Consider the following 45,386-nt stretch of genomic DNA (forward strand, 5'->3'; position numbering starts at 1 on the left):
CTGATCCGCCGCCTCGCGCGGCTGCCGTTCGTGTTCAACGTGCGGATCAAGGCGCCCTTCCGCCAACTGATCGATTCGGTGCAGAATTATTACGATCCCAAACGGCTGATCGAACGCAATCTGCCAGCACTCCAGGCCGAACAGCGGCGGCAGGAACAGGGCTTGCCCCCCGCCCCGCTCGATACCACCATTCAGCCATCCGAAAGCGAGACTGTGCCATGAGCGAAACGGTGACGAGGATGCGATTCCTGACGATTGGAGCGGCGGCGCTGGCCGCCGGTGGGTGCGTGAACGTTTCCGCGCCCGACAAGCCGATCGTCATCAATCTCAACATCAACATCACGCAGGAAGTGGTGTATCGTCTCGATGGTGAGGCGAAGACGCTGATCCAGGACAATCCAGGGATATTCTGACCATGCACGCATTTGTTAAATTCGGCCTTGCCGCAGCGGCGCTGGTGGCGATCGGCGGAATCGCGGGCACCGCATGGGCGCAGCGCGATCCGGCCTATCAGGCGGCGCGCGCGGCCGGCCAGGTCGGCGAACAGCCCGATGGCTATCTGGGTGTCGTCGGTGGCGGATCGGCCGATCTGCGCGCACTGGTCGCCAACATCAATATCCAGCGCAAGGCCGCCTATACCCGCGGCGCGCAGGCCGGCGCGACCGTCGAGCAGTTCGCGTTCGTCTCGGGCTGCAACCTGGTCGCCCAGACCAAGCCGGGCGAGAAATACAAGACGCCGGGCGGCGAATGGGCGACCCGGGGCAGCGGCCCGGCGGAGCGCGATCCGCGCTGCGTTTGAGAGGTAACGGCCGTCGTCCCGGCTCAAGCCGGGATGGCGAGCGGATTGAAGGCCAGTCCAGCCACCATGAAGTATGCGTCATCCCGGCGAAGGCTGGGATCTCTCGCGGATAGCGCGAGACAGGAGCCGCTTGAGGCCCCGGCCTTCGCTGGGGCGACGCTTCCGCTGCAACGGATCGGTCGCTAAGCGGGACGTTCCATATAGACGGCGTCGGGTCCGAACCCCTCCGCCCCGCCGGCCACGGGACGAAAACCGAGCCGTGACCAGTATCCGTCGGCCCCGCCGACGGCGATCAGTGCAAGCGTTTCGATGCACTTCGCGCGTGCTGCCTCTATGAGCAGTGGCAGCAACCGCTCGACGGCACGCTGTCCCCGCCCCTCGCCTGCGACGACGACGTCGTGAAGATACCAGCAGTCGGCGTTCGTTGGAACGCTGCCCAGCAGCGCGTGCATCGCCGGCGGCGCGAACCGCCGCCACGGATGGCTGATGCAATGGCCGACGACCGCGTCATCCGCGACCAGCACATGGCACCCCTCCGGGGCCAGCGCGATCCGTTCGGCGTATAGTCCCGCCGCCTCGCCATACTCGCCCAGTTCGGCGCGGGCGAGACGGGCGACGGCGGACGCATCCGCCGCCGTCGCCCGACGCCACTCAGCCACCGAGGGCGGTCTTCAATCGGCCGAAGAAGCCGCTCGATTCGGGGCATTCCTCGCCGGTTTCGGTTTCGCGGAAAGCTTCAAGCAGTTCCTTCTGCCGCGCCGACAGCCGGGTCGGCGTCTCGACCTCGATATGGATCACCATGTCGCCATGGCCGCGTCCCTGCAGCACCGGCATGCCCGCACCGCGCTGGCGCAGTTCCTTGCCCGACTGGATGCCAGGAGGAATGCGGATACTGTGGGTCGCGCCGTCCAGCCCCGGAATATCGATCGTCCCGCCCAGCGCCGCCGTCGTGAAGCTGATCGGCGCGCGGGCATGGAGCGCCGTGCCCTCACGCTCGAACAGCGCATGCCGTTTGACGTGGAGAAAGATGTAGAGGTCGCCCGACGGCGCACCGCGCGCACCCGCCTCACCCTCACCCGTCAGCCGGATGCGCGTGCCCTCGTCGACGCCGGGGGGCACGTTGACCTGCAACGTCTTGGTCTGTTCGACCCGGCCCTCGCCGTTGCAGACCGGGCATGGATCGGCGATTACCTGCCCCGCGCCGTGGCACATCGGGCAGGCGCGTTCGACGACGAAGAACCCCTGTTGCGCCCGCACCTTGCCGTGACCGGCGCAGGTCTGGCACGTCCGCGCCTTGGTGCCCGGCGTCGCGCCGCTGCCACCGCACGGGCTGCACGCGGTCGAGACATCGACGGTGATCTGCGTCTGATGGCCGTGATAGGCTTCCTCGAGCGACACTTCCATGTCGTAGCGCAGGTCGGCGCCGCGCCGGGGGCCGGCACGGCCCTGCCGCCCGCCGCCCATGAATTCGCCGAACACGCTTTCGAAAATATCGGAAAAGCCGTTGAAGTCCTGCGCGCCGCCGCCGCCGGGGCCGCCCGCCCCCTGCCGGAAGGCGGCATGGCCGTAGCGATCATAGGCCGCGCGCTTCTGCGGATCCTTCAGGCAGTCATAGGCCTCGTTGATCGCCTTGAACTTGGCCTCGCTGTCCTTGCAGCCGGCGTTCTTGTCGGGATGATACCGGATCGCGAGCTTGCGATAGGACGATTTGATCGTGCCTGCATCCGCGGTGCGCTCGCATTCGAGCAGTTCGTAGAAATCGACTTCGGTGGTCATTAAAAAGCCCTCTCCCCTTCAGGGGAGAGGGTTGGGAGAGGGGGTTGTCCGAAACGACCCGCCCGATGCCCCCCCCCCCCCCCCCCCCCCCCCCCCCCCCCNCAAGGGGGAGAGGGAGGGGCGTTGGTTACGCCTTCTGGCTGTCGTCCACTTCCGAAAACTCGGCGTCGACCACGTCGTCGGCCTTGTCCGCGGTGGCATCGGCAGCGGGCGCGCTTTCGGCCTGCTGCTGCTTTTCGTAGATCGCCTGACCCAGCTTCATCGCGACCTGCGCCAGGGCCTGGCTCTTCTCGGTCATGCGCTCGCTGTCGCCGCTCTCCACCGCCGACTTCGTCTCGGCGATCGCCGCCTCGATCTCGGACTTGAGCGAAGCGTCGACCTTGTCGCCATTGTCGGCCAACTGGCGCTCGGTCGTGTGGATCAGCGATTCGGCGTTGTTCTTGGCCTCGGCCGACGCACGCCGCTTCTTGTCCTCTTCAGCGAACTGCTCGGCATCGCGCACCATCTGGTCGATGTCGCCGTCCGACAGGCCGCCCGAGGCCTGGATGCGGATCTGCTGTTCCTTGCCGGTGCCCTTGTCCTTGGCCGACACGTTGACGATGCCGTTGGCGTCGATGTCGAACGTGACCTCGATCTGCGGCACGCCGCGCGGGGCCGACGGAATGCCGACCAGATCGAACTGGCCGAGCATCTTGTTGTCGGCGGCCATTTCGCGCTCGCCCTGGAACACGCGGATCGTCACCGCCTGCTGATTGTCGTCGGCGGTCGAATAGACCTGGCTCTTCTTGGTCGGGATGGTCGTGTTGCGATCGATCATCCGCGTCATGATGCCGCCCAGCGTCTCGATGCCCAGCGACAGCGGGGTCACGTCGAGCAGCAGCACATCCTTCACGTCACCCTGCAGCACGCCGGCCTGAATCGCGGCACCGATCGCCACGACCTCGTCGGGGTTCACACCGGTATGCGGCTCCTTGCCGAAGAACTGCTTCACGACTTCGCGGACGCGCGGCATGCGCGTCATGCCGCCGACCAGCACGACCTCGTCGATCGCGCTCGCCTGCACGCCGGCATCGGCCAGCGCCTTCTTGCACGGCTCCAGCGTCCGCTTGACCAGATCCTCGACCAGCCGTTCCAGATCAGCGCGGGTGATCGACTTGACGAGGTGCTTCGGACCGGTCGCATCCGCCGTGATGAACGGCAGGTTGACGTCGGTCGTCTGCGTCGAGGACAGCTCGATCTTGGCCTTTTCGGCGGCTTCCTTCAGCCGCTGGAGTGCCAGCTTGTCCTTGGTCAGATCGATGCCTTCGACCTTCCTGAACTCATCGGCGAGGAACTGGACGATCTTGGCATCGAAATCCTCACCGCCGAGGAAGGTGTCGCCGTTGGTCGACTTCACCTCGAACACGCCGTCGCCGATCTCGAGAACCGAGATGTCGAACGTACCGCCGCCAAGGTCATAGACCGCGATGGTCTTGTTGTTGTCCTTGTCGAGACCGTAGGCAAGCGCTGCCGCCGTCGGCTCGTTGATGATGCGCAGCACTTCGAGGCCGGCGATCTTGCCGGCGTCCTTGGTCGCCTGACGCTGGGCATCGTTGAAGTACGCCGGCACGGTGATGACCGCCTGCGTCACGGTTTCGCCGAGATACGATTCGGCCGTTTCCTTCATCTTCTGCAGGATGAACGCGCTGATCTGCGACGGCGAATATTCCTCGCCACCCGCCTTTACCCACGCATCGCCGTTCGGACCACGGGCGATCGCGTAGGGGACCAGCTCGGTGTCCTTCTTGGTGACGGGATCGTCGAAGCGGCGGCCGATCAGGCGCTTCACCGCGAAGATCGTGTTGTCGCCGTTCGTCACCGCCTGACGCTTGGCGGGCTGACCGATCAGCCGCTCGCCGTCCTTCGCGAAGGCGACGATCGACGGCGTGGTACGCGCGCCTTCCGCATTTTCGATGACCTTAGGGCTTCCGCCCTCCATTACCGCGACGCAGCTGTTGGTCGTGCCCAGATCGATGCCGATAACTTTAGCCATGGTCCCTCATTGGCCCCCGGGTTGAAAGAATGCCTGAAACCCGCCGCCTGGGGAGGCGCTCACGGGTCGTTACGTCGGCGGATATAGGCAGGGTTCGCCTTGCCGCAAGATTATGCCGGGCATAGGGAACCGTATCGAGGTGGGAGCGTGGGCGTGAAGACACGGTGGCCGGGGCTGATGATGGCAGCGATGCTGGCGGGATGTCAGCCGCCGACGACAGTCGATGACGCCTGGGTACGCCTGCCCGCCGTGCCGGGACGGCCGGCGGCGGCCTACGCCATCCTCTCCCCCGGATCGTCCGACGATGCGTTGATCGGCATCACCACCCCGGCGGCGGGCCGCGTCGAATTGCACGAGAGCATGAACGGTCATGGCGGCATGGCAGGGATGCGGCCGTTGCAACGCCTGCCGCTGCCGCGTGACCGGACGGCCGCTCTCAAACCCGGCGGGGCGCATGCGATGCTGTTCGATCTGACCGGCGATCCGCGCGCAGGGAGCACGATCCCGCTGACCTTCCGGTTCGACCGGCAGGGGGACGTCACCGTTACTGCCCGGCTGGTCGGTGCGGGCGATCCGGCTCCCGAATGAAGCGCCCGCTCACTCCGGCCGAAGTCGATCTCGCCCGCACGATGTTCGGCGATACGATCGCCTATGACCAGGCGCGGGTTTCCAACAGCAAATGGGCGTTCTTCCAGCCCAGACAGGTGGCGATGGCGCCGACCGGCTGCATCCATTTCCACCCGCAGGGCACGCTCTATCGCGACGATTTCGCATCGGCCGGGCGCGACCTTGCCGCGTTGTTCCTGCACGAGATGATGCACATCCATCAGACGCAGCATCGTGGCCGATACTGGCTGCCGCTGATGCGGCATCCGTTGTGCAGCTATCGCTACACCATCGTACCGGCCAAGCCGTTCGACGCCTATGGCATCGAACAGCAGGGCGAGATCGTGCGGCATGCCTTCCTGTTGCGGCAGGGGGTGCGGCTGGCGGACAAGCCGCCGCTGGAGGTGTACGAGGCGCTGCTGCCCTTCGGCAGGTGACGCGCGGCCTTAGCCCGGCAACTGCCAGGTCACGTAGCGCGTCGAATAGGATTCGACCGGCTTGCCCGCGGCATCCAATGCCGGACTGTAGCGCCCGCGCCTGGTCACGGCGTCGCAGGCGGCGGTATCCAGGTCCGCCACCCCCGAGGATCGCAATATCCTGCAATCCGTCACCCGCCCTTGCGGAGAGATCGTCCAGCCGATCAGCACCCGCCCCTGCTTGCGCGCGGTGAAGGCGGCGGTCGGATAATCGTCGGGCGTGATCCAGTTGCGTTTGGGATTGTCGCCCGGTGCCGGACCGGCACGGGTTGCTACCGCGGCAATCCTGGCGGCATCATATCCCCAGTGCTGCAACAGATCGGCTTCGCAGCGTCTCAGTGCGGCCAGGACCGGTTGCCGCAACGACAATGCCACCGTCAGCGGCGCGCTGCGTCCGGCACGGATCGTCACGACGGGGCTGTCGACCAGCCGTTCCAGCGATTGTCTGGAAATATAATAGGTGATCGCGGCGCGCTTGCCATCGGGCAGGTGGACGCGCGTCCCCTTCCCCGGTTCATCGACGGTCCCGGACGGGGTCGATAGCGTGACGTCGATCTCGCCCTGTGGACCAAGCCGCGAGCGCGGACCGAACACCACCGACTGGATGGTATCGCCGAACGGCGTCGGCTTGAATCCGATGGTGATCGGCGTTGCCACATCGCCATAGGCCCGGCTAACGACGCAAAGGTCGTCGGCATATTCCACGTTCCAACCGGAAACCGGAGCAAGCGGCGCGGTGGCGGGGGTCTGTCCCGTCAGAAGCATCGCCGCCATCGTCCACCGCATCATCCGCTCTGTTCCTCCCTGCCGGACCATGACCATTCCGCATGCCGCCGCCGTTCGCAAGCAGCATCGTCCGCGCCGGTCGGGCAAGCGTAACCCACCGGAACTTCGCGCCATATCGATTGGTTGGCGCAGCGAAACGATCCGAACGTCCTGTCCGAAAGCCTTGCCCGTGATGACCACCCGTACCGGTGCTACCCTTCTCGCCCGTCTCGGCTTTGCGGCGCGTGGCATCGTCTACTGGATCGTCGGGTGGTTCGCGATCGATGCCGCGCTGCGCGGCGGCAAGGTCGGCGACAATCAGGGCGCGATCGCCAGCCTTGCCGACGAGCCGTTCGGGGAAGTGCTGCTGGGACTGATGGCGGCGGGGCTGGCCGGCTATGCGCTGTGGCGGCTGACCGAGGCGCTGACCGATCCCGAGGCGCGGGCAAAGTCGCTGAAAGGCGCTTTCCGGCGTGCCGGCCATGCGATCAGCGGGATCGCCCATGTCATCCTTGCATGGACCGCCGCGCGACTGGCGATGCACACCACCAGCGCCGGTGGCCGGGTGGGCGGCGAGGAAAGCACGCACGACTGGACCGCATGGCTGCTCGACCAGCCGCTTGGCCGCGGACTGGTGGCGCTGGTCGCCTGCGGTTTGATCGCGGCGGCGGCACAACAGGCGAAGAAGGCATGGGACGGCGGTTTCGTCCGTGAGCTTTCGGCGGGCGCACCGATCCCGGCGCATGTCTGCACGATCGGACGGATCGGCTATGGCGCGCGGGCGCTGGTCTTCGCGCTGATCGCCGTATTTTTCGCCACGGCGGCATGGGCGGCCAATGCCAGCAAGGTGGGGGGCATGGCCCATGCCCTCGCGACGTTGCAGCGCCAGTCGGGCGGCCAATGGCTTCTCGCCGCGACCGGACTGGGTTTCATCGCATTCGGGGTCTACAGCATGGTCGAGGCTCGCTGGCGGCGGATCACCGTCGATCTGCCGGCGTGAACGATCGACCCGCGCTCGAAGCCCGCTGGATGGAACTGATCCGTCGGACCCTGCCCGCACTCGCCGGGTCGCGCGGCTGGCCGGTCCGCGCCGATCATTGTTTCCAGCGTATCCTGCTCGACAACGCCTGTGGCGGGCGGTGGTACGATCACGTTGCGGGGCGCCCCGCCTATGCCCATGCCGACGTCGCCATCCTCGAACGGGCGGTCGCGCTGGGCGAGGCGGCGATCGCCGGAACCCGGGACATGGCTGACCTCAACCGCCGTTCGCTCGACTGGCGCGGCAAACTTGCCCCCTCGAAACCGGACGGCGCGAACCCCATGTCCCGCTCTGGCCAATCCACAAGAACGAAGATAGAACGGACCGCATGAGCCTGACCCATATCTCCGTCCGCGGTGCGCGGGAGCACAACCTCAAGGGCGTCGACATCGACATCCCGCGCGATACGCTGACGGTCATCACCGGACTGTCCGGGTCGGGCAAGTCGAGTCTTGCGTTCGACACCATCTATGCCGAGGGGCAGCGGCGCTATGTCGAATCGCTGTCGGCCTATGCGCGCCAGTTCCTCGAACTGATGCAGAAGCCCAACGTCGAGCATATCGAGGGGCTGTCCCCCGCGATCTCGATCGAACAGAAGACGACGAGCCGCAATCCGCGCTCGACCGTCGCGACCGTCACCGAAATCTACGATTACATGCGGCTGCTCTGGGCGCGGGTCGGCGTCCCCTATTCGCCCGCGACCGGCCTGCCGATCAGCGCACAGACCGTCAGCCAGATGGTCGACCGGGTATTGGCGCTGGCCGAGGGCACGCGGCTGCTGCTGCTGGCCCCGGTCGTGCGCGGGCGCAAGGGCGAATATCGCAAAGAGCTGGCGGAGTGGCAGAAGGCCGGGTTCCAGCGCGTCCGCGTGAACGGCGAAGTCCATCTGATCGAGGATGCGCCGGCGCTCGACAAGAAGTTCAAGCACGACATCGAGATCGTCGTCGACCGGCTGGTGGTGAACCCGGAAGCGGCGACGCGCCTTGCCGAGAGTTTCGAGACGGCGCTCAAGCTGGCGGATGGCCTCGCCTATGTCGATCTGGTCGATACCACGGTCGCGCAAGCGCAGTCGGGCAATCCGCCGATCCCCAGCGAACAAGGCGATCGTGCAACCGAAGCCGCGCCGCAGACCGGCAAGCTGAAAGGTGCCGGCATCCCCGACAACCGCATCGTGTTCTCGGAAAAATTCGCCTGTCCGGTCAGCGGGTTCACGATCAGCGAGATCGAACCGCGCCTGTTCAGCTTCAACGCGCCGCAAGGCGCGTGCCCGGCGTGCGACGGCCTTGGCGAACGGCTGGAGTTCGACGAGGACCTGATCGTCCCCAACCACGAGCTGAGCATAAAGAAGGGTGCAGTGGTACCTTGGGCGAAATCCAATCCGCCGTCGCCCTATTACATGCAGGTGCTGGGATCGCTGGCGAAGGCGTTCGCCTTCTCGCTCGACACGCCGTGGAAGGAACTGCCCGAAGAGGCGCAGCGAGTGATCCTGCACGGCACCGCCGGCAAGCCGGTGACGCTGACCTTCATCGACGGCAAGAAGTCCTATGACGTCAAGAAGCCGTTCGAGGGGGTGCTGGGCAACCTCAACCGGCGGATGCTGTCGACCGAAAGCGCGTGGATGCGCGAGGAACTGTCGAAATATCAGGCGTCGCAGCCGTGCGAGACCTGCCACGGCGCGCGGCTGAAGCCCGAAGCGCTGGCGGTGAAGGTGGCGATGCAGGACATCGCCTATGCCACGCATCTGTCGGTGGTCGACGCGCTGCGCTTCTTCGAGGCGCTGCCCGAGCATTTCAACGACCAGCAAAAGGCGATCGCCCAGTCGATCCTCAAGGAAATCGTCGAGCGGCTGGGCTTCCTCAACAATGTCGGGCTCGATTACCTGAACCTCGACCGCACCAGCGGCACGCTGTCGGGCGGCGAGAGCCAGCGCATCCGCCTCGCCAGTCAGATCGGCAGCGGGTTGTCGGGCGTGCTCTACGTCCTCGACGAGCCGTCGATCGGACTGCACCAGCGCGACAACGACATGCTGCTCGCCACGCTGCGGCGGCTGCGCGACCTCGGTAACACCGTGCTGGTGGTCGAGCATGACGAGGATGCGATCCGCACCGCCGATTACGTGATCGACATGGGGCCGGGCGCGGGCGTCCATGGCGGCGAAGTCGTCGCCAAGGGAACGCTGAAACAGTTGCTCAAGGCCAAGGGATCGATCACTGCCGATTACCTCAATGGCACGCGGTCGGTGCCGCTGCCGGACAAGCGCCGCAAGGGCAATGGCAAGAAGCTGACGGTGCATAACGCCACCGCCAACAACCTGACCGGCGTTACCGCGTCGCTGCCGCTCGGCACCTTCACCTGCATTACCGGCGTGTCGGGATCGGGCAAGTCGAGCTTCACCATCGACACGCTCTATGCCGCCGCCGCCCGCACGCTGAACGGCGCGCGGATCGTGCAGGGCAAGCACGACAAGATCACCGGGTTGCAATATCTCGACAAGGTGATCGACATCGACCAGTCGCCGATCGGCCGCACCCCGCGGTCGAACCCGGCGACCTACACCGGTGCGTTCACCCAGATCCGCGACTGGTTCGCCGGACTGCCCGAAGCGCAGGCGCGCGGCTATAAGCCCGGCCGGTTCAGCTTCAACGTGAAGGGCGGCCGGTGCGAGGCATGCCAAGGCGACGGCGTGCTCAAGATCGAGATGCACTTCCTGCCCGACGTCTATGTCGAATGCGATGTCTGCCACGGCGCGCGCTACAATCGCGAGACGCTGGAGGTGAAGTTCAAGGGGCACAGCATCGCCGACGTGCTCGACATGACCGTCGAGGACGCGGTCGAGTTCTTCAAGGCGGTGCCGCCGATCCGCGACAAGATGGCAATGCTAGCCGAGGTCGGCCTGGGCTATGTCAAGGTCGGCCAACAGGCGACGACGTTGTCGGGCGGCGAGGCGCAGCGGGTGAAGCTGGCCAAGGAACTGGCGCGACGCGCGACCGGCAACACACTCTACATCCTCGACGAACCGACGACGGGGCTGCATTTCGAGGATGTGCGCAAGCTGCTCGAAGTGCTCCACCAACTGGTGGAACAGGGCAATACCGTGGTGGTGATCGAACATAATCTGGACGTCATCAAGACCGCCGACTGGATATTGGACATGGGCCCCGAAGGCGGGGTGAAGGGCGGTCGCGTCGTCGCCGAAGGCACCCCGGAAAAGGTTGCCGCGGTCGAGGGCAGCTTTACCGGACGCTATCTGAAACCGCTGCTGACCCCGGCCAAGGCGCAGGCGGCGGAGTGAGCGACCGATAGCGACACCGAAGGAACCTCTGGCGGCGCGCGACATTTCGACTTCATCTGCATCAAGTGAAGGATCGTCTCATGCGCGCGCTCACCCTCGGCATCGTCGCTGCCGCGACGCTGGTTTCCGGTTGCTCGGACTATGGCATGGGCAGTCCCCGCTATGCTGACGCCGGTGGCTACAGCCGGTACGATTGGGACCGCCCCGATCCCGCCTACAACGGCTATGATGCCGCGCGCTATTATCGCGACGACCGCCGCTATAACGAGCGCCGCCTGTCGTCGAACGAGCGGGTCTATGTCGGGCAGGACGGCCGCTATTATTGCCGCCGCAACGATGGCACCACCGGTCTGATTATCGGTGGCCTTGCGGGCGGCGCGCTCGGCACCGCGATCGCCCCCGGCGGGTCGGGCCTGCTCGGCGCGATCATCGGCGGCGTTGCCGGTGCGGCAGGTGGCAAGGCGATCGATCGCAACAACGTCCGCTGCCGCTGACGCCAGCGCGGATCAAAGTCGAGGGGCCGGAGCGGTTCTGCCGCTCCGGCCCCTTGTATTCGTTCGTCCAGTTACCATCTACAGGCCGCTACAGTCGCAAATCGACGGTTTCCTGCTTTGCGGCATGGTCCTTCTTTCCCTGCTGCCTCTGGCAACGGGCGCGGGCTGTTCCGCCGCCCGGAACGCTTGGAAGGAAAATCTTCATGGCCATTCTTGGTACCGTCAAATTCTTCAACACCGACAAGGGCTATGGCTTCATTGCGCCGGACAATGGCGGCAACGATGCCTTCGTTCACATCTCGGCCGTCGAGCGCGCGGGCATGATTACGCTGAACCAGAATCAGCGCGTCGGCTACGAACTGGAAGAAGACCGTCGCGGCAAGATGAGCGCAGTCAACCTGACTGCCGCTGACTGATCCGTGTACCGGGCGCGCCTTCCGGCGCGCCCGCATCCAGCCGAAAGACCCAACCCTTGGCAGACAGCCCCGAAGCCTATCGCACCCGCGCCGCCGTCGAGCGGGCGAATGCCGATGCCGCGACGCTCGACAATGTGCGCGATCGCTGCCTGCGCGCCGAACAGGCGTGGACCGCGATGGCCGACCGTGCCGAACGCACGACCGAACAGCGCCTGATCCGCGAAGCCGCAACCGCCAAGCGGACCGATCCTGCCACGGCCAATTGAACCCTTCGCTCGTTCCGCCCGTTATCGGGATGACGCAAAAGGAACGATGATGGCCAAGCATACCAACCATAAAGTGAAAACGCCGCCAACGGCCGGCATTTCAACGATCCGCACCCTAGCGCTCGCCGCGACCGGTGTCGCCGTAGGACTTTTCGGCGTCCTGCTCGCCCGACGGCGTCCGGGCAATGCCGAACATACCGCCCCCGATCTCGCGCTGGACCAGCCCCGCCCCGGGTCGACCGGTCGTGCGCCAGAAGCGTTCCGTCCCGATCCCACCGCCGCCGTACCGGCAAGCGAGCGCGAAGGACTGCGCCCCGCGACCGGCCCGGTGCCCACGATCGTCGAACCGCGCGGCAGCATGCGTTCGCAAATCGGCTGACTGGCTTGACCGGAGCGACATCGGCCTAATTATCGCCGACGTCGCTCGGGTTTCAGCTTCCGTTCCCGCTCGCTGATAATCGGTCGAAGGACCCGGACCCGTCAGCGTCCAACAAGGTTCCGCCTATCCTTCGAAGCGCAGCGCCAGCCAGAAGGTGCGCGGACTGGCCCGTTCGACCACGCCGTCGCCGCCGATCGCCGCCTCGATCCGGGCATCGGTGACATTCTCCGCACGCGCTTCCAGCCCGACCCGCCTGGTCAGCGGCACCCGCGCGACCAGATCGAGCGTCGTCGCATCGTTCAGCCGCCGCGAGTTGGCGTCATCCTCGAACTGCGGGCCGACATAGCGGCCAGTCGCGACCAGCGCCCAGTCATTCCGCCGCCAGCCGAAACTGGCAGATGCGCCATGCGCCGGGGTCTGCGCGGGGCGCAGTCCGTCGAGCAAACCGGCGTCGCGAACGACCGCGTCGCTATACGCATAGGACAGTCTTGCCTCGAACGCGCCGAACCGTGCCTCGCCATCGAGTTCGACGCCGCGCACGCGCACATGGTCGAGGTTCGCCCGTCGCCGATACACCCCCGCCGCCGAGACGAAGCCGACGCCGGGAAAGGTGCCGGGACCGTTGGCGACGCTGACGTTGGCGATGCCGTCGCGCAGGTCGTTGGCGAATGCCGTCGCGGCGATCCGTACCCCATCGGCCGGACGCAGGTCGACGCCGACCTCCCCGCCCCACATCGTCTCCGGCGCGAGCATGGCATTGGCCGCCGTCGCATCCGCGCCGACGCGGAACGGGCGATAGAGTTCGTTGAGCGTCGGCAGCCGCCACCCGCGATAGCCCGCCGCGCGTACCGTCACCGCGTCGTCGGCAAGCCACGCGACCCCCGCACGACCGGTCGGCTGCCATCCGCTGCGATCGGCGAAGCGCTGATCGGTCAGCATGCCGCCAGCAAGCGGCCGTTCGGTGAGACGACCATCGGCGATCCGCCAGCGATCGATCCTGCCGCCGGCGCTGAGCGTCACCTGCCCCAGCACGACGCTGACATCGGCAAAGGCACCAGCCGTCGCGTTGCGACCGCCCGCGACCCGCCGCCGCGTCGGGCTGCCCGCGACATAGGTGTAAAGTTCCTGCGTCTCGCCCTCGACGATACGCAGGTCGCCGCCGATCCGCGCCGTGACCGGACCGAACGTCGGTGCCACTTCGACCCGCCCGCCCCGGCCGATGGCGGGGACGTTATACTGGTCAAGCGTCAGCACGGTGGTCGCCCGGCCGGCACCGACACTGGCGAAACGGCTGGCGAAGGCGCGGGTCTGAAGATAGGCGAGCGCCGACCATGGGGTGCGACCACGGCCGACCAGCCGCACGCTGGCGTCCGCTCCCTCGCTGCGGTTGTCGGTGAAGTCGAGGCCACGGTCGCGCCGGTCGGTGAAGCCGGAGATATTCGCCTGAAACTCGGTCGCGGGCGCGATCTCGATCACCGCGCGGGCGGCGGCGCTGGCCTGTTCGAACGGTGCCGGCCGATCGGCCGGGCCGCGATCCTCCGCGACGACCGGCACGAAGCCGTCGCCACGCGCATAGGCGCCCGAGAACGTCGCGAAGCCACTGCCGCGAACCAGCGCCACGCCCGCCCGCGTATCGATCGACGCACGGCTGCCGCCGGCCAGCGTCGCGCTCAGCGGCGACAGATCGTCCGGCCGCGCGCTGTCGAGTTCGATCGTGCCGGCCAGCGCCCCCGGTCCGGCGACACCGCTGCCGCCGCCGCGCGTGATCCGCACCCGTCCCAGCCGGTCGGTCGCATAGGCGGGAAACGCGACCCAGCCGCCGAACGGATCGGCCTGCGGCACACCGTCGAGCAGCAGCAACGCGCGGCTGGACGCATTACCACCGAGCCCGCGCAGGGTGATCCCCTGCGACGTCGGATTGGCGGTGCGCGAATCGGATCGGCGGAACTGCTGCAAGCCGGCGACGTCACGCAACACATCCTCCAGCCGGCCGCTGGCGGAATCAAGAATCCGGTCGCGATCGAGCGTGACAATGTCATAGGCAGCATCACCCGGCGCGTCGGCCAGGCCACGACCGGTCACGACGATCTCGGCCCGATCGTCGGTCTGCGCCGCCGCCGCCATCGGCCACAGCGCCAGCAGTCCCAACAATCGCGTCACGCCCATCCCCCGCGGGTGAACGATCAGACCGTGAAGCTTTCGCCGCACCCGCACGCACCTTTGGCATTGGGATTGGTGAAGACGAACCCGGCGGTGAAATCGTCCTCGACCCAGTCCATCGTCGATCCGATCAGATACAGGATCGATCCACCATCGACGAAGAGGCTGCCGCCGGACGTTTCGATCCGCTCGTCCATCGGACTGGCGGCGGTGACGTAATCGACCGAATAGGCGAGCCCCGAACAACCGCGACGCGGCGTCGACAGCTTGACGCCGATCGCGTCCGACGGCGCCTTCGCCATCAGGTCAGCGACGCGGCGCTCGGCATTGGGGGTCAGCAGGATCGCGGCGGGGCGGACGCGGGTGGCCATCACAACATTCCCAGTTCGAGTTTGGCGTCGTCCGACATCTTCTGCGGGTCCCATGGCGGATCCCAGACGAGGTTCACGTCCGCTGTCGCGACGCCGGGCACCGCGCCGACGCGCAATTCGACCTCGGCCGGCATCGATTCCGCCACCGGGCAATTCGGCGTCGTCAGTGTCATCGTCACCGTGACATGACCGTTGTCGCCCACGTCGACGCCGTAGATCAGCCCGAGGTCGTAGATGTTGACCGGGATTTCGGGGTCGTAGATTTCCTTGAGCGAGGTGATGACCGCCTCGTACACGTCGCCGCCCGGCTCACCGCCCCCGACCGGCTCGGGCTTCTGCGCCAGAAAATCGCCGAGATAGTCGCGGCGACGCGGCTCGGCGTCCTCCACCCGCGCCCGCGGCGGCGGGGTGACGGCATCGACTTCCTCGACCTTGAAGCTGCGTTCGTCGTTCATCCGAAAATCCTGCTTACCCTGTCCAGTCCGCGGACCAGCGCCTCGACATCGGCCATGCCGTTATACACGCCGAAACTGGCGCGGGCGGTGGCGGGAACCTGCAACTGCTCCATCAGCGGCTGCGCGCAATGATGGCCGGCGCGGATCGCCACCCGTTCCTCGTCCAAGATGGTGCCGACGTCGTGCGGATGCACCCCCTCCACCACGAAACTGACGATTCCGGCAGAATCGTCGGGACCGAGCAGACGGATAGCGTTGCGCTGTCCCAGCGCGTCGCGCGTCGCGCGCACCAGCGCGGTTTCATGCGCATGGATCGCGTCCAGCCCGATGCCTTCGACATAATCGATCGCGGCGTGCAGCCCGAGCGCACCGACGATATGCGGGGTCCCCGCCTCGAACCGCGCGGGCGGCGGGGCATAGGTGGTACGCGCAAAGGTCACGCGATCGATCATCGCCCCCCCGCCCTGCACCGGGTGCATCGCGCCCAGTAGGTCGGCCCGGCCCCACAACACGCCGATCCCGGTCGGGCCGTACAGCTTGTGACCGGAGAACACGTAGAAATCGCAATCGAGCGCGGCGACGTCGACGGCGATGCGCGGCACCGCCTGACACCCGTCGAGCAGCAGCTTCGCGCCGACCGAATGGGCGATGTCCGCCGCGCGGCGGCCGTCGAGCACCGACCCCAGCACGTTCGACACATGCGCCAGCGCGACCAGCTTGTGTTCGGTTCGGATCATCGCCGCCATCGCGTCGAGATCGATCCGGCCATCCTCGGTCAGCGGCACGACGTCGATCGCCGCGCCAATCTGCTCGGCGACCAGTTGCCACGGCACGATGTTGCTGTGATGCTCGAGCATCGACAGCAGGATCCGGTCGCCGGCTTTCAGATGCCGCGCCGCCCAGCCCTGCGCGACGAGGTTGATCCCCTCGGTCGCGCCGCGCACGAATACGCATTCCTCGGGCGCGGCGGCACCGATGAATTCAGCGACCCGCCGCCGGGCGGCTTCGTACGCCAGCGTCATGTCGGCCGAGCGCTGGTACACGCCGCGATGCACCGTGGCATAGGTGGTGTCATAGCCGCGCGTGATCGCGTCGATCACGCCTTGCGGCTTCTGCGCGGTCGCGGCGGTGTCGAGATACGCCCAGCCGGCGGGGATCGCGGGGAAGTCCGCGACGCGGTCGAGCGGGGTGGTGCCGGCCATCAATACCCTTCCGTCATTCCCGCGAAGGCGGGAATCCATAGACGCTGCCATAGCGACTCCATCACCGGCCATCGCGGCAATGGATTCTCGCCTTCGCGGGAATGACGGACAAGGCCCCTCAAAGCGCCGCCTCCAGCCACGCATCGGCATCCGCCGCGAACGCCTCGCGCACCACGTCGTTGCCGATCCGGTCGATCGCATCGGCGACGAACGCGGTGGTCAGCAGCGCCTTGGCCCGTGGCTCACTGACGCCGCGGCTGCGCAGATAGAACAGCGCCTTGGCATCGAGTTCGCCGACCGTCGCGCCGTGCGCGCACTTCACGTCATCGGCAAAGATTTCGAGTTCGGGTTTCAGGTTCACGGTCGCGGTGCGTTGCAGCAGCAGCCCACGCAGCGACTGTTCGCCGTCGGTCTTCTGCGCGCCACGCGCCACCTCGACGCGGGCGGCGAGGCTCGCCTGGCTGCGATCGGCGGCGACCGCGCGCCATGTCTGGCGGCTCGATCCATTGAGCGCGGCATGGCGCACCGCGACCGCGCATTCCTGTCGCTGCTGGTCGCGGGTGAGCAACGCGCCGCCATAATCGACGAAGGCGGCATCGCCGTCCAGCGTCAGCACCGCATCGATCCGGCTGCCCATGCCACCGGCACCGAGGAAATGGCTGACGAGGCTCGCCGCCTCGCCCACCACTGCTTCGTCCCGGATCGACACGAACCCGCCGCTCTGGAGCAGCCGCACGCTGCGCATCAGTCGCGCGCCGCGTTCGAGATCGATCTGCGTCAGCCGGTTGGTCCATCCGGTGCCGACATAGGTTTCGATCACCTGCGCGACGGCATCCTCGTCCAGCGTCAGCCGGGCGGGAAGATGGTTCTCGGCCCCGGTCGCGATATGGACGATCTGCACCGGATCGGCGATCTCGCTCGCCGACAGGTCGATCGACCAGCCCGCCGCGCCGCTTGCCTGCACCCCCAGCGGATGCGCGGTATCGAGCGTCAGGGGCGTGCATGCGACATGGCCGGGCGTGCTCCGGTCAGGCGCATAGACGCCATCGACGAACACGATGCGCGGGCCGGGCACATCGAGCCAATAACCATCGGCCGCGATCCCCTGCCCCCGCTCGCTGGCGGCGGCGGTGGTCAGCGCGGTCAGGTCGGCCCAGCGCCATGCCTCCTGCGCATTGGTCGGGAGCGTCGCCATCATGCCGCTACCGCGCCATAGCCTTCGCGCTCCAGTTTGTGCGCCAGTTCCTTATCCCCCGAACGGACGATGCGGCCGTCGGCCAGCACATGGACGAAATCGGGCTGCACGTAATCGAGCAGCCGCTGATAATGGGTGATGAGGATCACGCCCTTGTCCGGCCGGCGCATGATGCGGTTGATGCCGTCGCCGACGATCCGCAGCGCGTCGATGTCGAGGCCGCTATCGGTTTCGTCGAGGATCGCGAGGCGGGGGTCGAGGATGCCCATCTGCACCATCTCGTTGCGCTTCTTCTCGCCACCCGAAAAGCCGACGTTCACCGGACGCTTCATCATGTCCATGTCCATGCCCAGACCATCGGCCTGCGCGCGGGCGAGTTTCAGGAACTCGGCACCCGACAGCGGCTTTTCGTCGCGGGCGCGGCGCTGACTGTTCAGGCTCTCGCGCAGGAACTGGACGTTCGACACGCCGGGGATCTCGACCGGATACTGGAAGCCGAGGAACAGCCCGGCGGCGGCACGCGCATCGGCCTCCATCTCCAGCAGGTCCTCGCCGCCGAAGGTCACGCTGCCTTGCGTCACTTCGTAGCCGGGCCGTCCGCCGAGCACATAGCCGAGCGTCGACTTGCCGGCACCGTTCGGCCCCATGATCGCATGGACCTCACCCGCGTTCACGCTCAGCGAGAGACCCTTGAGGATTTCCTTGCCGTCGATTTCGGCGTGGAGATTGTCGATCTTCAGCATTTAGCCTAGTCCCAAGAAAAACGCGCCACATAAAGCGGCGGAAAGTCCAAAAATCACCGCTCCTGCGGCACGAATAAAGACACCGAACTACAGCGTAGGCGAACCTGCTTTCGGCACCCGCTTCACAAACGCCGGGTGCGGTCCAAACCACCGGTGCAGCACACCACTTTTGACCGACCGCATCACGGCCCTACCTCCAAGAAAGGTGAACCCCGCCAACACCACCATCGCTACCAGCGCGAACCATTTAGGCATAGGACTTGCCACCTCGGTTCACGGCGTCTCGCCCGCAACCGGCTCAGTCCCGAACTCCGCTTCCGCCGCCTGCGGGTTGACCAGCACCGCTCTCATCGACGCATCGATCCGCTCGAGCATGACCGCATGCGCCTTCGCCACCTTCGCCCGTACCGGCGCGCACGCCTTGGCCGCGTCGTCGAAGATCACGACGCGCGCGGCGGCTTCGGCCGGCGGCTTCTCCATACGGGGGTCCGCATTGATCCGCGCCGACAGGCAATCGGCATAGGGCGCGGTCGGTGCCACCGCCTGTAGCGCCAGCGCCAGCACGATCACCCCACCGACCCTTCGAGGCTGATGCCGAGCAGCTTCTGCGCCTCGACCGCGAATTCCATCGGCAGTTGCTGCAGCACTTCGCGGGCGAAGCCATTGACGATCAGCGCGACTGCCGCCTCCTGGTCGAGCCCGCGCTGCCGCGCGTAGAACATCTGGTCCTCGGAAATCTTGCTGGTCGTCGCCTCATGCTCGATCTGCGCCGAGGGGTTGCGCACCTCGATATACGGCACGGTATGCGCGCCGCACTGGTCGCCGAGCAACAGGCTGTCGCACTGGGTGAAGTTGCGCACGCCCTCCGCCGACGGCGCGACGCGCACCAGCCCGCGATAGGTATTGTCGCTGCGCCCCGCCGAAATGCCCTTCGACACGATCGTCGAGCGCGATCCCTTGCCGAGATGGATCATCTTGGTGCCGGTATCGGCCTGCTGCATGTTGTTGGTGACGGCGACCGAGTAGAATTCGCCGACGCTGTTTTCCCCGGCCAGCACGCACGACGGATATTTCCACGTGATCGCGCTGCCGGTTTCAACCTGCGTCCACGACACCTTGCTGTTCTTCCCCTGACACAAGGCGCGCTTGGTCACGAAGTTGTAGATGCCGCCCTTGCCGTTCTCATCGCCGGGATACCAGTTCTGGACGGTGCTGTACTTGATCTCGGCATCGTCCAGTGCGACCAGCTCGACCACCGCCGCATGCAACTGGTTCTCGTCGCGCATCGGCGCGGTGCAGCCCTCCAGATAGCTGACATAGCTGCCCTTGTCGGCGACGATCAGCGTGCGTTCGAACTGGCCGGTATTTTCGGCATTGATGCGAAAATAGGTCGACAGCTCCATCGGGCAGCGCACGCCTTCGGGAATGTAGACGAACGTCCCGTCCGAAAAGACCGCCGAGTTCAGCGTTGCGAAGAAATTGTCGCGCTGCGGCACGACCTTGCCCAGCCACTTGCGGACGAGGTCGGGATATTCGCGGATCGCCTCGCTGATCGAACGGAAGATGACGCCGGCGGCTTCGAGTTCCTTGCGGAAGGTCGTCGCCACCGACACGCTGTCGAACACCGCGTCGACCGCGACACGGCGCTGCGGCACCGCGCCCTCGACCCCGGCGAGCACCTTCTGCTCCTCGATCGGGATACCGAGCTTTTCATAGACGCGCAGGATCTCAGGATCGACCTCGTCGAGCGAACCGAGCTTCGGCTTCGCCTTGGGCTCGGCGTAATAATAAGCGTCCTGATAATCGATCGGGTCGATGTTCAGCTTCGACCAGTCGGGCGCCGCCATCGTCAGCCACAGGCGATACGCCTTCAGCCGCCAGTCGAGCATCCATTCGGGCTCGTTCTTCTTGGCGCTGATATAGCGGACGGTGTCCTCGCTCAGCCCCTTGGGCGCGAAGTCCTGTTCGATGTCCGAGGAGAAACCCCACTCGTACTTCTTGTTCGCGGCGGCGAGCGCCTCGGCATTCTTCGTGGCCATCACACTACCTCTTGGGGCATCGCCCCGGTGTTCGCGAGTTGGGCGAGCGTCACGCCCGCAAGCGCCCCCCGGACCACGGCGTTGACCGTGCCGGCATGGGGGCGGATCATGCAGTTCGTCTCCACCGCGCAATCATGGCGCGCGGCATCGACGCAGGTGGTGAGCGCGATCGGCCCCTCGATCGCCTCGATGATCTGCGCCAAGTCGATCGTGGCAGGCGTGCGTGCGAGGCGGAAACCGCCGCCGGTGCCGCGCCCGGTTTCGATCAGCCCGGCGGCGGACAGGCGGCTAACCAGCTTCTGCACGGTCGGCAGCGGCAGTCCGGTTTCCTCCGCCAGCACGGTCGCCGTCGCACGCGCATCTCCGCCGCGCCGCGCGGTGGCGGCAAGCAGGACGACGGCATAGTCGGCAAGGCTGGAGAGACGCATCGCTTCCTTAATCGGATCATTCCGGTCGGATTGGCATGTGGTCGTGCGGGGGCGTGAGGTCAACCGCGTTTGTGTCGATGGCTGTGATCGATTGTTGTTCAGGAAGAAGGTTTGATTCACGCGAAGGCGCGGAGACGCGAAGAAGAATTTGGTTCGCGCGGAGGCGCGGAGGCGCAGAGGGGTTTCGCTCGTGGAGGGGCTCTGCCGTGCCAACGGCCTTCAACCTGCCAGCAATCCCCGGCAGGAAGGTCTCGCTGACGCGAGACGATGCCATGATTGTAACCCCTTCGTGTCTTCGCGCCTTCGCGCCTTCGCGTGCAAACCAGCCTTCTTCTTCCCTCTCTGCGCCTCCGCGCCTCTGCGCGAACCAAATTTTCTTCACCCCATCCCACGAAACCGAATCTTCCTTCCGGCCCCGCCGGACGATAGAGCACCGCGCATGGCATGGTATCACCCCCTCCTCTTCACCCTCGACGCCGAACGCGCGCATGCGCTGACCATTGCCATGCTGGAGGCGTGGGGGAAGGCCGGTACGCCGCTTAGCCCCCCCGGCGACGAGCGTCATGCAGTGACGGTCGCGGGCATTCGCTTCCCCAATCCGGTCGGCCTCGCGGCGGGCGTCGACAAGGATGCGCGGGCGATCCGCGGGTTCCTCGGCCTCGGCTTCGGTTTCGTCGAGGTCGGCACGCTGACCCCCAAGCCGCAGCCGGGCAATCCCAAGCCCCGCATCTTCCGCCTGCCCGAGGATCGCGGCGTCGTGAACCGGCTGGGCTTCAACAACGGCGGGATCGACGCGGCGCTGGCGCGGGTCGCGGCGCTCACCCCCCGCCCCGGCGTGATCGGCATCAACGTTGGCGCGAACAAGGATTCGGTCGACCGGATCGCCGACTATGCCACCGCCGTGGCGAAGGCCGCGCCGCTCGCCGATTACGTCACGATCAACATTTCCAGCCCCAACACCCCGGGGCTGCGCGACCTGCAATCGCAGCCCGAGCTGGGCGAGCTGATCGCCGCCAGCGACGCCGCGCGGCATGTGGGGGGCAAGCGCGTGCCGCTGTTCCTGAAGATCGCGCCCGATCTCGACCGCGCCGGGCTGGAAGTCGCCGCGCGGGCCGCGATCGACGGCGGGATCGATGCGCTGATCGTGTCGAACACCACCATCTCGCGTCCGCCGACGCTGCGGTCGGCCAAGGCGGGGGAAACCGGTGGCCTTTCCGGCGCGCCACTGGCCCCCCTGGCGCGCGCCAAGCTGGCCGAGGCGATCGTCATTACCGGCGGCGCCATCCCGGTTATCTCGGCGGGGGGGATCGGGTCGGCCGCCGAAGCGCGCGCGCGGATCGACGCGGGGGCCAGCCTCGTCCAGCTCTACAGCGCGCTGGTGTACGAAGGGCCGGGGCTGGCCCGGCGGATCGTGGCGGGGCTGTAGCAAAGACGCTTGCCTGTTCGCCCGTGCCAAGGCTATCGGACGGCCACGCTGGGGGCCTGTAGCTCAATGGTTAGAGCTGGCCGCTCATAACGGCTAGGTTGCGGGTTCGAGTCCTGCCGGGCCCACCAGCGCTTGTGCCCCGCCGTCTTTGCGACTAGGGCACGACACTTAGGCGTCGGGGAGTGGCGCAGTCTGGTAGCGCGCCTGCTTTGGGAGCAGGATGTCGCAGGTTCGAATCCTGTCTCCCCGACCATCATCCGCTAAGTATTTGATTTCTCGTCGCCAACAGGGCGATCGGGAATGGTTGTACCCACGACTGTACCCATCGTTGTACCCATTGGGGGCGATGGATTGGGATTGCCGAACCTCAAGCTGCGCGGTGGCAGCTATCACTGGCGCAGGAAGATCACCGTGGCCGGCGCGGCGGTGCCGCTATCCCTGTCGCTCGGCACAGGGAATTATCAACGCGCCCGGTGTATGGCAGACAGACTTGGTGCGACGGTCGAGAGTTTGCGTGTGGCCTATGGTCAATCGACGGGGCTGACCCCCGATCAGCTGAAGCGGGTGTTCAGCGATGCCCTGCGTTGGCAGTTGCAGCGTATCGAGCAGGATCAGATTGGCAGCCCCGCCCGGTCGGAAGATCACGCCACGATCAATTCCATCTATGCCGAAGCCTGGGCTTTCCTTGGGCGCAACGGCGTCGAGGCGCGTTGGACACTGAACGAGCATGACCGATTGGTCGCTGCCGGCTGGAGCGAGGGGCGCGCGAAGGCGGTGGCGGATCTGGTGTTCGATCTCCAGAACGGTGATCCGGTTTCGAAGGCTCAGCTCGACAGTTATAGCGAGACCTTCGGTATCGCCTCCACGCGGGACAACGTCGCGCGGATGGCGCGGACGATCTGCTCGGCTCGTGCGTCGGCATGCCGCAAGGCAACTGCCCGCCTCCGCGTTGGCGACGACGACATGGCCCAATGGATCGACGAGGCATTGATCGATGATGCGCCATTCGCCTTCGAACAAGTCGAGCGCTCGCCCACTCCCCTGGCGCAGTCTGCGGTGGAGACATACGAGCCGATGGCACCGGGGCCCGTCGCTATCGATGAACCGCCCGCATCCCCACTTCCCGAGCGTCAGAAAAAGCGCCTGCTTGAAGCGGCCGAGGAGTGCATCACGGTTTATCAGACTGCTGGCGCTTGGGACACGGATTCAATGAAGCAGGTGCGGACGGCATTGCGGCTCTTCGATTACGCCTGCGGCAGCGACATCTGCATCGAGGACTTAAAGCAATCGCACGTCCGCGATTTTACGACCCTATGTCGGTCGTTGCCGAATCGTTGGGGGCGCACCCGCGAGGAACAAGCCGGCGGCATCGCTGCCAGCTTGGTCCGAGCGGCAACCATGCCACCGGCCGACATCGGCATCAGTCAGACGACCATCAACAAGCACCTGACATGGGTCAACGCCGTTCTCGCCCATGCAGCCGGCGAAGATGACGATCCACAAGCACATCGACCGGCGAAGCCGCTTTCCTTCCAGGGGGCACGGGCCGGCATCGGCAAGACATCGCGCAAGGCGCAAAAGCGAGATCGCGACAAGCGGGCCAATTGGACGATACAGGAGGTCGCCAAGCTCTTGTCCGCACCAGTTTGGACTGGCGCGGCGGGAATCGACCGCCGCCTGAACCCGGGCGCCGAGATCATTCATGACGCCTGGTACTGGATGCCGCTCATGCTGCCCTTGTATGGCGGCCGCAGTTCGGAACTTGCCGGACTGGGGCTGGCCGAGGTGCACGAACTGGATCCGATCCCCTACTTCCGGATTGACTATACCGAGGATCGCGCGCTCAAGAATATCCAGTCGATCCGGAGGCTACCGATCCATCCCGAACTGATCCGCCTCGGATTCATCGACTACGTGACCCAGCTACGATCTGCCGGATGCACATTGCTGTTCCCGGAATTGAAGTCATCGGGATCGACCACTTTTGCCGGGACGTTCTACAAGTCGATTTTTAAGCCGCTGCGGCAGTGGGCCTTTCCCGATGGCACGTCGTGGCACCACCGCGTTGGCGGTGCATGGAAAGACAAGGACGTGCACAGTTTTCGCGGCCTTGCCACCACGCTTTTGAAGGGACGTGTCGCCAGCGAGGTCCGCTGCGATCTGTTTGGCCATGAAGGCGAAACGGAAACCGCGCGCACCTATGACGAGGAGGCAGAGCTTTCTATCAAGCTCGACGCACTACAGCTATTGACGCCCATGACCGCGCATATCCAACCCAGCCAGCCAATCAACATTAGGCCAATTGCGCGACTAAAGCATGGAACGGGCCGACGAGAACCGCGCTCTAAGTCAGATATTTGAACGATAACACGTAGCCGTCAGCAAAATGACGCCTGAGGATACAAAACGAAACCATGGCAAACATCACGCGACGACGGACGGGCGAGTTTCTGCGAAAGCTATTTGAGGCACTGATCGCTGAACCCGAAGGCATGGCCGCCGGAGCAGTGATGAAGGCCGTTCGAACCTCGATACCGCTCACCGCTTTCGAGAAGGGGCAATACCCTTCAGGCGGTGAACGGTTCGAAAAGATTTTGCGCTTCGCGACCGTCGACTGCGTTAAGGCGGGTTGGCTGCACAAGAGCAACGGCGTCTGGAGCGTCACGGATATAGGTCAAAAGGCCTACAAGACTTATGTCGATCCTGAAGCGTTCTACAAGGAAGCGTGCCGCCTCTATGGCGCGTGGAAGGCTCAGCGCGATGCATCCGAGGTGCTGCCCGGTGAAGCAGCCGAGCCGGAAGCCATCGAAGAGGCCGCCGAGAAGCTCAGCGTCACTGTAGAAGCGGCGCTAGACCATGCTTGGACCGAAATCTCGCAATTTCTGCACTCCAGCGACCCCTTCGAGTTTCAGGAGATGGTCGCCGATCTGTTGAGGGGCATGGGCTACCATGTGTCCTGGGTCTCACCGCCGGGCAAGGACAATGGCGTCGACGTCATTGCCTTTGCCGACCCTCTCGCCACTGTTGGACCGAGGATCAAGGTACAGGTCAAGCGCTGGCAATCCAAGGTCGATAGCGATGGCCTAAAGTCGTTCCTCGCAACCCTTTCACCCGGCGATGTCGGCATTTATATCTGCTTGGCGGGTTTCACCAAAGACGCGCAGGATTATGCCCGCAATCAGGAAACGCGGAGAGTGACGCTGATCGACGCCCGTCGATTCTTCGATCTTTGGGTCGAGAATTACTCTAAGCTCGCCGATCAGGCACGTCGCCGGCTGCCGATCGTTCCGGTCTACTTTCTGGCGCCTGCCAGCTAAATGCATGGTGCCAACTATCAAAAAACCATGAGCCGACCTCTTCCTTCTGATCAAAGTCTTGAAACCTCGTAAGATCGTTACCTCTGAAGCACGCACATTGCTCTCACGCGTCGCCACAGGCTACTAGCGGCCCCAAGTCGTTGGAGCGTAGGGGTCAAGGTGCCGATACTGGATTGGATGACGCGCGCAGCGGATGTGCGCGCCGCGGCGGCGGTGCCCTATCGACTGCTGGAAGCGGTGCCGACGATGGATGGCGGTGATGCCGACCCCGCCAACATGCTCATTCAGGGCGACAATCTCGACGCACTCAAGGCGCTGCTGCCCTATCACAAGGGCGCGGTGAAGTGCATCTACATCGACCCGCCCTACAATACGCGATCGGCGTTCGAACATTACGACGACAATCTCGAGCATAGCCAATGGCTTGCGATGATCTATCCGCGCCTCGTGCTGCTACGCGAATTATTGGCCGAGGACGGCAGCATCTGGGTTTCGATCGACGACAATGAGGGGCATTACCTTAAGGTCATGATGGACGAAGTGTTCGGGCGGAAGAACTTTCTATCCACCATGATTTGGCGAAAGAACTATTCACCAAAGTCAACTGCCCGCCATTTTTCTGAAGATCATGATTATATTACCGTTTACGCAAAAAACGCTGATAGCTGGATCCCTAACATGATGCCGCGGTCTGAAAAGCAGGACAAAGCTTACAAAAACCCCGACAATGACTCCCGTGGCCCTTGGAAAACGAGCGACCTATCTGCTCGGAATTTCTACAGTAAGGGAACCTACGCTATCGTGTCACCGTCTGGGCGCGTGATCGAAGGACCACCTAAGGGCCGATATTGGGCGAAATCCGAGCACAACTTTTTGCAGCTCGTTGCGGACAACCGTATATGGTGGGGGAAGGATGGGACCGCGATCCCGCAGGAAAAACGATTTCTTTCCGACGTCCGACAGGGTGTCGTCCCGCAAACGTTCTGGTCGCACGAGGAAGTGGGTCATACACAGGACGCCAAGAAAGAGGTTGTCGCTTTATTTCCTGATAATGTGTTTGGCACCCCCAAGCCTGAGCGCTTGATGCAGCGCATCCTTCACATCGCGAGCAACCCGGGCGACCTTGTGCTCGACAGCTTCCTCGGTTCCGGCACGACCGCGGCGGTGGCGCACAAGATGAAGCGGCGGTGGATCGGCATCGAGATGGGCGATCATGCCGAGACGCACTGCAAGCCACGGCTCGACAAGGTAGTTGCGGGTGAACAGGGCGGCGTATCCGAGGCGGTCGGCTGGATCGGTGGCGGTGGCTATCGCTTCTATCGCTTGGGTGACCCGGTGTTCGAGGCCGATGGCCACATCGCCGACGGCATCCGTTTCGAGACCCTCGCCGCGCACATCTGGTTCAGCGAGACAGCGACACCCTTCACCGGCGCCGCCGACACGCCGGTGCTGGGGGTGCATGACGGCACCGCCTATGCACTGCTCTACAACGGCATCCTCGGCGATCGCTCCATCAGTGGGGGTAACGTGCTGACTGCGGCGCTGCTGACGCGGTTGCGGACGGAGAGCGGCTGGGAGGGGCCGATGATCATCTATGGCGAATGGTCGAAGCTGGGCGCGGCACGGCTGGTCGAGACCGGCGTGACGTTCAAACAGACCCCCTATGACGTGAAGGCGCGCTGATGGAACTCAAGGACTATCAGCGCCGGGCGCTCGATGCGCTACGAACGTTCCTCGATCAGGCGGCGATCCGGAACCATGCTGCTGCCTATGCTGCCGCCTGCGCGGTCGGCGAGCCTGGGGCATATGGCGCGGCCTATCGACCACTCGCAGGTTTGTCCGGCGTGCCCCATTGTTGTCTTCGCCTGCCAACCGGCGGCGGCAAGACGCTGCTCGCTTCCCACGCGATTGGCATCGCGCGTGATACGTATCTGGCGCGCCGCTACCCGGTAGTCCTGTGGCTGGTCACGTCGAGCGCGATTGCCGACCAGACGCTGGGTGCGCTTAAGAAGATCGGTCACCCCTATCGCCAGGCGCTGGAGGCGCAGTTCGGTGGTGCGGTGCGCATCTACGGCATTGACGAGCGGCGGCATCTTCGTCCGCAGGATATGGCGGATGCCGCGACCGTGATCGTCGCCACCGTCCAGTCGTTCCGCGTCAACAACGTCGCCGACCGCAACGTCTATCGCGACGACGAGGAGCTTGAGCCCCACTTCGCCGCGCTCCCGGCGGGATCCGACCTTGCCCGGCACGACAACGGCCCCCGCCGGGGCACGCCGATCGCCAGCTTCGCGAACCTGCTCAAACTGCACAGACCGTTGGTGATTGTCGACGAAGCGCACAACTTCACCTCGACGCTGTCCGGCGAAACGTTCGGCCGTCTGGCGCCTGCCGCCGTCGTCGAGTTCACCGCTACGCCGGTGCGCTCGAACGTCATCGTCTCTGCCACCGCCGCCGAGCTGAAGGCGGCGGACATGATCAAGCTGCCGATCCATCTGTCGCAGCACGGCAGCTGGCAGGCGGCCATCGCCCATGCGGTCGATAACCGTGCCTGGTTGGAGGGCATTGCCGCCCGGGACGGCGGCGGCATTCGGCCCATTGCGCTCTATCAGGCGCAGCCCGCACGCGAGGGGGCCGAGGCGACGGTCGACGTGGTGAAGCGCCACCTGATCGAGGATTGCCGCATCCCCGCGGACCGGATCGCGGTGGCGACTGGCAACCAGCGCGAGCTCGACGGCATCGACCTTTTCGACCCCGCCTGCATCATCGAGCACGTCATTACCGTCGACGCGCTAAAGGAAGGCTGGGACTGCTCCTTCGCCTATGTCTTTTGCTCGCTCGCCAGCATCCGCAGCGGCGGTGCGGTGGAGCAGTTGCTCGGCCGCGTGCTGCGCATGCCCTTTGCGACGCGCCGGTCGTCGGAGGAACTGAACCGCGCCTATGCCCATGTGTCCGAACGCAATTTCTTCGAAGCGGCCGAGGGATTGAAGGACCGCCTGACCGAAATGGGCTTCGACGAGCGGACCGCGCTGGAAGCGATCGTCGAGCAACCAGAGACGTTCGACTGGCGCGGGGATCAACCGCTGTTCACCCGCCCCGAACTGCCGGTGCTGTGCGTGCAGGAGCGCCCTGATCAGAGCGGCTGGACCCCCGAAATGGTGTCGGCAACGCGCATTGCCGACGATGGCGCGGGCGGCATCGCGATCACGTTCGACACCACCGCGCCCGACGCCGTGTTGCGCGACGTCGCAGCGGCGGTCAGCGCGCCCGAGACGACGCCCATGGCGGCGATCGAAGCGTTCATTGTTCAGCGCGCGGCGGCGCTGTCGCCGGCCGAACAGGGCGAGGTGCTGGCGCTACCCCGCCTCGCGATCGAGCGCGATGGTCAACTCGAGATCGTCTTTCCCGAGACGCTGGTCGACGTAGGCGGCTGGAACTTGGCAGCGGTCGACACTAGCCTGCCCGGCTTCGCGTTGACCGACCGGCCTGACACGTTCGAGATGGACGTAGACGGCGATCAGGTCGTCTATACCCGCATCGACGCCGCTGCCGAGCTGGCGCTGGACGACGCAACTGATTGGGACGTGGCGGCCCTCTCCCGCTGGCTCGATCGCACGACCCGCCAGCGGGACGTCGCCCAACCCATCTTTCTCGAATATTGTCGCCGCGTCGCCGAGCGCGTTGCCGAGCGCATCCCGCTCGCCCAACTCGTTCGCGGCAAATACGCGCTTCGCCGCGCGATCATGGCGCGGGTGAGCCAGCTCCGCCATGAGGCGGGCGCACGCGGCGTTCAGCTGCTGCTAGGAGACATCGCGCCCGTATTGGCGCTGGGTGACAACGGTTTCAGATTCAGCAAAGCTGGCTATGACCCGCGAACGCCATATTCCGGACCTTGGCGGCCAAGGAAGCACCTCTTCTCCCAAGTTGGCGACTTAAAGCACGGTGGCGAGGAATGGATGGCCGCCGTGCAAATCGATGATCACACCGCCGTTCACCGCTGGGTCCGAAACGTCGATCGCACGGCGTGGTCCTACGCGCTACCGACTGCGACCGACTTCTTCTACCCCGACTTCGTCGCCGAATTGAAGGACGGTCGCAAGTTGATCATTGAATACAAGGGCGCCGACCGCAAAGACAGCGCTGAAAACCTAGAGAAGAAAAACATCGGCGCGCGACTGCAGGAAGTGAACGACGGACACGTGCTGTTCCTATGGGCGGAGCTGGAACGCGACGGTAACGTTTCAAGGCAGATCGACATGGCGATCAGGTAATCGCTTATTGTCTTGAATAGTGCTTTTAAACCAGTCGCGCTCACCCTATCTTAAGTCTCTCCAACGCCAGCTACTTGTCCAGCCTCACGGCCGACATCGGAATGCAGACTTCGCGCCATGGGATCGGTCCTGCGGGATAGCGGACCCGAGCAGCAGCAGGACCGTCAGGCCGGCAGAAGCCCGGCCGCGCGGTAGCTGTCGATCATCGTGTCGAAGAGCGCGATATCCGCACGACCCCTTGCGAATAGCTGCGCGCCGGAGACGGCCGCATAGATCGCCTTTGCCCTGGCCCTGCTTTCGCCCGGTTCGACAATGTTGGCCTCGACGAGAAGCTTGCTCAGCCAGTCAACATTGACGTCAGCGAAGCTCTGGACCTCGACTTTTACCGCGTCCGGAAGGTCATCATATTCCGCCGCCATGAAGCTCGACAGACAGATGCGGTTATCGTTCGACAAGGACGTGCGGAAAATTTCCGGATAGCGGCGAAGCGCACCAAGAGGCTCAGATGCCTCATCCGAAATCACCGCCAACTGCTTGACCGTATCCTCCCAATAGCGTCGCGCTACCGCCGCACCGAGATCGGCCTTCGTCGCGAAATGATGATGAATGCTGGGTGCCTTGATCCCGACCTCGGCGGCGATGTCGCGAAAGTTTAGGCCGTTATAGCCGCGCGCCATGGCGCTTCGCCTTGCCGCGGCGAGCACTGCCTCTCTCGAATTCGACACTGCCATCGCCCCGCTTACTCCGCCAACCGACCAATTGGTAGATAGGGGTTGACCATCAGGAGGCAACCGCCCACCTGGGTGACTACCAATCACTTGGTAGGGATGCCTCATGACCGATCAGACTCCGCCTGAAAGCCCGAAGCTTCGCCTCTTCACCTCCCCCTCTGCCTTCCCCAACCCACAGCGCCTGCGCATCTTTCTGCACGAAAAGGGCATTGCCGATCGCTTCGACGAGCAGGTCTACGACATGTCCCCGGTCGGCGAGCAGCGGCAGTGGAAGCATCTCAAGATGAACCCCTGGGGTGAAACCCCGACGCTCCAGCTTGCCGACGGTAGCTTCATCTCGGAAACCGCGGCCGTCGTCCGTTATCTTGACCAGGCATTTCCGGGTCGCCGGATCATGGGCGAGACCCCGGAGGAACAAGGCCTGGACGCGATGTGGGACAACCGCGTCTGGGTGCACATCCTTTACCGCATCACCACCGCGTTCCATGTCCTGCATCAGGGGCTAGGTCCCAAGCTCGAGCTGACTGCCAACGCCGCTTGGGGCGAGCATTGTCGCAAGGAGGCGCTGGCCCATACCGCGCTGGTGGACCGACATCTGGCCGATGGCCGCGACTGGCTGCTCGGCGGTGACGAGCCAACCTTCTCCGACATCACGCTGGCGACGGCGATCGCGTTCTCCAAGTTCGAAGTAAACGCCATGCCGCTCGACGAGCGCTACGAACATATCGATGCGTTCTGGCAGCGGTGGCAGCGCCGCCCGACATTCCTCGCCGCCTATGCCGACCGCAGCAGCGGCGTGCCGGAACTGGACAACCGTCCGTAGCACCCGGCTTGCTACCCGGATCGTTTCAAGCCGGTCGGGGGTGAAACGGCAGCCCGAGCGTTACAGCCGCCTGCCCTCGCCCCTTATTACTCCTACGGAAGATCATATCATGGCCGATCTGCCTGTCAGCCCCGTCCTGCAACCCTTCACGATCGACGATCTGCAACTGCGGAACCGTATCGTCATGGCACCGCTCACGCGCAGCCGCTCGAACGAGGAAGGCATCCCCCCGGCGTTCGCCGCGGACTATTACGCACAGCGCGCCGATGCCGGCCTTATCATCACCGAAGCGACGAACATTTCGTCTCAGGCGCGCGGTTACGCGATGACGCCCGGCATCTGGTCGGACGCGCAAGTGGCGGCATGGAAGCCCATCGTCGAAGCCGTCCATCGGCGTGGCGGCAGGATCTTCCTTCAGCTCTGGCACACAGGCCGGATATCGCATCCCGATCTGCATGGCGGTGCCCTTCCCGTGGCGCCGTCCGCGATCGCGGCGGAGGGGCAGGCCTTCACCAATGACGGAATGAAGGATTTCTTCGTTCCGCGCGCGCTGGAGACGGACGAAATCCCCGCCATCGTCGAGGACTACCGCCATGCCGCCGAACAGGCCAAGGCAGCCGGGTTCGATGGCGTCGAAGTGCATGCTGCGAACAATTACCTGCTTGAGCAGTTCATCCGCGACAGCACCAACCAGCGCACGGATACCTATGGCGGCTCGATCGAGAACCGTCTCCGCTTTCCGCTCGACGTGGTGCGTGCCGTGGTCGAGGTCTGGGGCGCAAATCGCGTCGGCATTCGCATTTCGCCGGCAACGACCGAGCCCGGAAAGACTCCGCTCGACAGCCAGGTCGGGCGCACGTTCGACACGTTCGTCGACGCCTTGTCCGAGATCGGCCTGCTATACATCCACGATATCGAAGGCGTGACCCAGCAGACGCGCGACGTGCCGGACGGTGTGGACTTTCAGGAGCTGCGCAAGCGCTTCTCGGGCGCCTATATCGCCAATAACCAGTATACGCTCGATCTCGCCGAGAAGACGCTGGCGGACGGCAATGCCGATCTGTTCAGCTTCGGCCGGCCCTTCCTCGCCAACCCCGATCTCGTCGAGCGGCTGCGGACCGGCGCCCCACTCGCCGAAGCTCCGAAGCAATATTGGTATGGCGGTGGCTCGGTCGGCTACTCGGACTGGCCCGGAATGAACGGGCGGATCGAGCTTCCGTAAGCCGGGGCGTGCGTTCGCCTGCATGTGCAATTGAGGAGAGATAATTTGCTGTTTCATACGATGGTAGGATCGAACGACATCGAGCGATCCAAGCGCTTCTACAATGCGGTGCTCGGTGCCTTGGGAGCCGAAGAGGCGACGCTGAACATCGCCGGCAGCGGTCACACCCGCCTGTTCTATCGCAATGAGGGAGGGACGAACTTCATCGTTACCCAGCCGATCAACGACGAACCGGCCACCGTGGCCAATGGCGGCACCGTGGCTTTTTCGTGCAACTCACCCCAACAGGTCGAACTGTTTCATGACATCGCTGTCGCCAACGGCGGCACCTCGATCGAGGACGGACCCGGTCCGCGTGAGTCAGCGATGGGGACTATCCATCTGACCTATGTCCGCGACCCGGACGGCAACAAGCTGTGCGGAATCCACATCCCGTCATAATAGCCGAGCCAAGCCGATCGGCTCAGGTGGCCTCTTTCGCAGCGCTAGCGGACCGGTAGGTATCGGTCCGCTAGACATGCCATGTCACGACCGGCCCCATTTCGCGTTCGTCGAAACCGGCCATTCCTCGACTGGGCCGGCAATCCGTTCCGGCTGCCGATCCTCGGCTCCATCCTCCTCTGCTATCACAAGGCGACGATCGCCTTTGCGTCGTGAAGAGGCAACCTGCGGGGTCCGCGATCATTCCCCTGACAACAGACATCGCATCGGAGAAACACGGTGAAGACACGCAAGCTCGGTTCGCAAGGCCTTGAGGTCTCTGCGCTCGGCCTCGGCTGCATGGGGATGAGCGACTTTTATGGCGGTCGCGACGAAGCGGAGTCGGTCGCGACCATCAATCTTGCGCTCGACCGCGGCGTTACCTTCCTGGACACCGCCGATATGTATGGGGTCGGCGCCAACGAGGAACTGGTCGGCCGTGTCGTGCGCGAACGCCGCGAATGGGTGGTCGTCGCGACGAAGTTCGGCATCGATCGGGGTGCCGATGGCAAGGGCCGCAGCATCAATGGCCGCCCCGACTATGTCCGCCGTGCATGCGATGCTAGCCTGAAGCGCACCGGGCTTGACGTCATCGACCTCTACTACCAGCACCGCGTCGACCCCGACGTGCCGATCGAGGAGACGGTAGGCGCGATGGCGGAGCTGGTGACGGCCGGCAAGGTGAAGTATCTCGGCTTGTCCGAGGCGTCGCCGGCGACCATTCGCCGCGCCCATGCGGTCCACCCCATCACTGCTCTACAGACCGAATATTCGTTGTGGAGCCGGGATCCCGAGGCAGAAATCCTGCCGACGGTGCGCGAACTCGGCATCGGCTTCGTGCCCTACAGCCCGCTCGGCCGGGGTTTTCTCACCGGTCAGATCACCGCGCCCGACGACCTCGCCGCAGATGATTTCCGGCGCCATCATCCACGCTTCCAGGGCGAAGCGTTCCAGCGCAACCTCGACCTCGTCAAGGCGGTCGGCGCTATGGCCTCCGACAAGGGCTGCACGCCGGCGCAACTGGCGCTTGCCTGGGTGCTCGCGCAGGGCGACGACGTCGTGCCGATCCCCGGCACCAAGCGGCGCACCTATCTGGAAGACAACCTCGGCGCGCTCGACGTGACGCTGGACGCGGATGACCTCGCCCGCATCGACGCGATCATGCCGCCCGGTGCAGCCGAGGGACAGCGCTATGCCGACATGGCGAGCATCGACCGATGAGTGTCGTCTCGTTCGCGGCGATCGCGCCGGGCAATCTCGCCGTCGTGACGGGCGGCGCCAGCGGCATCGGACTGGCCGCCGTGCGCGCATTCGCCGCACGTGGCATGCGGGTCGCGATCCTCGACCGGCCGGGCGAGGCACTGGATGCTGCGGCCGGGTCGATCGACGGGGTGAGTGCGCACGCCGTCGATGTTGCCGACCCGGGGGCGATGCGCACCCTCGCCGCCTTGCTCGGGCCGGCATCCGTCCTGATGAACAACGCGGGCATCGGCCAGGGCGGTGATGTTTTCGCCGGCCAGGAGGCGTGGACGAGGCTGCTCGGCGTCAACCTGATGGGTGTGTTGAACGGCATCGAGAGCTTCGCATCGTTGATGGTGGAGGGATACGGACCGGGCCTCGTCATCAATACCGGCTCCAAGCAGGGCATCACCCAGCCGCCGGGCAATACCGCCTACAACGTTAGCAAGGCAGGGGTTAAAGCCCTGACCGAAGGCTTAGCGCATACGCTGCGCGAGCAGACAGGGGACCGGGTCAGCGCGCACTTGCTGATCCCTGGCTTCACCTACACGGGCATGACCTCTCCGCGGCCGGAAAAGCCGACTGGCGCTTGGACGCCGGAACAGGTGGTCGACCTCATGTTCGATCGTCTGGCGCACGGCGACTTCTACATTCTCTGCCCCGACAACGAGACCACGCCGGCACAGGACGCGAAACGCATTGCCTGGGCGGCAGGCGACATCATCGAGAACCGCCCCGCCCTGTCCCGCTGGCACCCCGATCACGCGGCCGAATTCGCCCGCTTCATGGAGGATGACGCATGAGGATCGGGTTCATCGGGCTGGGACAGATGGGCAGCGCCATCGCGGCCAATCTGTTGAAGGCAGGTCATGAGGTGACGGTCTGGAACCGTTCGGCAGACAAGACCGACGCACTTGTCGCAGCGGGCGCAGCTCGCGCGGCACGGCCACTTGATGCGGCCAAGGGTGATCTCGTCATGACCATGCTTGCCGACGACCGGGCGGTGGAAGGCGTGGTATTCGGCGAGGGCGGCATCGTCGGCGCTCCTGCACTGCACGTCGGGCACAGCACGATCAGCATCGCGCTTGCCGACCGGCTCGCGGCGGATAGCGGCACCGGCGGTTACGTTTCTGCACCCGTCTTCGGCCGTCCACCGGCGGCGGCGGCGGGCAAGCTGTTCGTGGTCGCGGCAGGCGTGGAAGCTGCATTGGATCGCTTCGAACCGGTGTTCGCCGATATCGGTCAGCGGACTTTCCGGATCGGCGACAAGCCGTCCGCGGCCAACCTAGTGAAGCTCAGCGGCAACTTCATGATCATGGCCGCCGTGGAGGCGATGGCCGAGGCGATGACGCTGGCCGAAAAGGGCGGCGTCGATCGTCAGACCCTGCTGGAGGTGCTGACGGGAACCCTGTTCGGCGCGCCGGTCTACCACATCTATGGCGAGATTCTGCTGGAGGACCGCTTCCGGCCCGCCGGGTTTGCGGCGCCATTGGGCCTGAAGGACATGACGCTGGCCGATACCGCTGCCACTTCGCTTGGGGCACCGATGCCGCTGCTGGGGATCGTTCGCGACCACCTTCGCAGTGTCATCGCGACGGAAGGCCCGGACATTGATTGGGCTGGTATTGCGCTTGCCGTTAGGAAGAGTGCGAAGCTTTAGACACCCGCGGACGCAATACGGGGACTACCTCGCGGGCGGCATCTCAAGGAAAGCTGAGTAACGGAAAGGCCCGGTTGTGGTCGTTCAGGCCCCCTCCCCGGCTTCCTAACGTCGGCCAGACAGGCGTCCGTCCCTTCCGCTGCGGCAGCGCCTTGAGGTAACTTCCATTGGCCCATTGCTACATGCCGACAACGGCACCGCCCTTCATCACCAGCCGCACGGCACGCACGGCGGAGATGTTCCCCGTGGGATCACCCGCAACCGCGACCAGATCCGCGAGCAGGCCCGGCTTCACCGCGCCAAGACGGTCGCCCACCCGCATCCAACGCGCGTTGCCCGAGGTGGCGGCGAGCAGCACCTGCGCCGGCGTCATTCCCGCTGCCGCCATCAGTTCCATCTCGCGCGCGTTCGTGCCGTGCGCGAATACGCCTGCGTCGCCACCCATGCAGATCGGCACGCCGGCGGTGAGCGCAAGGCGGAGGCTGTCACGGCTTGCCTTCACCGCGGCGGGAGTCGGCTCCGCGCCGGTCCAGCCGCGATAGCGTGCGCTCGCGTCCGAAGCGGCGAGCGTCGGGCACAAGGCGATCTTCTTCGCCGCCATGCTCGCGAAGATCGCAGGCGTCCCGCCATAGCCATGCTCGATCGTGTCGACGCCCGCCTCGATCGCGCGGCGCATACCCTCCACGGTTGAGGCGTGGACCGCGACAGGACGTCCGGCGTCGTGAGCCGCCGCCACCGCCGCCCTGATCTCATCAAGGCTCAGCGTCGCTCGGCTCTCCTCGCCCGCGCGCCAGCGGTAATCGGCGTAGAGCTTCACCCAGTCCGCGCCGGCGGCGATCTGCCGACGGACCGCCGCAACCATCTGCTCCGCGCCCGAGACCTCCTCCGCACCTTGTGGGATGGCAACACCGGGCTCGAATCCCTTGGGGCCGTAGGCACCGAGCGCAACGATCGCGCGGGTCGCGACGCTCAGTCGCGGGCCTTCGACGATCCCTTGGTCGATCGCCGCCTTCAGCCCGACATCGGCATAGCCAGCCCCTTCGGTGCCGAGGTCGCGCTCGCTGGTGAAGCCTGCCCGCAAGGTCGCCCGCGCGTTCGCCACCGCGCGTGCGGTGCGCAGGGCCAGCGGTTCATGCAGCACCTGATCGTCCCAGCTCGCCTCGTCATAGGGATGGAGGAAGAGATGGCCGTGGCCCTCGATCATGCCCGGCATCAGCGTGTCACCGGCGAGGTCGATGACCCGCACGCCCGCAGGAACGGTTAGGTTCGGGCCGACCGCGACGATCCGGTCGCCACGCACCAGCACCTGCCAGTCAGCATGCACCTTCCCGTCGACGCCGTCGAACACCGCCGCGGGTCGTAGCAGCGTCGCGGTGCCCGTCGCGGGCTCGACCGGCGGGGCGCTGGCGCCGGCGAGCATCATTGCCATCACGATCGCCAACCAGCACTTGGCCATGCCTCACTCCCCGTTCTACGCTAGCGCCATGGTTACGCTCCTCCGGCGCATGCGCAATCCGCTGATCTTCGCAGCCCTCATGGCAACGACCGCCGCCGCACCCGATCCGGACATGGCGCGGTGGCGGGTCGAGGCGGCGCGGGTAACGATCACGCGTGACGACTGGGGCATCCCGCACGTCCGCGGCCGCAGCGACGCCGATGCGGTGTTTGGCATGACCTACGCGCAGGCCGAGGACGATTTCGCTCGCATCGAGGCTAACTACCTGACCGCGCTTGGCCGCACCGCCGAGGCGGATGGTGAGGAGGCGATCTGGGCCGACCTGCGCCAGCGGCTGTTCGTCGATCCGGCCGAGCTCCAAGCGCAATATGCCGCTTGTCCCCCATGGCTGCGCACGCTGATGGATGCCTGGGCGGACGGGCTGAACTTCTACCTCGCGACGCACCCGCAGGTGAGCCCCAAGGTGCTGACCCGGTTCGAGCCGTGGATGGCGCTGAGCTTCACCGAGGGCAGCATCGGCGGGGATATCGAGCGCATCTCGCTCGCCGACCTCAAGACCTTCTACGGCCGGCCGACGCCACCGACGCCGGAAGAGCTGGGGGCGGTGCCGCGCGAGCCGTCGGGGTCGAACGGCATCGCCATCGCGCCGAAGCTGACCGCCAACGGCCGGGCCCTGCTCCTCATCAACCCGCACACCAGCTTCTACTTCCGCTCGGAAGCGCAGATGACCAGCGACGAGGGCCTTAACGCCTATGGCGCCAGCACCTGGGGGCAGTTCTTCGTCTACCAGGGGTTCAACGCGCACGCCGGTTGGATGCACACCTCCTCCACCGTCGACAATGTCGACCAGTTCGCCGAGGCGGTGGTGCGTCGAGGCGACGGCTGGGCCTATCGCTACGGCCGCGAGACACGCCCAGTCGTCGCTCGCACCGTGACGCTCCGTGTTCGCCGGCGCGACGGCAGCCTGGGCGACCGACAATTTATCACTTGGCGCACGCATCACGGACCGATCGTCGCGGCGAAGGACGGCCGCTGGATCGCGACCGCGCTGATGTGGCGGCCCGTCCCGGCGCTGGAGCAGAGCTGGCTGCGCACCAAGGCCACCGACCTCGCCTCCTACCTCGCGGTCGCCGAGCGCAAGGCGAACTCCTCCAACGACACGCTGTTCGCCGACGACAAGGGCGAGATCGCGTTCCTGATGCCGCAATTCATGCCGGTCCGTGACGACCGGTTTAATTATACCCGCCCCGTCGACGGCAGCGATCCCGCGACCGACTGGCGAGGGTTGCATCCGCTCGCCAGCCTGCCGAGCGTCGCCAACCCGCGGGTCGGTTGGGTCCACAACACCAACGACTGGCCGTGGAGCGCGGCGGGGCCGGACAGCCCAAGGGCAGCCGACTATCCGCGCTACATGGATCAGACCGGCGGCAATGCCCGCGGCGAACACGCCGACCTGTTGCTGACCGGCCGACGGGGCTGGACACCCGAGCGGCTGCGCGACGCCGCCTACGATCCCTATCTGCCCGCTTTCGCCCGGCTGCTGCCCGGTCTCGTCGCCGCATGGCGCGCACTGCCAACGAACGACCCGCGCCGGCCTGCACTGGCCGAGCCGATCGCGACACTCTCCCGGTGGGACCATCGCTGGAGCAACGACTCTATCGCGACGAGCCTCGCCGTCTATTGGGGCGATCAACTCTGGCGCGAGGTCGGCAGCGTCGCACAGGCGGAGCGGATCAACGTGCCCGACTACATCGCCACCCGCGTCGACGCCGCGACCAAGCTCACCGCGCTGGAAACGGCGGTCGCGCAACTGACACGTGACTTCGGCGGCTGGAACACCCCGTGGAACGCGATCAACCGTTTCCAGCGGCTCGACGGTGCCATTCGGCCGCACTTCGACGACGCGAAGCCGTCGACGCCGGTGCCCTTCACCTCGGCGCAGTGGGGTAGCCTCGCCTCTTTCGGCGCGAAGACGTGGCCGGGAACAAAGCGCTATTATGGCACCAGCGGCAACAGCTTCGTCGCGGTGGTTGAGTTCGGCCCCCGCGTGAGGGCAATGGCCGTAATGGCAGGGGGGCAAAGCGGTAATCCGACCTCACCGCACTTTGCCGATCAGATCGACCGTTACGCCACTGGTCGCCTACGGCCGATCTACTTCCACCCCAACGAGCTCGCCGGTCACGTCGAACAGGTCTATCGTCCCGGTGACGACGTTCCTTGATCGCTGGCATCTGCGTTGAAAGCACAAGCGACTAGATGGTCCAATCCTAGCCATTCACGCGCCCGTTCTCGCTGACCACCAATACCTGCCGCCGGTTCATGCGAGCGGACCGACCGCTCAAGAGAGGCCTGCTATTTTCTCGGGACGGCTAAGATTGGGACTTTTCTGCCGTTCACCAATAAAAGGCAGATGGCAGCTTAATGTATAATCGGCCATTCACGATGGGCAGATGGGAGTGACGGTAAGATTTCGACGGAGCATTCACAAATCGGAGCGCAGGGCTATTCCTCGCGCGGGTTTGTCCCCTCGGCAGCCTGTTTGGCGATGCGCTTGCCCCACTTGATCCACAATTGCGAATTGGTGAGTTTGGACGAAGCCACTTTGAATTCTGGATCGCCGCTGGCCTCGACGAGGGTCTCGGCGATGCTTTTGGCGACGGAAGGTGGAAGCCAGGGATTGAGGACGATCCGTTTGATCCATCTTAGTTCGATCGGCATGAAATGCGCGCCTTCGCCGCATTCCCCGGTGTAGATGATACGATATTCCAACTCGGGCTTGAACCCTGCCCGCTTTAGGAAGGGCAGGTCGGAAATCGTGTATTTCGCATCCTTCATTTCATCAAGCCGAACATAGTCCATCGAGGCGTAGAAATAATCATCATCAGTCTTGATGCTGTGCAGCAGCGGCTTCTTCTCGAAATCGATGCAACAACCGTCTGCCGACTGGGTGAACACCTTCCAATGGTGGTAGGTCTCGCCGCTTTCCGTGCAGCACAGGGCCTTGAGGCTCGCAAGCTTCATCTTCTCGCGATAGAGCCGCATGAACTCAGCGTCATTGCGGTCGTCCCATTTCTCCGGATCGAGAAAGGCGACGCGCTTGTTCCTCAGGGTGTCGATCGCCGAACCGATTGTCGTGTAGCGCCGCAGGGTGTTCTTGATGCGACCGGTCTTGAGCTTCATGCACGATCCTCCTGTGTAACCCATGTGTCTGCCGGGAGGCGTTCACTCAATGGCGTCGAAGCCGCCGTCTATGAATGAGGCGTCGTTCGCCAGCGCTTGAAATAAGGCATGCTCCCAACTGTTTGGCCTGGCTTCGAAGGCCTCACGCTCCTCGTCGAGATAGGACTGCACTTCCGCTGCGCCGCCTCATGCATGGAGCGTGGTCAGCCTATCCTAGCTTGAAGCGCCTTGGGCAAATTTGTTAGATTTTCTCTGATCTGCCGAGCGAGCAAAAGAGATTCTATGCCGGTCAATGTGCCCAACTCCGTAAGGCAGTCGTAGGCATGCCATGGCATCAAAGGCTGGTTGCCGTCTCTCGCGAACGGCGCATCGGTCTCGGTGAGCAGGCGATCCAATGGCATCAAGGAGGCAAGCTCGCGCCCCCTGCGGGACCTCAACATCGCAGGACCAATAGAGAACCAGCACCCCATGGCAATCGCACGGTCGAGTTCGCGAGTGTTGCCGCTAAACCAGTGCAGGATCGGAACCCCGGCGCGCGGACGAAGCTCTAGCGCGTCGAGGACGAGCGTCGCTGCGCTCCGCGAATGGATTGTCATGATCCGTCCGCCTTGGTCTGAGCAGGCGTCTAGAATTCGGTCAAAGACCTCGCGCTGGATCCCCATCGTATCCCGGTGCGCGGGGCTGCCGTCGAGGCCTATCTCACCGACGTATCGCGCCTCAGGCAGAAGCCCGCAAAGAAGCGCGACCTCGGCATGGCGCTGGGCCACCACCTCGGGATGCAGGCCGAGCGCCACCCGCACCCGCTTTCGGTCTCCGACCAGCTTCCTCGTTCCGCGCCACGCCTTGGGCGTCGTCGTCACCGCCAGCACATAGGTCTTGTGCGAATCGACCTCCTCTAGAATCTTGGCCGGGTCGGGATACAGATCGATGTGGCAGTGAAAGTCGATCAAGGGATTCTCATGTTTGCGTGCAGGGCGGCTAGTTCCGCAATGCCATTCTGCACGACCTGCCGATAGAGGACTGGATTGCCGAGCAGCTGCCGATTCATGGAGCCGCCGATGAGCGCGTCAAGTCCCCGGCGACGAACGGTTTCGATCGCGATCGCCACGGAGCGCACATCGTCGAAGCGTGCGTGGCGCTCATCGTTTTGGCCCAGCGGTCCGTATTTGTAACCACCGTGCGTGGTGTCTGGACGGCCCCAGGCGAGATAAGCACCGCGCCGGACCTGGCATGGCACGCAGCGCCCGCAGTGCTGGAAGCCGGTGCGCGAGTATCGTCCGCAGCTTGTGGAGCGGTCAACCAGCTTGGCCAGCAGTGCGGGATCGATGCATCCCCTTAGCATCTCACCCTTGGTCTGATGCTCATAGGGATTGTTGATGCGGACGCGCAGTCCTGCATCGTCCAGCGTCTCCTGGATTAGGCGCAGGAGGAACGGATGCGTCGTGCGGGTGCTCAGGGATCCCGTGCGTAGCGGGGTCAGCGGCACGTTCTGACTGATGAAACCGTTCTCTGGAACGCGCAGCTCGATGATGGCGCCGTCCGCGTGCCGCTGAAGACAACTGGCGGCGAGGACGCCAAAACCGAGAAAGGCAATCGATCTGGCCCGCTGCGATCTTTCGGATGCGTGGGGAGGTCGGGCATGATGATTGAGCTGCAGGTGGCGGCTACCGGGTGCTATGCTTGAGGCGAACAATTTCTGGTCCTGCGTGTCCCCCTTCGCCATCTGGCTAACCAGCAACGGGTTCAGGCCCTCGCCTACCACGTCGATCGCACCGATGAGACTGTCCATGCCGCCGGACAGTAGGCAAACCATGTCCTCTGGGCGCGGGCGGGATCCGGTCCGTGGGGCGGGTGCACCACCGCCACCGATGAAGCGAATCTCCCAGATGTCTCCAGACAGGAAGCGCAGCGCCTGCGTGAGGCGGGCAGCCTGCGTGTTCCAGAAGTCGGGCGCTGCAACGGCAACGGTCAGATCGATTTGACGCGTCCATCCGTCCGGGCTCCGCTCGCGCGAGACTGCCTCGTCGGCAGCGACGACGGCCATCGCGAACGAGGCGAAATCCCATGCCTGCCCGGACGGAGCGAGGCCGAGCTTCTGCAGGCGACGCGGGACGAGGTCTCCGACTCGACCGCGCCCGTTGATCCTGGAGTTGACGTAGATGTCGAACCGGGTGTCGGTGCCCGGAATGTCCGGCAAGTCTTGGGGAAGGCAGGCAATTTTCGTCACAGTCCACCGTCCTCCTCGAAGACATCGAACGCCTGCTGGATGGCATCGCGAGATATCCGATCGATTACAGCTCGGCCGATGGCGCCGTTGGCCGCGCGCTCCGCCGCATACTGGGCTGCCACGACCTCACGGACGTAGTCCTTCATCTCCTGCAGGCGCTCCAGCCCCTCGCCCTTGGTCGGAGCCTTGTCGATGATCGACTTGCCGACATCGAGCTCGATGCGGTGCGCGACGTCGTAGCCGAGCGTTGCCGCGGTCACCTGGTCGACCTGCGCAGGGGACAGATTGGTCAGATTGTTGTTGTGAGCGAGGATGTCCGAAAGTGCGCGAGCGGCGGAATCACGGGTCGCTTCGGCATCCTGCGTCCCGTCGATTGGCATAATCGCATCGACCAGGGCGTCTGCGATCTCGGCAGGCGTCAAGCCCGCCAGAGCCTGTGGATTGATCCCTAGTTCTTGTGGAAGCGGCTGTCCGTTCGCCAGCGAGGTCAGCGCGTTGTGGAGGGAGCTAGCGGCACTTGCCGATCCGCCAAGCCTGCGGGCGGCGTTGCCGCTGCCGCCCATTCCGCTGCGCGAATAGTGACCGAGCCCGCGGCGCAGGTGTCGCCCACGGTCGGCACCACCACCGGCGAACTTGCCGAGGGAGGTCCGGACGCCGCGCCAGCGGCCGGGGGCGGAAGGGACTGCAGGCTGCTGCAGGGGCGCCTGCGGCGGTGGAACCTGCGGCGGTGGCGGTTGAGGCTGCGGCTGCCTTGGCGGTGTCAGCTGCTGCCCCGGCGCCGGGGCAGGCCCTTGAGGTATCTGCGGCGGGGGCTGTTGCGGACGGGGAATGGACGGGGGATTGTCGACCCAAGGCGGGACGATGGGAACGTCAGGCCCCGAACCGGGGCCACGGCTTGATGCTGAGGTGCCCATCAGTTCGCCTTTCCGGCAGCCGCGATGGCCCTGCGCGTTTGAGGGGTGAGATCGCCACGGCTCAGGAAGCCGGTAAGGACGCCCTTGCCCCAGTCGGTCTGATTGATGCGCGGCACGATGCTAGCCTTGATCTGGCTGGAAGGAATCTCGCTGAGGAAGGCGACTACCGATGCCTCCGCGCCTGGCGACGCCCCGGCCAGAGACTGCATCGCGTTCAGGATCGCCGGGGTCCCCCACGCCGTCTCCTGTTTCGCCTTGGAAAGTATCTTGTCAGTAATGCGGCCGATCTCTGGATTTGTCAGGCGGGCGACCTCTGCATCGACCGTCGTGCTGGACGAGTTCATGCGCAACAGCATGTCGAGCACCTCGATCGCGTCCGACGACAACTCGTCCGCGCGAGAGATGATGGGATGGCTTTCGCGCCCCACATACAGGGCGCCGCGCAGGTCGCGACCGGCGAGCGCGGGATCAAGCGAGAGCCAGTTGGAGTGAAACGCATCGTTCCAGGGTTTCTCCAGCGGCGGCTTCGTCTCGTCGCCGCGGCTCCGCGCCTCCATCTCGGCAAGAAAATCGGCATGACCGTCCTCGGACTCGTTCACTGCTCGCAGCATTTCAGCATAGGCGTCCTTGTCCCCGCAGCGCTCGAAGAGCAGCAGCTTGACGAGCACCTCCTCATCAACGGTGACCTTCTGGATGCGCGCCATGGACGTCCGCATGGAGAGCGTGTTGAGGAAGCGCTTGATCAGACGGGGGTTGCCCCGGACGTTAGGAGAGGTGGTGAGGATCGGGGCGATCCGTTCGGCGAGCGCAAGCCTGTTAAGCAGGCCCGACGGGCAATTGGGCACCAGACTTGACACGAAAGCCTTGTCGACGCGCTCGCCCTTCCACGTCTCGCCTAGGCGGAGGCAGACCCCGATGCGGATGGCCTCCTTCTGTCCGGCATCGAGCGAGACCTCATCGTCGATAAACAGCATCATGAGGTAGGCGCGGACCTCGTGCGTTCCAAGGGGTGGCACGCGGATGGGCAGCTGGATCAGCTTGTCGAAATAGTTAGTCACCAAGTCGTCGTTGAGCGCGACGTCGTCGAAGTGTGTCCGAACGGCCTGTCGGATCATACCCTCGTCAGCAGCGATGACGAAGGCGGTGTGCTTGAGAAAAAGGAAGAGCCGCATCGCCTCCAGCGTAGCGATCGCGGTCTTGGGGAGGCAGCGATCGAGATCGTCGATCAATACTACCAGGGTGATGTTTAGTTCGGCGAGCGTCGCCTCGAGATCGTCCCGGAATGCCTGGATCGCCTTGCGGGGCGTTTCCATCTCTGCCGGCTCGACGTCGGCCTTCTCCTCCGGCTTCTTCTCGTCGAAGAACTCCTCGCCCTTCTTCACACCATCAACGGCCAGCTCCTTCACCTTCTTGAGGTCGTCGCCCGTCACGTTGCCGTCGAACAGAGAGGTGGCTCGGCAAATCTGGACAGGCTGCTAAGTGGAGTTTCTGCCTGAAGGCGGCCAGC

The 45,386-nt window shown here is 65.0% G+C and carries 45 protein-coding genes and 2 tRNA genes; 26 read left to right on the plus strand and 21 right to left on the minus strand.

Annotated features, from left to right (window positions below):
• The 3 genes from ASE78_RS19605 to ASE78_RS13705 all read left to right on the plus strand — a co-directional run.
• The coding region (locus ASE78_RS19605; protein ID WP_235515064.1) for a hypothetical protein at positions 1 to 222 on the plus strand (222 nt) is incomplete at its 5' end.
• The gene (locus ASE78_RS13700) at positions 219 to 413 is read left to right on the plus strand and encodes a YnbE family lipoprotein (protein WP_055759467.1); all 195 of its coding nucleotides are present in this window, start codon (positions 219 to 221) and stop codon (positions 411 to 413) included. The genes ASE78_RS19605 and ASE78_RS13700, both read left to right, overlap by 4 nt.
• A 2-nt stretch (positions 414 to 415) precedes the next feature.
• Positions 416 to 799: a YdbL family protein gene (locus tag ASE78_RS13705; protein WP_055759464.1), complete on the plus strand. Its 384-nt coding sequence runs from the start codon at positions 416 to 418 to the stop codon at positions 797 to 799.
• Positions 800 to 981: 182 nt separating this feature from the next.
• On the opposite strand, the gene ASE78_RS13710 is transcribed toward ASE78_RS13705, so the two are convergent.
• The 3 genes from ASE78_RS13710 to dnaK all read right to left on the minus strand — a co-directional run bounded on the left by ASE78_RS13710 (position 982) and on the right by dnaK (position 4,607).
• Positions 982 to 1,458 (minus strand): GNAT family N-acetyltransferase, encoded by a 477-nt coding sequence (locus ASE78_RS13710; RefSeq protein ID WP_056497904.1) that lies wholly within the window; start codon positions 1,456 to 1,458, stop codon positions 982 to 984.
• Positions 1,451 to 2,575 carry a molecular chaperone DnaJ gene (gene dnaJ, locus ASE78_RS13715; protein ID WP_055759458.1) on the minus strand — a complete coding sequence of 375 codons (1,125 nt, stop codon included), beginning with the start codon at positions 2,573 to 2,575 and terminating at the stop codon, positions 1,451 to 1,453. The genes ASE78_RS13710 and dnaJ overlap by 8 nt, the downstream gene beginning before the upstream one ends.
• A gap of 127 nt (positions 2,576 to 2,702) precedes the next feature.
• Positions 2,703 to 4,607: a molecular chaperone DnaK gene (gene dnaK, locus ASE78_RS13720; protein WP_055759456.1), complete on the minus strand. Its 1,905-nt coding sequence runs from the start codon at positions 4,605 to 4,607 to the stop codon at positions 2,703 to 2,705.
• A gap of 153 nt (positions 4,608 to 4,760) precedes the next feature.
• Between dnaK and ASE78_RS13725 the strand changes: the two genes are divergently transcribed.
• Entirely contained in the window at positions 4,761 to 5,195 is a 435-nt protein-coding gene (locus ASE78_RS13725) for a copper chaperone PCu(A)C (protein WP_056497905.1), read from the plus strand.
• Entirely contained in the window at positions 5,192 to 5,650 is a 459-nt protein-coding gene (locus ASE78_RS13730) for a hypothetical protein (protein ID WP_056497906.1), read from the plus strand. Before ASE78_RS13725 ends, ASE78_RS13730 begins: the two co-directional genes overlap by 4 nt.
• A gap of 9 nt (positions 5,651 to 5,659) precedes the next feature.
• On the opposite strand, the gene ASE78_RS13735 is transcribed toward ASE78_RS13730, so the two are convergent.
• Positions 5,660 to 6,478: an energy transducer TonB gene (locus tag ASE78_RS13735; RefSeq protein ID WP_056497907.1), complete on the minus strand. Its 819-nt coding sequence runs from the start codon at positions 6,476 to 6,478 to the stop codon at positions 5,660 to 5,662.
• A gap of 169 nt (positions 6,479 to 6,647) precedes the next feature.
• Here ASE78_RS13735 and ASE78_RS13740 point away from each other — a divergent pair, with 169 nt between their 5' ends.
• From ASE78_RS13740 to ASE78_RS13770, 7 genes are all read left to right on the plus strand, one after another.
• Positions 6,648 to 7,454 (plus strand): DUF1206 domain-containing protein, encoded by an 807-nt coding sequence (locus ASE78_RS13740; protein ID WP_056497908.1) that lies wholly within the window; start codon positions 6,648 to 6,650, stop codon positions 7,452 to 7,454.
• A complete protein-coding gene (locus ASE78_RS13745) occupies positions 7,451 to 7,825 on the plus strand; it encodes a GCN5-related N-acetyltransferase (protein WP_200911061.1) in 375 nt (124 codons plus the stop codon). The genes ASE78_RS13740 and ASE78_RS13745 overlap by 4 nt, the downstream gene beginning before the upstream one ends.
• Positions 7,822 to 10,785: an excinuclease ABC subunit UvrA gene (uvrA, locus tag ASE78_RS13750; protein ID WP_056497909.1), complete on the plus strand. Its 2,964-nt coding sequence runs from the start codon at positions 7,822 to 7,824 to the stop codon at positions 10,783 to 10,785. Before ASE78_RS13745 ends, uvrA begins: the two co-directional genes overlap by 4 nt.
• Positions 10,786 to 10,865: 80 nt before the next feature.
• Positions 10,866 to 11,279 (plus strand): hypothetical protein, encoded by a 414-nt coding sequence (locus tag ASE78_RS13755; protein ID WP_056497910.1) that lies wholly within the window; start codon positions 10,866 to 10,868, stop codon positions 11,277 to 11,279.
• Between the two features lie 203 nt (positions 11,280 to 11,482).
• Positions 11,483 to 11,695, plus strand: coding sequence for a cold-shock protein (locus tag ASE78_RS13760; RefSeq protein ID WP_055759437.1), 213 nt, complete (start codon positions 11,483 to 11,485; stop codon positions 11,693 to 11,695).
• A gap of 56 nt (positions 11,696 to 11,751) precedes the next feature.
• Positions 11,752 to 11,961 carry a hypothetical protein gene (locus ASE78_RS13765; RefSeq protein ID WP_055759434.1) on the plus strand — a complete coding sequence of 70 codons (210 nt, stop codon included), beginning with the start codon at positions 11,752 to 11,754 and terminating at the stop codon, positions 11,959 to 11,961.
• 49 nt (positions 11,962 to 12,010) lie between these two features.
• Positions 12,011 to 12,340 carry a hypothetical protein gene (locus ASE78_RS13770; protein ID WP_156349118.1) on the plus strand — a complete coding sequence of 110 codons (330 nt, stop codon included), beginning with the start codon at positions 12,011 to 12,013 and terminating at the stop codon, positions 12,338 to 12,340.
• A gap of 123 nt (positions 12,341 to 12,463) precedes the next feature.
• Here ASE78_RS13770 and ASE78_RS13775 read toward each other — a convergent pair whose 3' ends face one another.
• The 9 genes from ASE78_RS13775 to ASE78_RS13815 all read right to left on the minus strand — a co-directional run bounded on the left by ASE78_RS13775 (position 12,464) and on the right by ASE78_RS13815 (position 20,933).
• Positions 12,464 to 14,506 carry a TonB-dependent receptor gene (locus tag ASE78_RS13775; protein ID WP_056497911.1) on the minus strand — a complete coding sequence of 681 codons (2,043 nt, stop codon included), beginning with the start codon at positions 14,504 to 14,506 and terminating at the stop codon, positions 12,464 to 12,466.
• A 17-nt stretch (positions 14,507 to 14,523) separates the two neighbouring features.
• Positions 14,524 to 14,871 (minus strand): HesB/IscA family protein, encoded by a 348-nt coding sequence (locus ASE78_RS13780; RefSeq protein WP_056497912.1) that lies wholly within the window; start codon positions 14,869 to 14,871, stop codon positions 14,524 to 14,526.
• On the minus strand, positions 14,871 to 15,326 hold the full coding sequence (locus ASE78_RS13785) for an SUF system Fe-S cluster assembly protein (protein WP_056497913.1): 456 nt from the start codon (positions 15,324 to 15,326) through the stop codon (positions 14,871 to 14,873). The genes ASE78_RS13780 and ASE78_RS13785 overlap by 1 nt, the downstream gene beginning before the upstream one ends.
• A complete protein-coding gene (locus ASE78_RS13790; RefSeq protein ID WP_056497914.1) occupies positions 15,323 to 16,528 on the minus strand; it encodes a cysteine desulfurase in 1,206 nt (401 codons plus the stop codon). The genes ASE78_RS13785 and ASE78_RS13790 overlap by 4 nt, the downstream gene beginning before the upstream one ends.
• Positions 16,529 to 16,646: 118 nt before the next feature.
• Positions 16,647 to 17,726, minus strand: a complete 1,080-nt coding sequence (locus tag ASE78_RS13795) for a SufB/SufD family protein (protein ID WP_056497915.1) — start codon at positions 17,724 to 17,726, stop codon at positions 16,647 to 16,649.
• Entirely contained in the window at positions 17,723 to 18,466 is a 744-nt protein-coding gene (gene sufC / locus ASE78_RS13800) for a Fe-S cluster assembly ATPase SufC (RefSeq protein ID WP_056497916.1), read from the minus strand. Before sufC ends, ASE78_RS13795 begins: the two co-directional genes overlap by 4 nt.
• Before the next feature lie 273 nt (positions 18,467 to 18,739).
• Positions 18,740 to 19,036 (minus strand): hypothetical protein, encoded by a 297-nt coding sequence (locus ASE78_RS13805; RefSeq protein ID WP_056497917.1) that lies wholly within the window; start codon positions 19,034 to 19,036, stop codon positions 18,740 to 18,742.
• A complete protein-coding gene (gene sufB / locus ASE78_RS13810; protein WP_056497918.1) occupies positions 19,033 to 20,505 on the minus strand; it encodes a Fe-S cluster assembly protein SufB in 1,473 nt (490 codons plus the stop codon). The genes ASE78_RS13805 and sufB overlap by 4 nt, the downstream gene beginning before the upstream one ends.
• Positions 20,505 to 20,933 (minus strand): RrF2 family transcriptional regulator, encoded by a 429-nt coding sequence (locus tag ASE78_RS13815; RefSeq protein WP_056497919.1) that lies wholly within the window; start codon positions 20,931 to 20,933, stop codon positions 20,505 to 20,507. The genes sufB and ASE78_RS13815 overlap by 1 nt, the downstream gene beginning before the upstream one ends.
• Before the next feature lie 439 nt (positions 20,934 to 21,372).
• Between ASE78_RS13815 and ASE78_RS13820 the strand changes: the two genes are divergently transcribed.
• The 7 genes from ASE78_RS13820 (at position 21,373) to ASE78_RS13850 (ending at position 29,947) form a co-directional block, all read left to right on the plus strand.
• Positions 21,373 to 22,359, plus strand: coding sequence for a quinone-dependent dihydroorotate dehydrogenase (locus tag ASE78_RS13820; protein WP_056497920.1), 987 nt, complete (start codon positions 21,373 to 21,375; stop codon positions 22,357 to 22,359).
• 52 nt (positions 22,360 to 22,411) lie between these two features.
• Positions 22,412 to 22,487: transfer RNA gene (locus ASE78_RS13825), tRNA-Ile, on the plus strand.
• Between the two features lie 48 nt (positions 22,488 to 22,535).
• A tRNA-Pro gene (locus ASE78_RS13830) sits at positions 22,536 to 22,612 on the plus strand.
• 104 nt (positions 22,613 to 22,716) lie between these two features.
• Positions 22,717 to 24,720, plus strand: a complete 2,004-nt coding sequence (locus ASE78_RS13835; RefSeq protein ID WP_056497921.1) for a hypothetical protein — start codon at positions 22,717 to 22,719, stop codon at positions 24,718 to 24,720.
• A gap of 53 nt (positions 24,721 to 24,773) precedes the next feature.
• Positions 24,774 to 25,676 (plus strand): restriction endonuclease, encoded by a 903-nt coding sequence (locus ASE78_RS13840; protein ID WP_056497922.1) that lies wholly within the window; start codon positions 24,774 to 24,776, stop codon positions 25,674 to 25,676.
• A 177-nt stretch (positions 25,677 to 25,853) separates the two neighbouring features.
• Positions 25,854 to 27,359 (plus strand): site-specific DNA-methyltransferase, encoded by a 1,506-nt coding sequence (locus ASE78_RS13845; RefSeq protein WP_082467213.1) that lies wholly within the window; start codon positions 25,854 to 25,856, stop codon positions 27,357 to 27,359.
• A complete protein-coding gene (locus ASE78_RS13850; RefSeq protein ID WP_056497923.1) occupies positions 27,359 to 29,947 on the plus strand; it encodes a DEAD/DEAH box helicase in 2,589 nt (862 codons plus the stop codon). The genes ASE78_RS13845 and ASE78_RS13850 overlap by 1 nt, the downstream gene beginning before the upstream one ends.
• Positions 29,948 to 30,111: 164 nt before the next feature.
• Here ASE78_RS13850 and ASE78_RS13855 read toward each other — a convergent pair whose 3' ends face one another.
• Entirely contained in the window at positions 30,112 to 30,624 is a 513-nt protein-coding gene (locus ASE78_RS13855; RefSeq protein WP_235515065.1) for a TetR/AcrR family transcriptional regulator, read from the minus strand.
• Positions 30,625 to 30,781: 157 nt separating this feature from the next.
• On the opposite strand from ASE78_RS13855, the gene ASE78_RS13860 reads away from it, so the two are divergent.
• The 6 genes from ASE78_RS13860 to ASE78_RS13885 all read left to right on the plus strand — a co-directional run bounded on the left by ASE78_RS13860 (position 30,782) and on the right by ASE78_RS13885 (position 36,102).
• Entirely contained in the window at positions 30,782 to 31,501 is a 720-nt protein-coding gene (locus tag ASE78_RS13860) for a glutathione S-transferase family protein (RefSeq protein ID WP_056497925.1), read from the plus strand.
• Positions 31,502 to 31,610: 109 nt separating this feature from the next.
• Complete coding sequence (locus ASE78_RS13865) at positions 31,611 to 32,723, plus strand: alkene reductase (RefSeq protein ID WP_056497926.1); 1,113 nt, start codon at positions 31,611 to 31,613, stop codon at positions 32,721 to 32,723.
• 45 nt (positions 32,724 to 32,768) lie between these two features.
• The gene (locus ASE78_RS13870; protein WP_056497927.1) at positions 32,769 to 33,164 is read left to right on the plus strand and encodes a VOC family protein; all 396 of its coding nucleotides are present in this window, start codon (positions 32,769 to 32,771) and stop codon (positions 33,162 to 33,164) included.
• A 279-nt stretch (positions 33,165 to 33,443) separates the two neighbouring features.
• Positions 33,444 to 34,424, plus strand: coding sequence for an aldo/keto reductase (locus tag ASE78_RS13875; RefSeq protein ID WP_056497928.1), 981 nt, complete (start codon positions 33,444 to 33,446; stop codon positions 34,422 to 34,424).
• Positions 34,421 to 35,245, plus strand: coding sequence for an SDR family NAD(P)-dependent oxidoreductase (locus tag ASE78_RS13880; RefSeq protein ID WP_056497929.1), 825 nt, complete (start codon positions 34,421 to 34,423; stop codon positions 35,243 to 35,245). The genes ASE78_RS13875 and ASE78_RS13880 overlap by 4 nt, the downstream gene beginning before the upstream one ends.
• Entirely contained in the window at positions 35,242 to 36,102 is an 861-nt protein-coding gene (locus ASE78_RS13885) for an NAD(P)-dependent oxidoreductase (protein ID WP_056497930.1), read from the plus strand. The genes ASE78_RS13880 and ASE78_RS13885 overlap by 4 nt, the downstream gene beginning before the upstream one ends.
• Before the next feature lie 178 nt (positions 36,103 to 36,280).
• Here ASE78_RS13885 and ASE78_RS13890 read toward each other — a convergent pair whose 3' ends face one another.
• On the minus strand, positions 36,281 to 37,525 hold the full coding sequence (locus ASE78_RS13890) for a metal-dependent hydrolase family protein (RefSeq protein WP_235515066.1): 1,245 nt from the start codon (positions 37,523 to 37,525) through the stop codon (positions 36,281 to 36,283).
• 61 nt (positions 37,526 to 37,586) lie between these two features.
• Here ASE78_RS13890 and ASE78_RS13895 point away from each other — a divergent pair, with 61 nt between their 5' ends.
• Positions 37,587 to 39,779, plus strand: a complete 2,193-nt coding sequence (locus ASE78_RS13895; RefSeq protein WP_056497931.1) for a penicillin acylase family protein — start codon at positions 37,587 to 37,589, stop codon at positions 39,777 to 39,779.
• Between the two features lie 281 nt (positions 39,780 to 40,060).
• Here ASE78_RS13895 and ASE78_RS13900 read toward each other — a convergent pair whose 3' ends face one another.
• The 6 genes from ASE78_RS13900 to ASE78_RS13920 form a co-directional block, all read right to left on the minus strand.
• Complete coding sequence (locus ASE78_RS13900) at positions 40,061 to 40,738, minus strand: hypothetical protein (RefSeq protein WP_056497932.1); 678 nt, start codon at positions 40,736 to 40,738, stop codon at positions 40,061 to 40,063.
• A gap of 42 nt (positions 40,739 to 40,780) precedes the next feature.
• Positions 40,781 to 40,909: a hypothetical protein gene (locus tag ASE78_RS19810; protein WP_268795717.1), complete on the minus strand. Its 129-nt coding sequence runs from the start codon at positions 40,907 to 40,909 to the stop codon at positions 40,781 to 40,783.
• Between the two features lie 32 nt (positions 40,910 to 40,941).
• Entirely contained in the window at positions 40,942 to 41,688 is a 747-nt protein-coding gene (qatD, locus tag ASE78_RS13905; protein ID WP_056497933.1) for a Qat anti-phage system TatD family nuclease QatD, read from the minus strand.
• Positions 41,685 to 42,965 carry a Qat anti-phage system QueC-like protein QatC gene (gene qatC, locus ASE78_RS13910; RefSeq protein WP_056497934.1) on the minus strand — a complete coding sequence of 427 codons (1,281 nt, stop codon included), beginning with the start codon at positions 42,963 to 42,965 and terminating at the stop codon, positions 41,685 to 41,687. The genes qatD and qatC overlap by 4 nt, the downstream gene beginning before the upstream one ends.
• Entirely contained in the window at positions 42,962 to 43,528 is a 567-nt protein-coding gene (gene qatB / locus ASE78_RS13915; RefSeq protein WP_156351505.1) for a Qat anti-phage system associated protein QatB, read from the minus strand. The genes qatC and qatB overlap by 4 nt, the downstream gene beginning before the upstream one ends.
• Positions 43,529 to 43,878: 350 nt before the next feature.
• Positions 43,879 to 45,309 carry a P-loop NTPase fold protein gene (locus ASE78_RS13920; RefSeq protein ID WP_056497936.1) on the minus strand — a complete coding sequence of 477 codons (1,431 nt, stop codon included), beginning with the start codon at positions 45,307 to 45,309 and terminating at the stop codon, positions 43,879 to 43,881.
• Positions 45,310 to 45,386 lie beyond the last annotated feature (77 nt).

It is taken from the genome of Sphingomonas sp. Leaf25 (assembly GCF_001421635.1).
Lineage (GTDB): Bacteria > Pseudomonadota > Alphaproteobacteria > Sphingomonadales > Sphingomonadaceae > Sphingomonas.

What these genes read in the sequence shown, in the direction of transcription:
- ASE78_RS13700 (WP_055759467.1), top strand. Translation starts at nt 219, where the DNA reads ATGAGCGAAACGGTGACGAGGATGCGATTCCTGACGATTGGAGCGGCG.
- ASE78_RS13705 (WP_055759464.1), top strand. Translation starts at nt 416, where the DNA reads ATGCACGCATTTGTTAAATTCGGCCTTGCCGCAGCGGCGCTGGTGGCG.
- dnaJ (WP_055759458.1), bottom strand. Translation starts at nt 2,575, where the DNA reads ATGACCACCGAAGTCGATTTCTACGAACTGCTCGAATGCGAGCGCACC.
- dnaK (WP_055759456.1), bottom strand. Translation starts at nt 4,607, where the DNA reads ATGGCTAAAGTTATCGGCATCGATCTGGGCACGACCAACAGCTGCGTC.
- ASE78_RS13730 (WP_056497906.1), top strand. Translation starts at nt 5,192, where the DNA reads ATGAAGCGCCCGCTCACTCCGGCCGAAGTCGATCTCGCCCGCACGATG.
- ASE78_RS13735 (WP_056497907.1), bottom strand. Translation starts at nt 6,478, where the DNA reads ATGATGCGGTGGACGATGGCGGCGATGCTTCTGACGGGACAGACCCCC.
- ASE78_RS13740 (WP_056497908.1), top strand. Translation starts at nt 6,648, where the DNA reads ATGACCACCCGTACCGGTGCTACCCTTCTCGCCCGTCTCGGCTTTGCG.
- uvrA (WP_056497909.1), top strand. Translation starts at nt 7,822, where the DNA reads ATGAGCCTGACCCATATCTCCGTCCGCGGTGCGCGGGAGCACAACCTC.
- ASE78_RS13755 (WP_056497910.1), top strand. Translation starts at nt 10,866, where the DNA reads ATGCGCGCGCTCACCCTCGGCATCGTCGCTGCCGCGACGCTGGTTTCC.
- ASE78_RS13760 (WP_055759437.1), top strand. Translation starts at nt 11,483, where the DNA reads ATGGCCATTCTTGGTACCGTCAAATTCTTCAACACCGACAAGGGCTAT.
- ASE78_RS13770 (WP_156349118.1), top strand. Translation starts at nt 12,011, where the DNA reads ATGGCCAAGCATACCAACCATAAAGTGAAAACGCCGCCAACGGCCGGC.
- ASE78_RS13775 (WP_056497911.1), bottom strand. Translation starts at nt 14,506, where the DNA reads ATGGGCGTGACGCGATTGTTGGGACTGCTGGCGCTGTGGCCGATGGCG.
- ASE78_RS13780 (WP_056497912.1), bottom strand. Translation starts at nt 14,871, where the DNA reads ATGGCCACCCGCGTCCGCCCCGCCGCGATCCTGCTGACCCCCAATGCC.
- ASE78_RS13785 (WP_056497913.1), bottom strand. Translation starts at nt 15,326, where the DNA reads ATGAACGACGAACGCAGCTTCAAGGTCGAGGAAGTCGATGCCGTCACC.
- ASE78_RS13790 (WP_056497914.1), bottom strand. Translation starts at nt 16,528, where the DNA reads ATGGCCGGCACCACCCCGCTCGACCGCGTCGCGGACTTCCCCGCGATC.
- ASE78_RS13795 (WP_056497915.1), bottom strand. Translation starts at nt 17,726, where the DNA reads ATGATGGCGACGCTCCCGACCAATGCGCAGGAGGCATGGCGCTGGGCC.
- sufC (WP_056497916.1), bottom strand. Translation starts at nt 18,466, where the DNA reads ATGCTGAAGATCGACAATCTCCACGCCGAAATCGACGGCAAGGAAATC.
- sufB (WP_056497918.1), bottom strand. Translation starts at nt 20,505, where the DNA reads ATGGCCACGAAGAATGCCGAGGCGCTCGCCGCCGCGAACAAGAAGTAC.
- ASE78_RS13815 (WP_056497919.1), bottom strand. Translation starts at nt 20,933, where the DNA reads ATGCGTCTCTCCAGCCTTGCCGACTATGCCGTCGTCCTGCTTGCCGCC.
- ASE78_RS13820 (WP_056497920.1), top strand. Translation starts at nt 21,373, where the DNA reads ATGGCATGGTATCACCCCCTCCTCTTCACCCTCGACGCCGAACGCGCG.
- ASE78_RS13840 (WP_056497922.1), top strand. Translation starts at nt 24,774, where the DNA reads ATGGCAAACATCACGCGACGACGGACGGGCGAGTTTCTGCGAAAGCTA.
- ASE78_RS13845 (WP_082467213.1), top strand. Translation starts at nt 25,854, where the DNA reads ATGACGCGCGCAGCGGATGTGCGCGCCGCGGCGGCGGTGCCCTATCGA.
- ASE78_RS13850 (WP_056497923.1), top strand. Translation starts at nt 27,359, where the DNA reads ATGGAACTCAAGGACTATCAGCGCCGGGCGCTCGATGCGCTACGAACG.
- ASE78_RS13855 (WP_235515065.1), bottom strand. Translation starts at nt 30,624, where the DNA reads ATGGCGCGCGGCTATAACGGCCTAAACTTTCGCGACATCGCCGCCGAG.
- ASE78_RS13860 (WP_056497925.1), top strand. Translation starts at nt 30,782, where the DNA reads ATGACCGATCAGACTCCGCCTGAAAGCCCGAAGCTTCGCCTCTTCACC.
- ASE78_RS13865 (WP_056497926.1), top strand. Translation starts at nt 31,611, where the DNA reads ATGGCCGATCTGCCTGTCAGCCCCGTCCTGCAACCCTTCACGATCGAC.
- ASE78_RS13880 (WP_056497929.1), top strand. Translation starts at nt 34,421, where the DNA reads ATGAGTGTCGTCTCGTTCGCGGCGATCGCGCCGGGCAATCTCGCCGTC.
- ASE78_RS13885 (WP_056497930.1), top strand. Translation starts at nt 35,242, where the DNA reads ATGAGGATCGGGTTCATCGGGCTGGGACAGATGGGCAGCGCCATCGCG.
- ASE78_RS13890 (WP_235515066.1), bottom strand. Translation starts at nt 37,525, where the DNA reads ATGATGCTCGCCGGCGCCAGCGCCCCGCCGGTCGAGCCCGCGACGGGC.
- ASE78_RS13895 (WP_056497931.1), top strand. Translation starts at nt 37,587, where the DNA reads ATGGTTACGCTCCTCCGGCGCATGCGCAATCCGCTGATCTTCGCAGCC.
- ASE78_RS13900 (WP_056497932.1), bottom strand. Translation starts at nt 40,738, where the DNA reads ATGAAGCTCAAGACCGGTCGCATCAAGAACACCCTGCGGCGCTACACG.
- qatB (WP_156351505.1), bottom strand. Translation starts at nt 43,528, where the DNA reads ATGGGCGGCAGCGGCAACGCCGCCCGCAGGCTTGGCGGATCGGCAAGT.